Below are 54979 nucleotides of genomic sequence, written 5' to 3' on the forward strand. Positions count from 1 at the left end.
ACCTGGAGTCCGTTGCTGGAGGCGCGCAGGCAGGACGACGAACAGAACCTGATCGCCATCGTGCGCAGCGAGCGCCTGGCCGTGGCCGGGCTGGTACCCAGCCTGAGCCTGCGCTACGCGCGCATCGACAGCAACGTCGGCTGGCTGTACAGCCACGACCGCAGCCTGCTCAGCCTGAAGTGGGAACGGGCCTTCTGAACGCGGCGTTGCAATGCCGCGGTGAACGCGCCGTGGCCGCGACCTTCATCCATCATCACGCGCTCTTGTAGCCCGGTTCGCGCATCCTGCGGGCGTTGCGGCAGAGGTGGGCCGCGTGTATCGAGGAGCGCCGGTCGTGCTGGAAGCGGGTAACAAACCAGAGGGCCTGAAAGGGCTGCGTGTACTGGTGGCGGAGGATGAATTCGCCATCGCGATGTTCCTGGTCGACTATCTGGAGCTGAAAGGCGCACAGGTGGTGGGGCCTGCCGGTGACCTGCAGGCGTTGGGGCAGCTGGTCGATACCCATCCCATCGATGTGGCGTTGCTGGACATCAACCTGGGCGGTGAGCAGGTCTATCCGCTGGCCGATCGGCTGGCCGAGGCGGGTACCCCCTTCCTGCTGACCTCCGGTTACGACGACAACCTGCCCAGCCGCTTCGCCAGCGCGCCGCGCTGTACCAAGCCTTATCACATCGAAACCCTGGTACAGCAGCTGGCCGGGCTGGTGGCGGCGCCGCAGGTCTCTGCGGGCATCGCCTGATTGCGCGGCATGTCGCGCCGTCCTGAAGGCATCCACGCCGCCACGCTGCGTGGCGGGATGCCACCTGCGCCGCGCCTGCATGCGCGCCACGATGGCATGGCCGCGCGTATCGCCCGCCATGACTGGTCATCCACGCCCTTGGGTGCCTGCGCGCAGTGGCCGCCCCACCTGCGCGCCACCGTCGACCTGATGCTGGCCCATGGCTTCCCGATGATCGTGCTGTGGGGCGAGCAGCTGGTGCAGCTCTACAACGATGGCTATGCCGAGATCCTGGCCGACAAGCATCCCGGTGGACTCGGCCAGCCGACCCGCGAGTGCTGGCCCGAGGTCTGGCACATCAACGGGCCGCTCTATACCCGGGTTTGGCAGGGCGAGACGCTCACCTTCGAGGACAAGCTGTATCCGCTGGTCCGCCGGGGGCGTCTGGAGGACATCTGGTTCACCATCACCTACAGCCCGATCCGTGGTGAGGAAGGGCGCATCAACGGCGTGCTGGTGACCATGTTCGAGACCACCGCCGCGCATCTGGCGCGGGCCGCGCGCGAGCGCGAGGAACTACGGCGGCGCGAGAGCGAGCGACGCCTGGAGCTGGCCTTCAGGATGCTGCCGGTCGGCCTGTGCATCGTCGATCTGCAGGGTCGCATGCTGCTGTCCAACGACCAGATGCGTGCCTACCTGCCCAGCGGCAAGGTGCCTTCCACCGATGAGGCCAACCTGCATCGCTGGCGTGGCTGGCATGCCGACGGTAGCGCCATCGGGCCGGAGGATTTCGCCATCGCCCGTGCGATGCGCGGCGAGACCGTGGTGCCGGGGCTGGAGTTCCAGTACCTGCACGACGATGGCCGCGCGCGCTGGACCCGGGTCGCGGCCGCGCCCCTGCGCGATGGCGATGGTGAGGTCAGCGGGGTGTTCGCCATCGCCGTGGACATCGACGATCTCAAGCGTGCCGCCGAGCGCCAGTCGGTGTTGCTGGCGGAGCTGCAGCACCGGGTGCGCAACATCATGTCGACCATCCATGCCATTGCCTGGCGGACCCGCGAGTCGGTCAGCAGTGTGGATGAATACGCCGAACGGTTGTGCGGGCGACTGATGTCGCTGGCACGCACGCAGAGCCTGCTGACCCGTGGCGCCAATGCCGGGGTCTGCCTGCGTGGCATGATCGATGAGGAGATCGCGGCGCAGACGCCAGCAGCGGCCGCCTGCCGCCTGCAGGGCGAGGACGTGCTGCTGCCGCCGAAGGCGGCCGAAGTGCTGTCCTTGGCGATCCACGAATTGGCGACCAACGCCCTGCGGCATGGTGCGCTGACCCATGAGGACGGCCGGATCGACGTGTCCTGGCACCTGCAGGTGCAGGACGGGCAGCCGTGGTTGGGGCTGCACTGGTGTGAACGCCATGCCACCGTGGAGGACTGGGAGCTGCCCCGGCAGCGTGGCCTTGGCCGGGCGCTGATCGAGCAGCGCGTGCCGTACGAGCTCGCCGGCAGCGGCGAGCTGCGCTTTGGCCCACAAGGCCTGGATGCCTGGATCCGCTTCCCGCTGCGCGAGCGTGACAGCCTGCTGCAGACCGATGCTCCGGACGCGGCGGCGGACGGTTCCGGCAGGTAAAGGTCCATTTATCCCCAATTGGGCCAAATTGGGTATAGTGGCCATTATCCACCCTGCCCGGAGCCGTGCCATGACCCTGCCGCTGGATCTGCCTGGCCTCGAGAAGGCCCCAGCCTCGTCGGTGAAGACCCGGGGCTGGCCGAGCCTGATGCGTACCGTGCGCGAGAAGCAGGCGCTGGTCATCACCAACCACAACCACCCCGAAGCGGTGATCGTGGACATCCGCACCTACCAGGAGCTGCTGGCCAAGGCCGCCGGCAGCGATGCCGGTGAGCGCAGTGAAGAGCTGCTGCGCCTGCGCGGCGAATTCGACCAGACTCTGGCTGGCCTGCAGCGCGGTGAGGGGCTGGGCAAGGTGCTGGGCCAGCCGATCCGCCGCGGCCGCAAGGTCACCCTCGGCCGTCCGCTCTGACCGATGGGGCGGATCCTGGTGCTGGCCGGCGTCAACGGCGCCGGCAAGAGTTCGCTGCTGGGAACCTGGCTGGAAGCCGAAGGGCTGGGCTGGTTCAACCCCGATTCGTTCACCCGCCGCCTGGTAGAGGCGGGCTGGCCGCTGCCCGACGCCAATGCCGAGGCCTGGCAGGAAGGCACCCGCCGCCTGCGCCAGGCCATGGCTGATGGCACGGACTTCGCCTTCGAGACCACGCTGGGCGGCAACACCATTCCGCGCCTGCTGCGCGAGGCCTGCGAGCACCATCACGTCGCGATCTGGTTCTGTGGCCTGGCCACGGTGGACCTGCACATTGCCCGTGTTGCAGCGCGGGTGGCCGCCGGCGGCCATGACATTCCGGTGGAGAAGATCCACGCCCGCTTCGATTCGGCACGCGAGAACCTGCTGGAACTGCTGCCACACCTGGCCGAGCTGCATGTCTACGACAACAGCGCTCCCGCCGACGCCGACGGCTGCGTCGAGCCGCTGCCGGTGCTGGCGATGGCGCACGGCCAGCTGCAGTACCCGGTCTCGGTGGCCGAGCTGCTGCACACGCCGGACTGGGCCAAACCCATCGTGATGCGTGCGATGGAGTTGAACGCTGCGCGCGATTGAGGGCGCGTACGTTGTAGAGCCGAGCCCACGCTCGGCTGATCCCTCGAAAGGCAGCCGCGCGCGGGCTTGGCCGTACAACAACGCCGGCTTCGCCGAGCCTCAGGCGGGCTTTACCTGCTCAGGCTCCGCAGTCTCCGGCAGTGGCGGCAGGCTCGGGTCCACCGTCACCGGCACATCGCTCTTCAGCAGTGCGGCGGCTTCCTTGTCGCTGCCGACCGCCGGCGGTGAACCGCGCAGCGGCAGGCCAGCGGTCTCCTTCACGAACAGCATGGTGACCAGGCCGATCACTGCCGCGCCCATCAGGTAGTAGGCCGGCACCAGCGGATCGCCGGTACGTTCCACCAGCCATGCGGTCACCAGTGGCGTGGTGCCACCGAACAGCGACACCGACACATTGAAGGCGATCGACAGTGCGCTGTAGCGCACCGGGGTATAGAACAGCGCCGGCAGCGTGGACGGCATCGAGCTGGTGAAGCACACCAGTGCCAGGCCCAGCAGCATCAGGCCGAGGAAGATCAGCCAGTCGTTGCCGCTGCCGATCAGCAGCAGGCAGGGTACGGCCAGCACCAGCAGCGCGATGCAGGCACCGATGATCATCGGGCGGCGGCCAAGCTTGTCACTGAACAATCCGCCGACGATGTTCAGCGGCATCATCACCAGCATCACGATGATGATCAGCAGCAGGCCCTTGCTCTCGGCATAGCCCATGGTGACGCTGAGGTAGCTGGGCATGTAGGTCAGCAGCATGTAGTCGGTCACGTTGAATACCAGCACCAGGCCCATGCAGACCAGCAACTGGCGGCCATGTACCTGGAACAGCGCGGCGAGCCCGGGCCGGTCGTGCTCGCGCTTCTCGGCTTCCTCGGCGAAGGTGCGGAAGGCCGGCGTTTCCTCCAGTTTCATGCGCATGTACAGGCCGAGCAGGCCCAGCGGGCCGGCCACCAGGAATGGAATGCGCCAGCCCCAGTCCAGCATCTGTCCGCTGCTCAACAGCATGTGCAGCGCGGTCACGGTTCCGGCGCCGGCGATGTAGCCGCCCAGCGTGCCGAACTCCAGCCAGCTGCCCATCAGGCCGCGGTTGCGGTCGGTGGAATACTCGGCGATGAAGGTGGCCGCACCGCCGTACTCGCCGCCGGTGGAGAATCCCTGCACCACACGTGCCAGCAGCAACAGCACCGGTGCCCAGATGCCGATGCGCTCGTAGGAGGGAATCAAGCCGATCGAGAACGTGCCCAGCGCCATCAGGATCATGGTGAACGCCAGCACTTTCTGGCGCCCATAACGGTCGCCGAGCGGGCCGAACACCAGGCCGCCGAGTGGACGCACCAGGAATGCCACGGTGAAGGTGGCGAAGGCGGCGATCACCTGTGCCGTGGGGTTGCTGGACGGGAAGAACACCTGGCCGATGGTGACGGCCAGATAGCCGTAGACACCGAAGTCGAACCACTCCATGGCATTGCCAAGTGCGGCGGCGCCCACGGCGCGCTTGAGCATGGGCTTGTCGACGACGGTGATCTCATCGACCTTCAGGTGGCGGCGGCGTTTGAACCAGCCGAAGTGGGCATGGGAATCGGGCGTGTCCTGCATAGGGGCTCCCTTGTAGGTATGGAATAGGGGAATGGGTGCTGTGGTGTGTCCCGGAAATCGGAAACGGCGATGCAGGCGCAAGTGGCGCAGGGGCATCGGAAGGCGGCGTGGGGGCCGGGGAATGTGTGCAGGCGCAACGCCACGCGCACGGCAAAGCACCGCCGCAGGGGCGGAGACGCGAAAACGGGATCACAGCGGCCGCGCAGTCAGCGGCCAGGTATCACATCAGCGTAGGGGGTGCAGGCAGAGCGCCTGCGGGCGTCATCCGCCGGGATCCAGCGCGAGGCGATGGAAATGCAGGGCGGGAGCATTCGTGGCAAGCGAAGCGCCGGTCGGCAGTGCTTCCCACGTAACAGGTGCGCCCGTCACGTAGTGGGTCGTGTCGATCATCTGTTCATCATAACGGCATCGGCGTGAGCATGCAGCGAAGCAGGCTGATCTGCACGCTGTGTTCCACCTCGCCTGTTCAGAAGGCTCAGGCCGACTTCGCCACCAAACCGAACACCGTGCAGGCCATCGCCAAGGCGCCCGGCAGTGCCAGTTTCCGCGTGACCAGTGCGGCGCCGATCATGGTGAGCACCGAGAGCATGATGGCCAGGGCGAAGAACGGTTGGCCCTGCAGGAACTGGTGAATGCAACCGGCACAGCCGGCAATGGCCAGGCTGGTGGCAAAGCAGACGTGGAACAGTGAGCCAGCGTACACAGAGGTTCCTCGCGATGATGGAGGCCATAGCGGCAGGCAGGCGGACAAATTTAGCGCTGATTGCAGATTGCGATGACGGGATCACATCCTGTACCCGCTCTGGTGACATCGGCGTGCATAAGGTGGAGCGCACACCCACTTTTCGGATTGATGGAGGATGCAATGGCGCGGACGATTCCCGAAGGAACTCTGATCGTGGTAGCCGACGGTGGTTCGGCGCGGGTGTTCACCAACGTGGGCAGCAACCACCAGTTGACCCTGAAGCAGGAAGGCGAACTGCGCCTGCAGGACATCAGCGAGCAGGGTGTATCCGGGCAGGGGCCTGCGGGTGCCGTGCCGAAGGACATGTCGGTCTCGCAGCTCAATGAGGCCACGTTCGCCAAGCAGGTGGCCGAACAGCTCAACGAAGATGCCTTGAAGAACCGCTATGCGCACCTGGTATTGATCGCCGACCCGACCACGCTGGGTCGCATTCGTCCGCTGCTGCATAAAGAGGTCCAGGCGCGATTGCTCGGGGATATTGCCAAGGATCTGACCAACGCGCCGCTGGAAGACATCCAGAAGGCACTGGCGGCGTAGCGCTCATGCCGTTCATGCGTGATCACCTTGCGAACGGGCCCACCGCTGCGGAGGTGGCGGCGCAGCCTGGCTGGCAGGTGCTGGAGTTCGGTGCGCCCTGGTGTGGTCATTGCCAGGCCGCGCAGCCCGCGTTGCAGGCCTTTGTCGAAGCGAACGATCTGCCGCATTGGAAGATCGAGGATGGCAAGGGAAGGCCATTGGGGCGAGCGTTCAAGGTGAAGCTGTGGCCGACGGTGGTGCTGCTGCGCGATGGAGAGGAGATCGCGCGGGTGGTAAGGCCGTTGGACAGCGCGGATCTCATGTCGTTGCAGAGCGCACTTCCCGGTTGAAGAGTAAACCCGGTGCGGGACACCGGGCAGTCGCACTGCAGCATGCGGCGTGACAGGCCCGGTGCTAGGATCCCGCTATCACCTGAATCGATCCAAATGCCGATGCCCACGCTGGACCGTCGTCTCCTGATCGCTGTCGCCGCCACGGCGATGTTCGCTTCCGGCCTGGCGTCGGCCGCGCCTGCCAGAACCGCCGCCGACAAGGCCTATGCCTCGGTCGACCCGTTCATTGGTACGGGTGGTGAAGGCCACACTTACCCGGGTGCCACGGTGCCGTTCGGCATGGTCCAGCTCAGCCCGGACACACGCATCCAGCCACGCGAAAAGGCCTATGGCTGGGCAGCCGGCTACCGCTACGACGACAGCAGCATCGTCGGCTTCTCGCACACGCATTTTTCCGGCACTGGCCATTCCGATCTGGGCGACATCCTGCTGATGCCGTTCACCGGCAGTCCCGGCCTGGAGCGTGGCGATCCTGAGAAGCCGGGCAGCGGCTATGCCTCTCGCTTCCGCCATGATGATGAGAAGGCCGAGCCGGGCTACTACGCCGTCACCCTGGACGACTACAAGGTGCGCGCCGAGCTGACCACCAGTGCGCGCGTGGGCGTGCATCGCTACGCCTTCCCCAAGGGCGCCGACGCCAAGGTGCTGCTGGACATGCGCACCAGCATGTACGACTACCCGGGCAAGGTACTGTGGTCGCGGGTGCGGGTGCGCGCCGATGGTACCGTGACCGGCTTCCGGGAGACGCGCGGCTGGGGGCCAGGTCGCCAGCTGTACTTCGCGATGCGTTTCTCGCGGCCGCTTTCCGGGCATGAGCTGCACAACACCGAGCAGGACATCGTCTACAAGGGCTTCCCGCCGCCGGGCGAGAAGGATCCAGCGCAGCGCGCACAGGTCGAAGGCCGCCAGCTGGTCGGTACCTTCGCATTCGGCAAGCTGGATGCACCGCTGGTGGTCAAGGTCGCGATCTCGCCGGTCAGCGAAGTCGGCGCCATTGCCAACCTCGACGCGGAAGTGGCCGACTTTGATTTCGATCGCGTGCGTGCGCAGGCGAAACAGGAATGGACGCAGGCGCTGTCGGTGCTCGATATCGATGCGCCCGAGCACGCCCGCCGCAGTGCCTATACCGCGCTGTACCACACCCTGCTGGGGCCGACGCTGTTCATGGATGCCGATGGCCAGTACCGCGGGCCGGACAATGCCCTACACAAGGCCGAGGGCTACACGAACTATTCCACGTTCTCGCTGTGGGACACATACCGGGCGCTGCACCCGTTGCTGACGCTGGTGCAGCCGGAGAAGCGCAACAGCGACTTCGTCAATTCGATGCTGGCCCACCACGAGCACAGCCCCTACGGCATGCTGCCGGTGTGGTCGTTCCATGGCCTGGAAGACTGGTGCATGATCGGGTACCACGCGGTGCCGGTGATTGCCGATGCCTACGTGAAGGGCATTCGTGGGTTCGACGCCGACAAGGCACTGAAGGCGATGGTCGAGACTGCCAACTACGGCCCGTATGACGGCATCGCGCAATACCGCGAACTCGGCTATGTGCCGATCGACGAAGAAGGCGAGGCCGCCAGCAAGACGCTGGAGTACGCCTTCGACGACTGGACCATCGCGCGCATGGCGCAGGCGATGGGCAAGACCGATGTGGCGGCGACTTTCGACACGCGTGCCGGCAACTGGCGCAATGCCTTCGACAAGGACACCGGCTTCATGCGTGCGCGCAAGCGCGATGGCAGCTTCCGTACACCGTTTGACCCGAGCGCCAGTGGCTATGGCACCGACTACACCGAAGGCAACGCCTGGCAGTATTCGTGGTATGTGCCGCAGGACGTGGCCGGACTGGCTGCAGCGCATGGCGGCAGTGACAAGCTGCTGGCGCGCCTGGATGAGGTGTTCAACGCCAAGGTCGATCCGTCCATCTTCGAGCACATGGAAGACATTACCGGGTTGATCGGCTGGTACGCACATGGCAACGAGCCCAGCCACCACGTGGCCTACCTGTATTCGTATGCCGGCCAGCCGTGGCGCACCCAGGCGCGCCTGAAGCAGATCATGGACACCCAGTACGCCGATCGCCCCGATGGCCTGGCCGGCAATGACGACGTGGGCCAGATGTCTGCGTGGTACGTGTTCACCGCGCTGGGCTTCTACCCGGTGGCGCCGGGTTCGGGCGAATACATCCTGGGCCGCCCGTTCCTGCCGAAGACCGCCATGCGCCTGCCCAACGGCAAGACCTTCACCATCGTGGCCGATGGGTTGGACGACGCGCACACCTATGTGGGCAGTGTGAGCCTCAACGGCAAGCCGCTGCAGCGCACCTTCCTGCGCCATGACGAGATCCTCGCCGGTGGCGAACTGCGTTTCAGCATGCAGGCCGAGCCGAACAAGGATTGGCCGGTGCAGGGCGCACAGGCACCGTACTCGATGAGCCGGTGATGCGATCCCGGTAGCTGCCAACCTTGGTTGGCACGCGGAACATCAACATCGCCAACCAAGGTTGGCGTCTACCCCGGTATCGCGCCAAGGGCAGCCGAGCATGGGCTCGGCTCTACAGGGGCGGCCAGGTGAACCACAAGCCCACACGCGCGCCACCGATCGGTGCGGTACCAATCACCAGGGCTGCGCCGTGCCGTTGCGCGATCTCGGCCACGATCGCCAGCCCCAATCCACACCCATCGCCTTCGCTGCTGGCGCGGTAAAAACGTTCCGTGACACGGCTGCGCTCGGCCTCGGCGATGCCGGGGCCGTCATCGTCCACCCACACCTGCACGCCCTGCGCATCGCCCTGCAGCCCAAGGGTGATCACGCCGCGCGGGCTGCCATAGTGCAGCGCGTTGTCCAGCAGATTGCCCAGCGCCTCGCGCAGCAGCTGCGGATCACCCTGCACCGGCACCCCGTCGTCGGGTCCGTCGTAACCCAGGTCCACGCCCGCAGCCAACGCGCGATCGGCGTAACGCTCGACCACGCCGCGCGCCAGCGCGGCCAGATCCAACGGCTGCAGCGGCAGTGCACTGCCATGTGGATCTTCCGATCGGCTGAGCATCAGCAGCTGGTTGACCAGGTGCTGCAGCCGCGCCAGCCCGGCCAGCGTGCCGGACAGCGCCAGTTGCTGGGCCTGCGGATCGTGCTGGCGCAATGAACTCTCAAGCTCCACCTGCATCGCTGCCAGCGGCGTGCGCAGCTGGTGCGCGGCATTGCTGACGAAGCGCCGCTGTGCATCCTGCATCGCGTCCAGGCGCTGCAGCAGCGCGTTGTAGGCCTCCACCGCCGGCCACAGTTCGCGCGGAGCTTCCTGCGCCGGATCCAGCGGCGCCAATGGATCCGGCCGCGGGCTGGCCAGCTTCCGCGCGACCAGGTTGGCATGGCGTGCGGCAGCGCCTGTACCGGACCAGGCCAGCCATGCCGCCAGTGCCAGGATCGCAGCCTGGAACGGAACGCTGGTCAGCAGCAGCTTGCGCTCCAGCCGGTGCCGCTTGCGCAGTGTCTCGGCCACGCGCAGCCGGATGTCATGACCCGGCCCGGCGCTGACCACCACTTCGACCATGCGCACGGCCTGCCCACGCAGCCGCGCATCATAGTAGACCGGGTCGTCGCTGCCGGCGGACATCGACGGGCGTGGCAATGCCTCGGGCAGGTCGCCATACAGGCGCCCACCCGCGGCGTCGACCACCTCGCCATGCACTTCGTCGGCGGTGTCCCAGGTGAACATGCGCGACACCGCCGGGGTGATCTCGATGGACGCGCGGCCGTCCTGCACCGCCACCAGCTCGGACAACGACATCGCCGAATCCAGCAGCCAGCGGTCGTAGACCTGGCCGGCGTAGAAGCGCGCCAAGGCGAATGAACCCACTGCGCTGCACAACAGCAGTACCAGCAGTGGCAGCCACAGGCGTCTCAGCAGCAGGCCACGCAGGCTGTGCACGCGCTCAGTCACCCACGGCCTCCAACCGGTATCCAAGCCCACGCAGCATGCGGATGCCGACGCCGGCGTGGGTCTGTTCCAGTTTGCGGCGCAGGCGGCTGACATGCACTTCGATCACCGACAGGTTGGCCTCGTGGTCCCAGCTGTACAGCGCGTCGAACAGGCGCTGCTTGGTAACCGTGCGGCCGGGATGCTGCATCAGTGCCTCGACCAGCGACAGCTCGCGCGCGGTCAGCTCGATGCGCTGACCGTCCACCTGCACTTCATTGCGGACGCTGTCGAAGCACAGCCGGCCCAGCCGCTTCTGCGCCGGTGCATCGCTGCGGCGGCGCGACAGCGCACGCAGGCGCGCTTCCAGTTCTCCCAGGGCGAAGGGCTTGGCCAGGTAGTCGTCGCCACCGCGGTCGAGGCCGAGGATGCGGTCCTCCACACCATCGCGTGCGGTCAGGATCAGCACCGGCAGGGTGACGCCGTCGTTGCGCAGGCGTGAGAGCAGGTCCAGGCCATCGACGTCAGGCAATGAAAGGTCCAGCACCATCACGTCATACGGTGCGCTGGCCAGTGCCGCCGGCGCGTGCAGCCCACGCGAGAGGTGGTCGCACAGATGGCCGGCACCCTGCAGGGCGCGGATCAGTCCATCGGCCAGCGCGGCGTCGTCTTCGATCAGCAGGATTCGCATTGCAAGCTTCGTGCAAGGTTGGGGCAAGTTTGGCGCAAGTGCATCACCTTACCGTGACGCGCATGAATTTCTCCCCTCATTTTGCGGCCGTGCTGGCCACTCTTCTGTGCGCGCCCACCGCTTCGGCGCTGTCCCTGCAGGAAGCGCAGCGCGCCATGGAAGCACACAACCCGGACCTGCGTGCGGCGGCACTGGCGCTGCGCGGCGTGCAGGGCGATGTGCAGACGGCGGCGTTGCGCCCGGCCACCGAGTTGTCGATCGGCACCAGCAAGATCAGCCCCAAGCATGGCATCGGCTCCGGACGCTGGCAGGACAAGCGGGTGGACAGCACCGTGGGCCTGGGCTGGACCTGGGAGCGCGGTGGCAAGCGTGCGTTGCGTATCCGCCAGGCCGATGCGCTGCTGGAAGTGGCCGGGCTGGAGATGCTCGATGCGCGGCGCCGCCAGCAGGTGGCTCTGCATGAAACCTATTTCGCTCTGAAGGGCGCCCAGGAGCGGGCGCAGATTGCCGATGCCAACCGCCAGAGTTCGGCCGAACAGATGGCAGCGGCGGACAAGCAGGTTGCCACCGGGGCGATGGCGCCGGTCGACCGCGCGCGGCTGGCAGTGGACGACCTGGCGGTGGCCGACGCGGCGCGCGAGGCGTCGCTGGATCTGCGCGATGCGCGGCATGCGTTGGGGCTGCTGCTCGGCCGCGACGACAGCCATGACCTCAGCGCCGATGATCCTTGGCCGGAGGCCAGCAGCGTGGCCAGCGTGCGTGCGTTCGATCCGCAGCAGCGTGCCGATCTGCGCGCGGCACGTTCGCGCCTGGCCGCGGCCGACGCCGGTGTGGCACTGGCGCGCAGTGAGCGCCACCGCGACATCCAGTTGGGCGTGGAGGCCGAGCGCGAGCCGGCTGACATCAGCGGCGTCACGTGGGGTGTGTCATTGACCATACCGCTCGGCGGCCCGTCACGTGCACGCGGCGCGATCCAGCGTGCCGAGGCCGACCGTGACAGTGCCGCGCTGGAGCTGCAGGTGCTGCAGCGCGAAGCGCGTGCCGAACTGGACCAGTTGCAGGCCAGCGCGCAGTCCGCCGCGCAGCGCCGGAGCGACTACGAAGGACTGCAGTCCGACGCCGCACGCAGGGCGGTGCAGGGCATCGAGCTGGCCTACCGCCGCGGCGCCGCCAGCCTGACCGATCTGCTGGATGCGCGCCGCAGCTGGCGCGAGTTCGAGGCCGCATTGATTGAAGCGCGTGCCGACCATGCCATTGCCCTGGCGCGCTGGGAAGCGGCCACATCCGTTGCTGAAGGAGAGTCCCGATGAAGTCCACCGTCGCTTATCGACCGCAGGCGCGACGGGCCGTGCTGCCGGCCTTGCTGGCGCTGGCCCTGCTGGGCGGCTGCGGCCGCGAACCGGCGTCGTATACCGAGGACGCGCCGAAGGTCAGTGCTGGCCAGATCCAGTTTCCTGCCGGTAGCCGCCAGCTGGACGTGCTACGCAGCGAGGCGGTCACCGCCGGCGCCAGCGCCAGCCTGCAGCTGCCGGGCCGGGTGGTCTGGGACGAGACGCGCTCCAGCGCGCTGCGTACGCCGTTGGCGGGGCAGGTGGCGCGCATCGAGGCACAGCCGGGGCAGAAAGTGAAGGCGGGCCAGGTGATCGCCTGGATCACTTCGCCCGAATTCGGCCAGGCCCAGGCGGAGGGCGTGCGCGGCCGTGCCCAGCTGCAGCAGGCGCGCAAGGAGCTGGAGCGCACCCGCGAGTTGCATGCAGCAGGTGTGGCGTCGGGCCGCGAACTGGACGAGGCCGAGGCCAATTTCGCCGGCAGCCAGGCCGATCACGCGCGTGCGACCGCCTTCGCCAAGTCCTATGGCAATGGCCAGCACGTCGACCAGCGCCTGCCGTTGCGCGCGCCGATCGATGGCGTGCTGGTGGAGCGGCGGATGAGCCCGGGCGTGGCGGTCAGCCCCGACAGCGAACAACCGTTGGCGGTGATTGGCGATCCTGACCGCTTGTGGCTGCTGCTGGATGTTCCCGAGAGCCTGGCCGGACGCTTGAAGGCGGGCATGCAGGTGAGCGTGCCCGGGGCCGATGGACAGCCGCTGCAGGCGACCCTGCAGCACGTGGATGACTTCGTCGACAGCGAACGCCGCGTGGTGCAGGCGCGCGCCGAGCTGGACAACCGCGCACGCGGTTTCAAGGCGGGGCAGTACGTGCGCGCCCAGGTGGCGTTGCCGGCCGAGGGCGGTGTCTCGCTGCCCGATGCGGCCGTGTTGTTGATCGACGGCAAGCAGGTGGTGTTCGTGGAGGAGGGCAAGGGCCGCTTCGTGCGTCACGCGGTGCATGCCGAGGAGCTGGGCGATGGCCGGCTGTGGGTGCGTGAGGGCCTGGCCGCAGGCGCCAGGGTGGTGGTAGAAGGCGGCCTGCTGCTGCAGCAGCTGGCGGACAGCGCACCGGCCGCCGCCAGCACCGGCACGGGGCACGCCGCTCCATGATCGATCGCCTGATTGCCTACTGCCTGCGCCAGCCATTGATGGTCATGCTGGCACTGCTGCTGTTCATGGGTGCTGGCATTGCCGCGTTCCGCGTACTGCCGGTGGAAGCCTTCCCGGATGTATCCGACACCCAGGTGACAGTGGTGTCGCTGCACCCGGGCCGTGCCGCCGAAGAGGTCGAGCGCGAGGTGACGATGCCACTGGAAGTGGCGCTGTCCGGCATCCCGCATTCGGTGCGGGTGTTCTCGCATACGCAGTTCGGCCTGTCGATGATCATCCTGACCTTCGACGACAAGGCCGATGACTACTTCGCGCGCCAGCAGGTGCTGGAGCGCCTGCAGGGCGTGGAACTGCCGGAAGGGGTAACGCCGGAACTGGAGGCGATGAGCTCGGCGGTAGGTGAGATCTACCGTTATGTGCTGAAAGGCCCGCACATGACGCCGACCCAGCTGCGCACCGTGCAGGAATGGACAATGGAACGCAGCCTGCGCACCGTGCTGGGCGTGGCCGATGTGATCAGCTTCGGTGGCTTCGCGCGTACCTTCCAGGTCAAGCCGGACCTGGACAAGCTGCGGGACCGCGGCATCAGCCTCGGTGAGTTCGCCGAGGCGCTGGAGAAGGGCAGCTCGAATGCGGGCGGCGGCTACGTGGAACGCGGACAGCAGCAGTTCCTGATCCGTGGCGTCGGCCTGATGCGCTCGCCGGCCGACATTGGCAGCGTGGTGGTTGCGCAGCGCGGGGGCACGCCTATCCTCGTGCGCGACCTGGCCGGCATCGCCGACACCGGCCTGCCGCGCCAGGGCCTGGTCGGTCAGGACGACAACGACGATGCGGTGTTCGGCATGGTGCTGATGCGCAAGGGCGAGAACCCGTCCGACGTGCTCGACGCCCTGCATGCGCGCATCGCCGAGATCGAGGCCAACCAGTTGCCGGCCGGCGTCAGCATCGAGCCGTTCTACGACCGCTCGTGGCTGGTCTCGACCACGCTGAAAACCGTCTTCCGCAACCTGCTGGAAGGCGCAGTGCTGGTGTTCCTGGTGCTGTGGCTGTTCCTGTACAACGCCCGGGCCGCGCTGATCGTGGCGGCCATGATGCCGCTGGCCCTGCTGTCGACCTTCCTCGGCCTGCATCTGTGGGGCGTGCCAGCGAACCTGTTGTCGCTGGGTGCGATGGATTTCGGCATCATCATCGATGGCGCGGTGATCGTCACCGAACACATCGTCTCGCGACTGTCGAAGCTCCCACCTGCGGCCGACCGGAAGACACGGTTCTCGACCATTCTCTCGGCCGCATCGGAAGTGGGGCGGCCGACGTTCTTCTCGATGCTGATCATCATCGCCGCGCACATCCCGATCTTCACCCTGCAGCGCCAGGAAGGCCGCATGTTCGCACCGATGGCGTACTCGGTGACCTCGGCCCTGATCGGTGCGTTGATCCTGGCGCTGACCGTGGTGCCGCTGTTCTGCTACTGGTGGCTGCGACGGGACCGCATGCGCGACGGCAATCCGCTGATGGACCGCCTGACCGGCTGGTATCGGCCGATCCTGGAGCGTGCATTGGCCCGCCCGCGTGCGGTGGTACTGACCGCGGTTGCGCTGCTGGTCGGCACGCTCGCACTAGGCACCCGGTTGGGTTCGGAGTTCCTGCCCGAGCTGGACGAAGGCTCGATCTGGCTGACCGCCACGCTCGACCCGAGCACCAGCCTGGTCGAAGCGCAGCAGCAGTCGCGGCGCATCCGTGAGCTGGTCGGCACCTTCCCGCAGGTGTCGACGGTGGTGGCCAAGCTTGGCCGCCCGGAAGACGGCTCCGACGCCAAGGGCGCCAACCAGATCGAGGCGCTGGTGGCGTTGAGGCCGGAGAAGGAGTGGCCGAAGGGCGTGGACAAGCGGCAACTGGTGAGCGACCTGCAGCGCACGCTGGAGCAGCGCATCCCGGGGCCTGAGTTCTCGATCTCGCAGCCGGTGCGCGACAATATCCTGGAGAGCATCTCGCAGATCAAAGGCCAGGTGGTGATCAAGGTCAGCGGCTCGGACCTGGACGTGCTGAATCAGCAGGCGCAGGCGATCCTGGGTCAGGTGCGTGGTGTGGAGGGCGTGGAGAGCGCCTTCATTGACCGTGACGGGTCGTTGCCGCAGCTGCAGATCGAGATCGACCGCGACCGTGCCGCGCGCTATGGCCTCAATGTGCGCGACATCGACGAGGTGATCGAGACCGCACTGGGCGGGCGCCAGGTCGGTGAACTGTGGGAGGGCGACCGCAGGTTCCCGATCACGCTGCGCCTGGACGACGCCGACCGCGACCTGCAGCGGCTGCGCACGGTGCCGGTGGGCATCGGCGATGGCCACACCGTGACGCTGGCCGACGTGGCCGACTTCCGCATGGCCAGCGGCGCGATCAACATCTCGCGCGAGAACGCACAGCGGGTAAAGGCGGTGAGCATCTTCATCGCCGGGCGTGACATGGGCAGCGTGGTGGCCGACATGCGCAAGCGCGTGGAGGCCAGCGTGCAGCTGCCGGAAGGCTACCGGCTGGAGTGGTCCGGCGAGTTCGAGAACCAGCAACGTGCGATGAAGCGTCTGGGCTGGGTGATCCCGCTGTCGGTGCTGATCATCTTCGTACTGCTGTTCGATGCCTTCAAGGACGTCAGCAGCGCCGCGCTGATCCTGGCCAACGTGCCACTGGCGATGATCGGCGGCATCCTCGCCCTGTGGTTGACCGGCATTCCACTGTCGGTGTCGGCGGCGATCGGCTTCATTGCATTGTTCGGGCAGGCGGTACTGAACGGGGTAGTGATGCTCAGTCGCTTCGCGCAGCTGCGAGAGCAGGGCATGGACCTGCTTCAGTCGGTCGTGCAGGGCTCGCTGCAGCGCCTGCGCACCGTACTGATGACCGCACTGTTGGCGATGTTCGGCCTGCTGCCGATGGCGACCTCGCATGCGATTGGTGCCGAGACCCAGAAACCGCTGGCGGTCGTGGTGATTGGCGGCCTGCTGTCGGCGATGCTGCTGACCCTGCTGGTGCTGCCTACGCTGTACTACTGGGTGCACCGCCGCCGCGAGGCGCGCATCGCCTGACCTACCTGTAGAGCCGAGCCCATGCTCGGCTGCTTCTGGCCTTTGCGCGAAGAGCAGCCGAGCATGGGCTCGGCTCTACAAGGGCGTCGCGCCATGCGTGGATGCCACCTGTGCGGACTACACCATCCCGCCGTTGGCGCGCAGGACCTGGCCGTTGACCCACCCGCCATCGGCACCGGCCAGGAACCCCACCGCACCGGCGATGTCCTCCGGCGTACCCAATCGCTGCAGGGGGTTCATCTTCGCCAACCGCTCGATCAGTTCCGGTGACTTGCCGTCCAGGAACAGGTCGGTAGCGGTCGGGCCTGGTGCCACTGCGTTCACGGTGATGTTGCGCCCGCGCAGCTCCTTGCTGAGGATGGCGCCCATCGTCTCCACCGCTGCCTTGCTGGCCGCGTACACGCTGTAGTTCTCCAGCTTGATGCCGACCACGCTGGTGGACAAGGTGATCAGCCGGCCACCGTCGCGCACCCGTCGTGTGCTTTCGCGCAGCACGTTGAAGGCACCCTTGAGGTTGATGCCGATCACCCGCTCGAACAGGGCGTCGTCGGTGTCGGCGAGCGGCGCCAGCTGCAATACGCCGGCGCTGTTGACCACCACGTCGATGCCGCCGAAACGGGCCTCGACGGCGTCGAACAGCTGGTTGACCGCCTGGGCGTCGGCCACGTCGGCCTGCAACGCGATGGCCTGCGCGCCGGCTGCGTTGAGTTCGGCCGCCAGGGCTTCGGCGTCGTCGCGGCGCCCTGCATAGTTGATCGCGACGGCGTGGCCATCGGCGGCCAGGCGGCGGGAGATGGCGGCGCCGATGCCACGGGAACCGCCGGTGACCAGGGCGACAGAGCGGGCGGGGGAGAGGGTCATGGTGGCTTCCTGCGAGGGACGCCGGAGTGGCGCAGGGCCATCTTCGCCACATTATCCTTTCGGATAATCCTGCATAATCCGCCAACATCATTCGGGTAGTCGAACAATGGACCGCTTCACGGCCATGCGCGCCTTCGTCCGTATCGTCGAGCGCCGCAGCTTCACCCGGGCCTCCGAGGACCTGGACCTGCCGCGGGCCACGGTGACCGATGCGATCAAGGCGCTGGAACAGCGGCTGGGCGTGCGCCTGCTGCACCGGACCACGCGGCTGGTGGTGCCGACGCTGGAAGGCGAGGCTTTCTATGGCCGTTGCCTGCGCCTGATCGCCGACATGGACGATGCCGAGGCCGCGTTCCGTGACGCGCCGCCGCGCGGCCCGCTGCGTATCGAAGTGCATGGCACGCTGGGCCGGCACCTGCTGTTTCCGCACCTGCCGGAATTCCTGCAGCGCTACCCGGAGATCGAATTGGACGTCAGCGAGGGTGACCGCTATGTCGACCTGCTGCGTGAAGGCGTGGATGCGGCGTTGCGGGTGGGGACGCTGGCCGACAGCGATCTGGCGGCGCGACGGTTGACCATGCTGCGCGAGGTCACGGTGGCCTCGCCGGGCTATGTGCAGGCGCACGGCCTGCCCGATACCATCGAATCGCTGCAGGACGGCCACCAGATGGTCGGCTACCGCTCCAGTGCCACCGGCCAGCTGATTCCCCTGGAGTTCCAGCAGGGCGGGCAGGTGCGCTACGTGCCGCTGCCGGCACGGGTGCGAGTGTCCGGTGCTGAGGCGTTCCTTGGTGCCGCGCTGGCGGGCCTGGGCATCATCCAGGCGCCGCGCTACCGGATGGACCCGTACATCGCGCGCGGACAGTTGGCGGAGCTGTTGCCCGAGACACCACCGACGCCGAGTCCACTGAGCCTGGTCTACCCACGCAACCGCACGCCGTCACCGCGCTTGCGGGTGTTCATCGATTGGGTGGCCGGGGTGTTTGAGCAGACCGGGGTTGCCGGCCAGCAGCCGGGACTACCGGGCTGAGGTGCTCGGCAGCACCAGCTCGAACAGGGTGCCGGTGTCATCCGAGACAACGCTCACGCTGCCGCCGTGCGCCTGTGCGATCGCGCGTGTGATCGCCAGGCCCAGTCCGGCACCTTCTTGGCGGCCACGCTCGCCGCGGTAGAAACGATCGAACAGGCGCGGCAGCGCCTCGCTGGCGATCGGCGTGCCAAGGTTGTGCACGCTGACCCTGCACACGCCATCGGCCTCGACCAGCCGCACCCGCACTTCGCTGCCCACGGCTGCGTACTTCAACGCGTTGGACAGCAGGTTGGCAATCGCCCGGTGCAGCATCAAGCGGTTGCCTTCCACGCTCGCCACACCTTCGCGGCGCAGGGTCAACTGTCGGTCCTCGGCCAGAAGCTCGTAGAACTCCAGCAGCGAATCCACCACCGCATCCAGCGCCACTGGCTCGCGCGAGGGCAGTGCACCCGGCGCTTCGGCCTGCGCCAGGTACAGCAGGTCACCCACGGTCTGCGCCAGCTGCTGCAGTTCCTCGGCGCAGGACGCCAGCGTCTCGCGATAGGCCTCATTGCTGCGCGGGTGCGCCAGCACCACCTGCACCTGGGTCAGCATGTTGGTGATCGGTGTGCGCAGTTCATGGGCGAGATCACCGGAGAACTCGGTCAGCCGCGCGAAGTCCTGCTGCAGGCGCGCCAGCATGCCGTTGAGCGTCTGCGCCAGCTGCTCCAGTTCGGCCGGTGCGCTGCGTGCACTCAGTCGGCGCTGCAGCCGGCCGGCGGTGATCTGCCGGGCCTCATCGGCCAGCGTGCGCAGCGGCCGCAGCGTGCGCCGCACCACGTAGCCGCCGAGCAGGCTGCTGGCCGCGGCGGCGCCGATGATGGCGATCGCCAGCAGATGGCGGAAGCGCTGCAGGAAATCGGCGTGGCGGTCGTCATCGATGGCCAGCAGGGTGACCAGCTCGCTGCCGTCGGCCAGGGTCTGGCGCAGGTGCAGGGCATGCATGCAGCGACCATCGGCGAGGATCCAGTCGTGCCGCCGTGGCGCGGCGTCGATCGGCTGGCTGCGTGCATGCTCGCGCAGCAGTGCCGGTGCGGTCGAGAAGAGCACTGCGCCGCTCCCATCAACAATGTGGAAGGCGATATCCGGATGGTGGCCCAGTGCGTCCGCCAAGCGCTGCCCGCGTGCGGACGCAGGTCCGTTGCCGGCCAGGTCACGGATCAACGCAACCTTGTTCTCCAGTTCGCTGAAGTCCTGGGCCACCAGGTCGTGGCGGGCGCTGACATAGATCGCCACGCCCAATGCGGCCAGCACCAGCGTAGCCACGATGGCGAACAGCAGCGTCAGCCGTACCGCGATGGAGCGACGCAGGCTCATCCGCTGTGCAATGCACCGTCGTCCGGCGCCTCCAGCACATAGCCCATGCCGCGCACGGTGACGATCAGCTTGGCGTCGAAGTCATCGTCGATCTTCGCGCGCAGGCGGCGGATCGCCACGTCGATCACGTTGGTGTCGCTGTCGAAGTTCATGTCCCATACCTGCGAGGCGATCAACGAGCGCGGCAGCACTTCACCGCGTCGGCGCGCCAGCAGTTCCAGCAGGGTGTATTCCTTCTGGCTGAGGGCGATGCGCTGGCCGCCGCGTTCGACCCGGCGGCGCAGGGTATCCACCACCAGGTCGGCGATGACGATGCGCTCGGCCTGCGGCAACGCCTGGCCACGACGCAGCAGGGTGCGCACGCGCGCCAGCAGTTCGGCGAAGGCGAATGGTTTGGCCAGGTAGTCATCCGCGCCCAGCTCCAGGCCCTGAACGCGGTCGGCGATGCTGCTGCGCGCGGTGAGGAACAGCACCGGTACCTGCCATCCGGCCTCGCGCAGCCGCGACAGCACGTTCCAGCCATCCAGGCCGGGCAGCATCACGTCGAGGATGACCAGCTGATACTCGTCGCTGCCGGCCAGGTGCAGCCCGTCGATGCCGTTGCAGGCGAGATCGACCACGTAGCCGGCCTCGATCAGGCCCTGGCGCAGGTAGTTGCCGGTCTTGGGTTCGTCTTCGACGATCAGCAGTTTCATGGTGTGCCCATCATCGCAGCTTGGGCCCGTGCTGGAACGGATGAGTCATGCCAATGGGTCCAGAGTGCCGAGCACCGCCACGCAGGCCAGCACCAGCAGCGCCAGCACCGATTCGCAGGCGAGGCTGTGGCGAAGTGAGCGCAGCGGCCTGGGTTGCCAGCCGCCGCGGATGGAGACCGCCAGCGCCGGCACCAGCCGCCAGCGATGCAGCGCGGCAAGCCCCAGCATGCCACCGACCAGCGCCAGCTTGAGCAGCAGCCAACGCCCATGTGCGGCGCCGGTCAGGGTCTGTATGGAACCGCCGAGATCGACATAGGTATAGGTGCCGGTCATTGCCAGCAGGGCGACGATGATCGTGCCCGGCTCGGCGAAGCTGTGCGCGGCCTGCCACAGTTCGCGGGTACGTTCGTGCAGGCGCCGGCCCTGTGGACGCAGCGCCAGCTGCAGGATGGCGGCGATCGCACCGACCCAGGCGCCGGCGGCCAGCAGGTGCACGATGCCGGCCGCCAGCCGCAAGGTCCCGCCGAATCCATCACCGGCGGAGGCGTGACCATTCCAGGCGAGGCTGGCCAGAGGTACCGCCGTGAGTATCAGCAACGCCAGACGGCGCAGGCCCTGCACCGGGCGATTGACTGCCAGCAGCGGCAGCATTGCCAGCAGGGCCAGGATGCGCAGCAGCCCTGCCTTACCCACCGGCGTACCGGTAAGAAACCAGCGCGCCGTCTCGCCATCGATGTCGACTGCTGATATGCCAAGCACGCCGGACAATCGGGTGGCCGCATCGGTGACGACGAGGATGAGTGCAACCACGGCCAGCGCCAGCGCGGCCCCGCGCGGTAGCGCAGGGCGGACGAACAGCAGCCGCCCGAACAGCAGCATCAGCACCAGGTACAACGCCAGCCGCAACGCATACGGTGAGAGCTCGGCCACGACGGCAGCCTTACTTCACGGTGAAGCGGTAGCTGCCGGTGATCGGGTGGCTGTCCTCGCCCACCGCGCGCCACTGCAGTGCGTAGCTGCCTGCCGGCAGCGGCTTGGCGAAGCGCGCACGCAACGTGTGGCCATCTTCGGAGAGGTCCTGCGCGGTGTTAGGCATGGCCATCTTCATGCGGCCATGGTCCATGCTCAGTTCAATGCGGGTGGCACGCGGCATCACCTTCTCACTGAACTGCAGCGTGATCTCGGTCGCCGGGGCTACGGTGGCGTCGGCGGCCGGCGTCGAACGCACCAGGCTGGGATGGGCCAGCGCCGGCGGCACAACCGCGAGGCCGGACAGGAGAAGAACAAGGGAGACGGAGCGGATCGGGAAGCGGGTCATGCGCGGGACACCTGTGGGAGAACTGGCCCTCAGGGTGAAGAGTGGCGCCTTTCGCTGCTCTGACGCGGACATTACCGTCTTGTAATGTTGGTTGGCTGCCGGCCAGCGGCCGGCACTACCGGGTACGTGACTGCGCGATCCATGCAGACGGCGAACAGCCGAGCACGCGGCGGAATGCCGCGCTGAACTTGCTGGGATTGGCATACCCGCTGGCCAGGGCAACATCGGTGACACGGCGGCCCTGCGCGAGTTCGGTGCGCGCCCAGTGCATGCGGCGCTGGGTGAGGAACGCGTAGGGTGGCAGGCCTGTGGCCGCGCGTAGCGCCCGACTGAACGTTGCGGCCTCCATCTGCACTGCAGCAGCCAGCTGTGGGACCGTCAGCGCCCGACCGTGCTGCGCGTCGATGTAGGCCTCCAATTGTCGCAGCCGTCGTGCCGACAGCGCGGACGTGGTGCCGCGTGCCTCGCGAGGTTGGCCGGCAAGCTGGCCCAGGCGGTGCAACAGCACCTGCGCGCCATGCTCAAGGAAGCCGGGCAGGCAGGCATCGGCCTGCGTGCTGCACCACAACGCGCTCAGCACCGCGGACACCACCGGATCGCGGTGCAGCCGCGCCGCCAGCGGCTGCAGGTGATGCAGCGTCTGCACGTTGTGCGGCAGCATGCGGGTATCGATGGCGATCCCGATCAGATCCACTGACGGGCTGACATAGGTGCCGGTGTCTGCGGGCAGCACCAGGTTGAACTGGCCAGGTCGCCAGGATGCCTGCAGAAGACCGTTGAGGGTGTGCTGCTGCAGTCGTCCGCCGCCGCCCACGGCCATGCCCAGGCGAAGCTGGTGCGGATGCCCCATCTCACCTTCACCTGCGTCGAAGTGGTGGCGCAGCAGCACCACCGCGCCATCATTGCTGGCGTGAACCGCAGGGGGCTGCGGGCCGGCTTCCTGCAACAGCTGGTCGGCGAGGGTTGGCATTTCGGATCCGGGAATGGAGCAGTGCCGCCCGGAATGGAGTGGCAGCGCGGCGCGGGTGTTACATGATAACACTCTTGTCCCGCGCTGCCGCCGCTCGCGCGTCCTCCAGTCCAGCCCGTCGAGGTCTCCCCGTTGAAGTCGTCCACGCCTGCCGCCGCCCTCGTTGTGGCATCCCTGCTCATTCCCGCAATGCCCGTGCTGGCCCAGCAGGCCGACCCGGCCACGCTCGACGGTGTACGCGTCACCGGTTCAAAGCGCGATACCCGCTACCTGAAGAGCGACCTGTCGGTGACGGTACTCGACAGGCAGGCGCTGAAGGAGGCCGGTGTCACCGAGTTCCGTGACCTGGACAAGCTGGCGCCGAACGTGAAGTTCAACGCGATGGGCCAGCTCAGCAACATGTTCATCTCGATCCGTGGCATCGAGTCCAATCCGTTCCTGGTCAACCGGGCCTCGGTCTACATCGACGGCATTCCGTTCCGTGAGCTGAGCAATGCCGTGCTCAACCAGGTAGAGTCGGTGGAGGTGCTGCGCGGGCCGCAGGGCACGCTGTACGGTGCCAACAGCGAGTCGGGGCTGGTGCTGGTGCGTACACGCGGCCCGGCCGATGCGCGAGAGGGCGAGGTCAATGTGCGCAGCACCTGGTTCGGCAACGGCAATGGCACCGCTCTCGATGGCTTCCTGGCAGGGCCGTTGAACAAGACGGGCAGCCTGTCCGGCTCGGTGGCGTTCATGGGCTCGGATGAGGACGCCTACCTGAAGAACCTCACGCCGTCCGGTGCGCGCGGCAGGGTGGGCGAAGGCTACCTGCAGGGCAAGCTGCGCTGGCGGCCAAGCGACTATGTTTCGGTGAACGCGCTGGCCTATCACCTGCGCACCCGCGCGCCCGGCATGTTCGAGTACGAGTACCTGCCGCTGGACACCGACCTGTACAACCGCACCTACGGCACGTCGCTCAACGGTGGCCGTCGTGCCGGTGATTTCACCTACATCAACGACGCACCCAAGCGCACCGAAAAGGATGAGTCGGTTGCGGGCCTGAGCGCGCAATGGCAGCTGCAGGCAGGCACGCTGGACGTGGCCGCCTCCTGGCGAAGCGAGGAAGTGACCTCCGCCGGCTATGACTTTGACATGACCCAGAGCCCAGCATTGGCAGGCCGCATCTACGACCGGAAGCGCGAGTGGACGGCCGAGGCGCGCTTCAGTTCGCCCAGTGACCAGGCCCTGACCTGGATGGCCGGTGTGTCCACCTACCGCAACAGCAAGGATTCGATCCTTGGCACGTTCGTCGGTCCGGCGCTGCGTGGGCTGGACAGTTACAACCTGGCGCCGCGGCAGACCTCGAAGGGCGAGGACTACAGTGTGTTCGCTACCGCCAGCTACACCTTCCCCGCGCAGCCCAAGCTGACCGCCAGTGCCGGCCTGCGCCATGAGCAGGCGCGGCGTTCCACCGAGCAGCGTTCCGGTGCGCTGGATCTGGGCGCCGGTGGCCGCGTCCTGTACCGCGACGCCGCGCTGGCGCATACCTTCACGGCGACGCTGCCGCGGGTGTCGCTGCGCTACGACGCCACTGACGACCTGTCGTTCTATGCCGCCTCGGCCAAGGGCTACATTCCAGGTGGCTTCAACCTGGCCGCAGCGCAGAGCGACGTGGTCAACGACAAGGTGCTGCGCTACGAATCCGAACGCATGTGGAGCCACGAGCTGGGGTTCAAGATGAATCTGGCCGGCGGTCGTGGCCACATCGGCGGGGCACTTTTCCACATCACCTCGGACAACTGGCAGGAGATCCAGGTGGCCACCGATGCCAACGGCCGCCCGATTTCGTCGGACTACGTGGGATCGGACGCCTCGATCCGGTCGCGGGGTGCAGAACTGGAGGGGGTGTTCGAAGTAGTGCCTGGCTTCACGCTGATGGCGAATGTGGGCTACGTCGACGCGAAGTACACCAAGCTGTGGGTCACCGTCGACCAGAACCTGGATGGCAAGCGGGTCAAGTTGACGCCGCATTACACCGGCTATCTGGCCGCACGCTACCAGTTCGAGTCTGGACTTTACGCGCGGCTGGAATCGCAGTTCACCGGCTCCAGCGCACTTGACGAGCGCAACCGCGCCTTCCAGCCGGCCGTCGCCGTGCTGGGTGCGCAGCTGGGCTACGAAACCGGGCCGTGGAGTGCACGGCTATTCGTGCAGAACCTGACCAACAAGCGTCGCATCAACGGCCTGATCTTCGACAATCTGGCTTTTGGGCGTGATGGCAACTACTACGGCCCGGTCGACAGCCCGCGCATCTTCGGCGCGGAACTAGGCTACCGCTTCTGATGATAGGTAGTGCCGGCCGCTGGCCGGCATTTTCGGGGCGCTGGCCAGCGGCCGGCACTACCGGCGGTTACGCAACGCCCGTCGATTGCCAATGTGCGCTGCCGCCAACAACACACCACCACAAGCGGTGGCCATGCCATGCCAGAGCAGCGATTCCTTCAGCGGCAGGTACAGGGAGGCCGACAGCAGCAGGATGGCGCCGGTGCAGGCCAGCTGCACAGGCCGCCAGCGCCCATGCCGGTGCACCCCGGCCGAGGTACTCGCCAAGGCCAGCGAGGAGGCCAGCAGCGCGAACAGCCACTCCCAGCGCGACATCATCAGCAGCAGCGTCATTACGCCATGGCCGGGGTGCTGGAACGAGCGCAGCGCCATCATCGCTGCCGGCACGAAGGCCAGCAGCAGGGGCAGGGCGATGCAGTGGGCGGCGCAGGCCAGGGACAGCCAGGCACCGGCAAGATCGAAGCGGGGGTGCCAGCGTGCCGAAGTTGGCGGCTGGGCCAGGGCCCTTGCGGGCGTCGTGGGGATGTGGTCCATAATGTTACATAGTAACAATTGGAGACTCCCCCATGAAGCTTCCTGCTGCTCTATTCCTGCTGCTGGCTGCCAGCGCCGCGCAGGCCCATGACATCCGCCAGCACGCACCGCACGTGCATGGCCAGGCGACCGTCGATGTTGCGCTTGACCAGCAAACCCTGGAATTCGCCCTTCAGGCCCCCGGCATAGGCATCCTCGATTACGAGCGGCCGCCGGCCAATGCAGCCGAGCAGGCCGCGCTGGCACGGGCGACGTCGTTGCTGAAGGGCGGCAGCTGGGTCACCTTGCCCACCGCCGCGGGCTGCCGTCTGGCCACAAGTAAAGCCGATGCAGATGGCTTCGACGCGACGGCCGCCGCGCCGCCGCCGGGACAGCACCGGCACGCGGGTTTCAGCGCAACGCTGCAGTACCACTGTGCCAAACCTGCCGCGCTGCGCGCCATCGTCGTGCGCCTGCCCGTACTGTTCCCGGGCCTGCACGAAGTCATCGTCAACAGCGCAACGGCCCATGGCCAGAACCGCAGTGTGCTGACCCCGGACAACCTGCGCGTGGTGCTGGTCCCGTGAGCACGGCACCGGTGATCGCTCTGGAAGACGTGCAGTTCGGCTACGGCATGTGCCTGGTGCTGGACATCCCGCGGTTGTGGATCGAGCAGGGCAGCAGCGTGCTGCTGCGCGGAATCAGCGGTGGCGGCAAAAGTACCTTGCTGGGTCTGCTGGCCGGTGTGCTGCTACCCGGCAAGGGACGTGTCGAGGTGGCCGGCCAGGCACTGCAGGACATGGGAGGTGCGGCGCGGGATCGTTTCCGTGCCGACCAGTTGGGCGTGATCTTCCAGCAGTTCAATCTGCTGCCGTTCCTCACTGTGCGCGACAACATCGCATTGGGCCTGCGCTTCTCGCGCCTGCGCAGCGCGCGCATCAGTGGGCCGCTGGATGCAGAGATCGCACGCCTGTTGTCAGCCCTGCAGCTTGACCCGGCGTTGATGCAGCGGCGCGCGGGCACGCTCAGTGTCGGCCAGCAACAACGCGTGGCGGCGGCACGCGCCCTGATCGGCCGGCCAGCGTTGCTGCTGGCCGACGAACCAACTTCGGCACTGGACCGCGATGCGGCGACCGCCTTCCTGCAGCTGATGTCCGCGCAATGCCAGGCGGCCGGCACCACGGTGCTGGTGGTCAGCCATGACGACAGCCTGCAACCCTTGTTCGACCGCACGATTGCATTGTCCGAGATCAACCTGGCAGGTGCCGGCCATGCTTGAGCTTGCCTGGGCCAGCCTGCGCAGCCGCGCGTTGAGCGTGGGCCTGACCGTTCTGGTCATCACTCTCAGCGTGGTGCTGCTGCTGGGCGTCGAGCGTGTACGCACGCAGGCGCACGAGGGGTTCGCCAGCACCGTATCGGGCACCGATCTGATCGTCGGTGCGCGCTCGGGACCGGTGAACCTGCTGCTGTACTCGGTGTTCCATGTCGGCGATCCAACCAACAACGTGTCCTGGCAGTCATTCCAGGAACTGTCCGCGCTGCCGCAGGTGAAGTGGGCGGTGCCGTTGTCGCTGGGCGATTCCTGGCGTGGTTACCGGGTAGTGGGTACCACTGGCGGCTACTTTGAACACTATCGCTATGGTTCCGGTCACGCGCTGGCCTTTGCACAGGGGCGGCCCTTCGATGATCTGTATGACGCAGTAATCGGCGCAGAAGTGGCTCGCGCGCAGAAGGTCGGCCTCGGTGACCAGATCGTGCTGGCGCACGGCACCGGCGCGGTGACCCTGGCCACGCATGCCGACAAGCCGTTCCGCGTTACAGGCATCCTGCAGCGCACCGGCACGCCGGTGGATTCGTCGCTGCTGGTCTCGCTGCCGGCCATCGAGGCGATCCATGTCGACTGGCGATCGGGCGTGCAGCTGCGCAGCCAGAGCGTCAGTGCCGAGCAGGCGCGCCACCTGGACCTGACCCCGACCAGCATCACTGCCTTCATGCTCGGGCTGAACTCGCGCATCGCCACGTTCTCGGTACAGCGCAGGATCAACGAGTATCCGGACGAGGCGATGCTGGCGATCCTGCCAGGCGTTACGCTGCAACAGCTGTGGCAGTCACTGGGCACCGCCGAGCGGGCGTTGCAGCTGATCAGTGCAATGGTGGTGCTGCTGGGCATGGTCTCGCTGGTGGCGCTGCTGGTCTCCACCCTGCAGGAGCGCCGGCGCGAGATGGCCATCCTGCGTGCCACCGGTGCGCGACCGGGCTACATCGCGGGCCTGCTCGTGGTGGAAGCGGTGGCGACCAGTGCGGTGGCCAGCGTGCTGGCCCTGTCGCTGCTGGTGGTCGCCAGCATTGCCGGGCGCGGCTGGGTACTGGCCACCTTCGGTCTGTCGATCACCCATGTCTGGCCGGATGGCCGTGAACTGGCATGGGCAGCGGGCGTGCTGCTGATCAGCGCCGTAGCCGGGCTGGTCCCGGCGTTGCTCGCTTACCGGCGCACCTTGGCCGATGGCCTTTCACCGGGAGGCTGAGCATGCGATGGATGCTGTGGCTGCCGATGGTGCTGGCACTGGCCGCCTGTGAGCGGCCGGTGGATACCGGCGTGCAGGCCTTGCCGCCCTCGCCGGTGGTCGACCGCGATGATCCTGCAGACGCTGCGGAGCAGGAGCAGGAGCAGGAGCTGGACTGGTTGCAGATGATGCCGAAGGACGAGCTGGCCGCACTTGAGCGGGGCGAGGGCCCGGAGGTCGAGCACAACGGCAACCGGCGCATGCCGCAGTTCGGCACCTTCCGCACGGTGGACACGGTCCTGCAGCGGCCGGTGCGCCTGCCGGGCTACGTGGTACCACTGGCCAACGCGCAGGACGGGCGGCTGACCGAATTCCTGTTCGTGCCGTACTACGGCGCCTGCATCCACGTGCCACCACCGCCACCGAACCAGATCGTGCACGTAGTGCTGCCGCGCCCGATCGAGATGCCGGACATGTACTCACCGTTCTTCCTGGCGGGCACCCTGCGCGCCGAACGGTTGGATGACGATCTGGCCGGTTCGGCCTACACCATGCGTGACGCACAGCTGAGGCCCTATGAACCGTAGTCACCTGTTGCTGGCGGCGGGATGCCTGTGGTTGGCAGGCTGTACGGCGCCGGGCGGCGATGCCTTGGTGGTCGGGCCGCAGGACAAGCCGGCGCCCTCCGCCACGGCCGAAGCCCCCATCGACCGTTGGGACGCGTTGCGACCCGACGAAGTGACCTACCAGCGCCCACCCCCGCAGATCGGCCTGTCACGCAATGGCATGGAGGGCGTGGGTGGCCTGATCGACGACACCGGCTCGGGCACGCCACCGGGGCTGGAGATCGACCATTCCAGCCCGGACCGGGCCAAGCAGTTCGGCTCCTCGCGCGTGGTCGACGCTGTCGACGGTCGCGCGGTGGATCTGGATGGCTACGTGGTGCCGCTCGGCACCAACGATGCCGGCCTGGTCGATGAACTGCTGTTCGTGCCGTTCTACGGCGCGTGTATCCATGTGCCGCCGCCGCCACCCAACCAGATCATCCACGTGACCCTGGCGACACCGATCGCGCTGGGCGATCTGTGGGATCCGTACCGGCTTGCCGGCCGCCTGCAGGTGAAGCGTTTCGACGCGGACATCGCCAGCGCGTCCTACGATGCCGCGGCAGCCACGCTGACGGCGATCCGCAACTGATGCGCAGGCGATGGCTCATGGCTACCGGGGTGCTGCTGGGCGCGGTGGTGCTGCTGGTGTGGTGGCAGCGGCAGCGGCAGCGCGCACCCATCGCGCCGCCGGCGGTCGCATTTCCGGCACCGGCGTCCGACGCCAGCCAGCGCATCGAACAGCGCCTGGGTGACGACCCCGCGTTTCGCAACGACGTGCTCTTCCTGCTCGCAGCAACATTGCGCGACCGCTGCCAGCCGGCGCAGGCGGGGCTGCTGGCGCGCATGGCCAATCGTGCATCGCTGCCGGTGCTGGCGGCAGTCAGCGCGGTGACCCAGCAGGACCCATCGCTGGACCGGCCGATCTACCAGTACATCCAGCACCGCGCCGATGCGACGCCGTGCGGGCAGCCGCTGCAGATGCCGCTGGCCGGTGGGCGCAGCATGGCCGTGGACATCGAACAGTATGCGCGCACGTTTCCGGACAGCTACTTCGACCCGCAACGCAGCAGCGAACCGCGGGATTTTGGTGGACTGTCGCTGCAGCAGCGTGCCGGCAACGCCTGCAACAGCGTGGTGTATTCGGTGCTGCCGCTGGGTGGCGCCGACTGGCGGTGCAGCAGCCTGCGCGCGAATGCCCGTGCGCGGGTGCGCGGGCTGTGCGAGGACGAGCTGCGGCGCCAGCATGGGGGAACTGGCGGGGAACTGGACATGGCCGTGGGGAAGGGCATGCAGGCGGCGGTGGTATCGGCGATTGCCGCACTGCCGGAAGATTGCCGGTGATGATCCCTGACACCGGGCACGACCCGGCATGAGGGGCACGACAACATGAACATTGCCCGGGCCCCAATCTGAATTGGTGGCGCTGTTTTCATAACTATACAGGACATCCTGTATAGTTATGGCCGTATTCCACCCCCGATCAGGTTCTCCCATGGCTTTGTCCCAGCCCTTGGCCGGTGCGCCGGCCCTGTCGCGTGCCCGTCGCTGGGCACTGTTGTTCACCGTCGCCGCTGGCCTGCTGCTGGTCACGCTCGACAACTCCGTGCTCTACACCGCGCTGCCCACCCTGACCGAGGAACTCTCGGCCAGTGCCGGCCAGGCGCTGTGGATCATCAACGCCTATCCGCTGGTGATGGCCGGCCTGCTGCTGGGTGCGGGCACGCTGGGCGACCGCATCGGTCACCGGCGCATGTTCCTGATCGGCCTGGTGGTGTTCGGCGTCGCCTCGCTGGCAGCGGCGTTCGCTGACACCGCAACGCAGCTGATTGCCGCGCGTGCATTCCTGGCGATCGGTGCCGCAGCGATGATGCCGGCCACGTTGGCGTTGATCGGACTGAGCTTCCACGAAGAACGCGAACGCAACATCGCCATCGCGATCTGGGGTTCGGTCGCCATCGTCGGTGCGGCGCTCGGCCCGATCATTGGCGGCTGGCTACTGCAGCACTTCTGGTGGGGCTCGGTGTTCCTGATCAACGTGCCGGTGGTGGTGGTCGCGTTCGTGGCCACGCTGCTGCTGGCGCCGGAAGGACAGCGCGACACCTCGCGGCCATGGGACCTGGTGTCGTCAGTGCTGGCATTGGCTGCACTGTCCGGCCTGGTGCTGGCGATCAAGTCGTTGATCGCCACGCCGCCCTCATATGCGCTGGGCGCAGCCGCGCTGGTGTTGGCCGTCATCAGCGGTGCGGCGTTCGCGCGCCGCCAGCAGCAGCTGCCGTACCCGCTGCTGGACTTTGCGATCTTCCGTAATCCGGCGTTCCTGGCCGGCACGCTGTCGGCGGTGTTCACCCTGTTCGCGATGGCCGGCCTGCAGTTGGTCACCACGCAGCGCTTCCAGCTGGTGGCAGGTTTCACGCCGCTGCAGGCGGGCCTGCTGGTGTCGGTGGCGGCACTGAGCAGCCTGCCCAGTGCGCTGCTCGGCGGCAGCATCCTGCACCGGGTGGGCCTGCGCCCGCTGATCTGTGGTGGCCTGGCCGCAGGTGCGCTGGGCGTCGGCGTGGTGGCGTTCGGCTTCCTGCACGGCCTTGGTTGGGTGGCGGCTGGCATGGCCATCACCGGCTTCGGTATGGGTTCGGCCATCTCGGTGGCGTCCACCGCCATCCTCAACAACGTGCCGGCGCACCGTGCGGGCATGGCCTCGTCGGTGGAAGAAGTGTCCTATGAGTTCGGTGGCCTGCTGGCGGTGGCGATGCTGGGCAGCTTGAGTGCCGCAATGTACAGCGCGTTCCTGCCGGTCTCGGCCGATATGCCCGCGCTTGCCCGCGAGGGTTTCACCCAGGCGCTGCATGCCGCGCGCGAGAGCGGGCAGGGCGAGTGGTTCGCACTGGCTGCGGCCGCGTATGACCGTGGCTACCAGATCGTGCTGCTGGTGATCATGGCGGTGCTGGCGCTGGGTGCGGCGATCATCGCGCGCCTGCTGCGCGGCCGCGTCGGCAGCCGCGAGGGCGCGGCCGATCGCGTAAAATGAAGCGATGAGAACCAGCAAGCGCGATCGCATCCTCGACGCCGCCGTCAACGTGATCAATCGTGACGGCGTGCGCGCGGTGACCTTTGAGTCGGTGGCGGCCGAGGCCCAGCTGACACGCGGTGGCCTGCTGTATCACTTCCCGTCGCGCGAGGCGCTGCTGCGGGGGATCGACGAACACCTGGTACAGGCCTGGGAGACGTCGATGGAAGCGTTGCTGGGCAAGACCGCCGAGCAGGCCACTGCGTTGGAGCGTTACCAGACCTTCGTGCGCGTGTCGGCCCAGAGCGCCACCCGTGCCGAGCTGATGTTCATGCTCGAATCGGCCGACCCGGACGCCGAAGAGCGCCCGTGGGGACCGGCGGTGCGTCGCTGGGCACCGCTGCCGCCGGAGGCGGGTACAGCGGAAGACAGCGCAGCGCTCGACAATTTCGTGGCGCGGCTGGCCGCCGATGGCCTGTGGATCTACGAGGCGATGTACGAAGGGCAGCTGGACGAAGGCGTACGTGCCCAGGTTGCCGAGCGCATCGCCGGGCTGCTGGCGAAGTCTGATGGGTCACCGCACTTGTAGCGTCGAGCCATGCTCGACTGCTCTCCGGTCAGGCAACGAAACCCCCGCGCTTCGCGCGATAGCTGACCTGCGGTCGACTCTACCCGTTACCTATTTACCCAGCCGGCGCTGCGCTCGCGGCCAACCACGCCCTCGGCGAGGCCCCCAACCGTTTGCGGAACGCTTTCGACAGCGACGCGGTATCGGCAAAGCCCACCTCGATCGCCACCTGCTTGACCGCCACGCCGGCCCTCAATTGCGCGCAGGCCAGGCTCAGCCGCCAGTCCAGCAGATAACTGGCCGGCGTTGCCTGCATCACGTCCTTGAACACGGCCGCGAACGCGCTGCGCGACATGCCGGCCGTCGCGGCCATGCGCGGCAGCGTCCATTCGTCCTGTGGCGCCTGGTGCATCGCCACCAGTGTGCGTGCCAGCCGTACATCGGACAGCCCCCGCATCAGCCCATGGCTGACGCCGGCCGCATCCGGGTGGTCCACCACCCAGCGCAGGATCTGGATCAGCGCGACCTCGAACAGGCGGTTGGTCAGCAGCCGTGAACCGCAGCGCTGGCGATCGGCCTCGGCGAACAGCAGGTGCAGGGTGTCATCCAGTTCGCCGATCGCGGCCAGTGGCACCACCATCACCGGCGGCAGCGACTGCACGATCGGATTACGCGCGCCGCCATCGAAATCCAGCGTGGCGCAGGTGAAATCCGGGCCTTCCAGCGGTGCATTGAAGAACACATGGTGCAGCGGTTGCGGATACAGCAGCAGGCTGGGTGTGTCGATCTTCAACCGGGGCAGCGCGATATCGCCGTCGGGATGACGGACCTCCATTTCACCCTGGCGCAGGATGTGCAGGAAGGCACGACCGGGCTGCGGCTCGAAGACATGGCGCCCGCACAGCGGACCGCTGTGGAACAGCGCGGCCTGCACCCGGAAGCGTTCCAGCAGGGAGGAGAGACGGTCGGGTGGGGAGGTGTCGGTGGGCGTGCTCATGGATGAATGGACAACATGTGCGGCTGATTTTGCCTGAAGCGTCCAGCGAGTCTACCTAGGATGAGCGGGTCGTCCAATCCCGGGCGCTTTCCCAAGGAGATCCACCATGTCCCGTGTCCCCCTGATCGATGCCGCCAACACCACCGCCGACCGCCAGGCCCTGCTGGGTCAGGTCCACGCTGCCTTCGGCGCCACCCCGGCCATGTTCCGCGCCGTGGCCAACTCGCCAGCCGCCCTGCAGAGCATGTGGGGTTCGTTCGGCGCGCTGGGCGGCGGTCGCCTGTCGCCGCTGCTGGGCGAGCAGATCGCCGTGGCCATCGCCAACCGCAATGCCTGCGAGTATTGCCTGGCCGCACACACCGCGCTGGGCCGCAAGGCGGGTGCCAGCAGCGAGCAGATGGCCGCTGCACAGATCGGTCAGTCCAGCGATCCGGCCACCTCGGCGGCATTGGACTTCGCGCTGAAGGTGGTCGAGCAGCGTGCGCAGGTCACCGATGGCGATGTGCAGGCGCTGCGTGCGGCCGGCTTCGACGATGAGCAGATCGTTGAGATCCTCGCCCACGTAGCGCTCAACCTGTTCACGAACTACGTCAACGTAGCGTTCGACGTGCCGGTGGACTTCCCGAAGGTGGCGCTGCGCTGAGATGCGGTTCGGCCCGGGGGCAGTGGGCCGCCCGGGGCCGGTAGGAAGGGGCAGGCGGCGTGGTGCGGCTCTACCTGTCGTCTGCCCGCAGTCGCTCGGGGTGCGTATAGACATTGAACCCGCTCTCCCGCGCGAACCCGACCAGGCACAGGCCTGCACTACGGGCAAGGTCGATCGCCAGCGCGGTCGGTGCCGAGACAGCAGCCAGTACGCTGACGCCAGCCCGTACGGCCTTGCTGACCATTTCGTAGCTGGCGCGGCTGGAAATCACCAGCAGCCCCCCCTCGATCGTGTGTTCATTGTGATGCAGGGCGCCGATCAGCTTGTCCAGCGCGTTGTGGCGGCCGACGTCTTCGCGCACCCAGCCGATGCGACCGCTGGCGTCGGCCCAGGCCGCGGCATGGGTCGAACCGCTCACCGCATTCATCGGCTGATGCTGCACCAGCGTGGCCAGCGCCCGTTGCAGGGCTGCTGGCGAGTAGGTTCGCCGTTCGCGCACCTCGGGCAGCGGCCGCAGCACTTCCTCCAGCTGGCGCGTGCCGCACAGGCCGCAGCCACCGCAGCCCGGCATCAGGCGCCCGTTGGCCGGATCCAGGTCGGCACCGGGTGCATCCTCGGTCACGGTCATCTGCAGCTCGATGCCTTCCAGTTGCGGTCGTACCTCGATCGCCAGCAATTGGGCAGGCGTAGCGATCAATCCCTCGCTGAGCGAGAACCCCAGCGCAAAGTCCTCCAGGTCGCAGGGTGTGGCCATCATCACCGCGAAGGCGGCGCCGTTGTAACGCAGCGCCACCGGCACTTCCTCGGCCACCACGTCGATCTGCGGCTGCTGCCCCTTGCTGCGCCAGCGCTGCAACGGGCGCAGGGCCGTGCCGGCAGGCGGGGTGTGCGGTGGGGTCGAATCTGGCATGCAGCGCGTCCGGACTAAGGAAATACGCAGGTGGTGGACCACCCACGGCATCGAGAATAGCGCAGTGGCCGTGCGCTGACGCAGGTGTAACCGTTGTCATGGCAGGCTGCGCTGAAAACAGCGCGCAGCCACTGGCGAAGCCGTGCAGGCCGTGTTTGACTGTGGGGCTGGACGTGCGATTGAAAGCGCCGCCGGACTGCGATGTGCCCATTGTTGCCGCGTTCCTACCGTAAGGTCCCCGAACATGTCCGAGCAGAAGCCACCGCGTTACAAGCCGTACAACCAGCCGGCCGGTGGCTGGGGTGCCGCCGGTGCCACGGCCAAGGTGCTGCTGCAGCAAAGCGTGATCGGCAAAGGCTCGAAGGCGTTGCTGGCGATGAACCAGCCGGGTGGCTTCAAGTGCCCCAGCTGTGCGTTCCCCGACGCCGACGAACGCAAGAAGCTGGAGTTCTGCGAGAACGGCGCGAAGGCACTGGCCTGGGAAGCCACCCAGTTCCGCGCCGGCCGCGAGTTGCTCGCCCAGCACACCGTCACCGAACTGATGGCGCAGACCGACTACTGGCTGGAGATGCAGGGCCGGCTGACCGAGCCGATGCGCTACGACGCAGCCACCGACCACTACGTGCCGTGCAGCTGGGATGATGCCTTCGAGCTGATCGGCCGCCACCTGCAGGCGCTGGACAGCCCGCACCAGGCCGAGTTCTACACCTCCGGGCGCACGCCCAATGAAGCGGCGTTCCTGTATTCGATCTTTGTGCGCGAGTTCGGTACCAACAACTTCCCGGACTGCTCGAACATGTGCCACGAGCCGACCAGCCGCGGCCTGCCGCCGGCCATCGGGGTGGGCAAGGGCACGATCGTGCTGCAGGATTTCGAGCACGCCGAGGCGATCTTCGTGATCGGCCAGAACACCGGCACCAATTCACCGCGGATGATGAGCAACCTGGTCGAGGCGCGCAAACGCGGCATCCCGATCGTGGCGGTCAATCCGATGCCCGAGCGCGCGCTGATCCGCTTTGCCGAGCCGCAGGACGTGGTGCAGATGGCCACGTTCGGTTCGACCGAGATCACCAGCGAGTTCGTGCACATCCGTATCGGCGGCGACCTGGCTCTGATCAAAGGCATGATGAAGGTGATGTTCGAGCGCGAGGCGCAGGGCGAGCGCGTGCTCGACCATGATTTCCTGTCAGAACACACGGTGGGGCTGGAGGCGCTTCGCGAAGACGTGATGGCGCAGGACTGGGACGAGATCGTGCAGGTGTCCGGCATTTCGCAGGCGCAGATCCGACGCTGTGCGGAGATCTACATCCGCTCCAAGGCCACCGTGATCTGCTACGGCATGGGGCTGACCCAGCACCAGTATGGCTCGCGCCTGCTGCAGCAGGTCGCCAACCTGCTGATGCTGCGCGGCAACTTCGGCAAGCCCGGTGCGGGCATCGGGCCGATCCGTGGGCATTCCAATGTGCAGGGCGACCGCACCGTCGGCATCGACGAGAAGCCCAAGCCGGCCTATCTGGACCGCGTGCAGCAGGTGTTCGGCTTCGATCCGCCGCGTGAGCATGGCCATCATGTGGTTGAATCCATCGAGGCGATGCTGGACGGCAGCGCCAAGGTGTTCATCGGCCTGGGTGGCAACTTCATCCATGCGGTGCCCGATACGCCTCGCGCGTATGAAGCGATGCGTGGGCTGGACCTGACCGTGGGCATCGCCACCAAGCTCAACCGCGGTCATCTGGTTCATGGCCGCGATGCGCTGATCCTGCCGGTGGTGGCGCGCTCGGAGCGCATCGTCACGCCGGCCGGCGAGCAGTTCGTCACCATCGAAGACGCGATGTCGAACGTGACCGCCTCGCGCGGCGTGCTCGAACCGGTCAGCACCGAGGTGCTGCCTGAGGTCGAGATCGTCTGCCGCATGGCGATGGCTGCGCTGCCGCACAGCAAGGTCGACTGGGCGCGCTGCATGCACGACTATGCGCCCATCCGCGATCTGATCGCTGCCGTGTACCCGGAGATCTACACCGGCTTCAACGAGCGCATCCAGCAGCCACACGGCTTCCATCTGGACATTCCGCCGCGCCGCCGCGTCTGGCCCACGCCCAATGGCAAGGCCAACATCCTGGTGATGCCCGGCCTGGACGTGGACGATCCGGTGCACGATCCGGACATGTTGCGGTTGGCCACCGTGCGCTCGCATGACCAGTACAACACCACCATCTACAGCTACAACGACCGCTATCGCGGCGTGTACAACGATCGCATGGTGCTGTTCATGAACATCGAGGACCGGCTGGCGCGCGGACTGCAGAAGGAGGCGCTGGTCAGCCTGGAGACGATCAGCGGCGATGGCGTGCAGCGGCGCATCGAGGGCCTGACCGTGCTGGACTACCCGATGCCGCGCGGCGCGCTGGCCGGTTACTACCCGGAGCTGAACCCGTTGTTGCCGCTGGACTACTACGACCGCATCAGCGGCACGCCCGCCGCCAAGTCGATTCCGGTGCGGGTGCAGGCGATGGCCGCGGCCATTGCGTAGCGCGCGCATCGGCTATCATCGGCATGTGAACCTGTCTGGCCTGCTGCTGCGATGGATGTTGCTTGTCGCCCTGGTGCTGAATGCACCGGCGCTGGCGCTCGCCGCGTCTTCGTACAGCGGCCCGGCCAGCCAGGACCATTGCGCTGCACCGCATTCGGCGGCCATGGCCGGATGCTGCGACGATGCAGCATCAACGGTCTGCCAGAGCAATGAGTGCGAATGCCCGCCGGCCAGCCTCGGCATGCTGGCCTCCCTGAGCGGAACGCCCGCCTTGCCATGGCGTGAGGCGCCTTTGCCAGCCAGCGCCCAGCAACGCGCACCGCCGCCGTTGCCGGACCCATTACGGCCTCCCATCGTGTGATTCCCTGCAGGCCTCAAGTGCCTGCCATAGCTGCTCGACTCATTCTCGACTCTGCCTGTGCCTTCGATGCGCAGGCAGCGGGCCGCGTTGCCCGCATCTGCAAAGGAATCAACACCATGAACCGTTCTCTCTCCCTCGGCCTGCTGCTGGGCACCGTGCTGGCCACCACCGCCTGCGCGCGTGCCGCTGAAGAATCCGCCGCCACGCCGGTTGCCAGCGACGCCCCTGCGGCACCGATCATGGCCGGTCCGTCGCAGGTGGATCCTGCACTGCCCATCGCCATCGTGCACAAGACTGCCAGCTGTGGCTGCTGCGGCATCTGGGTCGATCACCTGAAGGCCGAAGGCTTCCAGGTGGATGTGCGCGACACCGACGACATGAACCCGATCAAGGTCCGCCTGGGTGTACCGGTCGGCAAGGCCTCCTGCCACACCGCCGAGATCGGTGGTTACGTGGTTGAAGGCCACATCCCGGCCGAGGACATCAAGCGACTGCTGGCCGAGCGACCGGCGGTGCGCGGGCTTGTGCTGCCCGGAATGCCGGCCGGTTCGCCGGGCATGGAAATGCCGGATGGCTACGTGCAGCCGTATACCGTCGAGCTGGTGCGCACCGACGGCAGCACCGAGCCGTTTGCCCAGCACGGGCAGGGTGGCTGATGGTCGCAGGTGCCGGTCGCCCTGACCGGCACCTTCCCACGTGTCCTGTGTAGAGCCGAGCCCACGCTCGGCTGTTTTCTTCCGGCAAGCCGAGCGTAGGCTCGGCTCTACAGGATCAGCGGTGTGCCGCAGATTCCTTGGCCAACTGCGCGTCGAACGTCTTCTCGGCCGCATCCGCGTAGGCGCTGCAGGTCAGTGCCTTGGCGCCGGCCTTGCTGCCGGCGGCATAGTTCCAGTTGCTGGCGCCAGGGTGCGGGGTCAGCAGCAGGTCGCAGGGCAGGCCACGCACGGTGGTGAAGCTGCGCTTGTAGTCCTCGATCAGGCGCGGATAACGTGGATTGCCCTTCAACTGATACCCCGGTGCACTCAGGCTGTCGGCGTAGGCGATGCGCACCGGCTTGCCGTCGCGCGTATCGGTCCAGGTCCAGGCGGTGCTGCCCGGGGTGTGCCCCGGCATGAAGTGCGCGGTGAATGCGATGCCGCCCACCGTGACCACTTCGCCATCCATGATGATGCGGTCGGCGCTGGTGGGCGGATAGGTGATGCCGTCGCCAAAGTGCAGGTCGTTGCTGCCGCCGCGCGCCAGCAGCACCGCTGATTCGGCATTGGCCACCACGTGCGCGCCGGTGCGACGCTTGAGCTCGGCCACCGGGCCGGCGTGGTCGGCATGCGCATGGCTGAGCAGGATCAGTCGCAGGTCCTGCGGGGCCACGCCGCGCACCTTCATGTTGTCCAGCAGGTGGCCGGCCATCTGTGGCATGCCGCCGTCCAGCAGCACTGCGCCCTCGGCGGTCTGCACCAGCAGCGCGGTCAGGTTTTCGGTACCGATCTGCCAGGTGTGGTCGGCGATCTGCAGCGGTGCCATCGGCTGCAGCCAGGAGGTGTCCACGGTGTAGGCCCGCAGCTGCGGCAGTGGTGCGTCGGCGGCACTGGCGTGCGCGACCGGAACAGCAGCGGCCAGGGCGAAGGCGAGCAGGGAACAACGCATGGTTCACGTCCGTTTGAAGGAGGCCCAGAAACTAGCATGGGCCCCCTTCATCGCGTCTCGCATAGATTTCATGGCTCCCATAAGGGCGCCATGGATCAGTACCGGTACTGCCACCCCAGCGTCAGCACCCGGCCGCGGCCGGAGAAATAGCTCGGATTCGACGGCGTGGTCTGCGAGTAGTAGCTGATGTACTGCTTGTCCGCCAGGTTCTGCACGCCCAGCGTGAAGGCGTGCTTGTCCAGCGTATAGCGCGCGACCAGATCCAGAGTGGTGTAACCCTTGAACTCCGCCACCTGCGCGCCACGCAGGTCGAAATCACGGTCGAAGGCATGGCTGGCCTGCAGGCGCGTGCTGAGCTGCGGCGTCCAGCTCTGTTCCCAGAACGCGGTCAGCCGGTTCGGTGCGATGTTCACGCCGGCGAGGTCGCTGTCGAGACGACCGTCGACGTCGGCGTCGTAGCGGCCGTTGGCGCGCGCATAGCCCAGGCCAAGCCGGCTGTCGCCCAACCGCAGGCGCAGGTTGCTTTCAAAGCCTTCCACGCGGGTGGCCTGGCGCTGCACCGCATAGGCATCGATGCCCGGATCGTAGATCAGTACCGAGCCGAGCTTGGATTCGGAGGTGTAGTAGGCGATGTCGCCGCTGAAGCGGCCATCGTCGTACTCCAGGCCAATCTCGCGGTTGTCCGACACCACCGGTGACAGGTCGATTAGGCTGTCCACGCGTTGTCCGTCGCGGTTGATCGCGCGCAGCACGCGGCCGACGTCGGCCACGGTGTAGCCTTCCGAATACGAGGCGTAGGCGTTGAGGCGATCGTTGATGTACCAGACCGCGCCGAAGTTGGGCAGGGTCTCGCTCATGGTCGGCTTGCCGCCAGCCACCTTGCGAGCGCCGTAGCGGGGCAGGGTGGTGTAGTCACCCACGTCCAGCTCGCCCTTCTCGTAACGCAGGCCGCCGGACAGCATCAGGTGATCGGTCGGCCACCAGTGCAGCTGCAGCAGCGGTGACAGGCTCTGGTAGGTGGTCTGCGGCACCCAGTTCATGCCACTGGCCAGCAGCACCTGGTGGGTGCGGTCGCGCAGGCCGTCCAGGCCCAGGGTCACGTCCAGCGTGGTGTCGGCGACGCGGGTCCAGCTCTGGGTCAGCTTGAAGCCGCGCTTGTCCGATTCGTTCTGGGTCTGGTCCCAGGCGGCGTTGGCGCCGGTGTTGCCCCACGGGTCCCACTGGCTGGCACCGTAGCGGCCTTCGAAATCCACCGCGAAGGCCTGCGCCTGGAAACGGCCACCGAGCAGGTCGGCGGCGCTGTAGTCCACCGTCAGCGAACGCGAGCGGTTCATCGGCGGATCGAGTGGCGTATCGCCGGGGACCGAAATGGTCGGGCGACCGGTCCGATAGTCACCGTTGATGGCCAGGTAGTTGTCCATCCCGCGCAGTTCGTAGCGGTTGGCCATGACCTGCAGGCGATGGCCCTCGGCAATGTTCCAGCCCAGCTTGGCGAACACGTTCGATGAGGTCGAGTCCATCAGCTCGCCCTGCGCGTTGGTGCCGATCGATCGGCCCTCGCCGTCGTGGTACAGGCCCTGCTTCTCATAGGCCAGGCCAGCCACCAGGTCGAACTGCTCGCCGCGCACGCCCACCAGGGCCGAGCCGCGCTGGCCATTGTCGTCGTGGCGGCTGGGCAGGGCAGCGCTGTAGCTGACGTTGGTGTCGAGCAGGAACGCGCCCGGCTCACTGGGCGCACTGCGGGTGATGATGTTGACGATGCCGCCGGTGCCGCCGATGCCCTGCAGCGCGTTGGCGCCGTGGATGACCTCGATGCGTTCGATCATCGCCGGGTCGATGGTGTGCGAATCACGCGAGCCATCGCGCAGCGGCGTGGACTGCGGCACGCCGTCGACCATGTACAGGATGCTGCGGCCACGCAGGGTTTCGCCGTAGTTGGACATCTTTTCGCGCGCCGGGGCAAATGCCGGGATCTGTGACGACAGCACCCGCGACACATCCGAACCCAGCGCCAGCTGCTGGGCGATGTCCTCGCGGGTCAGCACCGTGATGGTATTGGGCATGGCGGTCTCGCCCTGCGGCATGCGCGCGGTCGAGGCCGAGACCGTAACGCGGGCCAGCGACGTCGTCGTGGCGGATGACGGCGCCGATGATGCGGCCCGGGCCGGGGTGCGCGGCTTCGCCGGCGCTGGCGCGGCACTCACCACGAACACACCCGGCGAACGTTCCTGCATCGCCAGGCCTTGCCCGGCCAGCAGCCGCTGCAGGGCCTCATGCGGGGTGTAGCGGCCATCAACAGCCGGGGCGCTGCGGCCGCTCACGCTGTCGGCGGCGAACAACAGCTGGATGCCACTCTGCCGCGCCAGCGAGTTGAGCGAAGCCTGCAACGGGCCGGCCGGCAGGTGCAGCTCGATGGGCGCTGACGCAGCGGTCTGCGCCGTGGCGGGCAGGGCCGCACACAGGCAGGCAGCGAGCAGGGTGGGGGCCAGCCGGCGCAGAGCGGCAGGCGGAACAGGGCGGGTCATGCGGGGGTCCTTCGGAAGGGTTCAAGCACTTGCCGGATGGGACGGCGCGCAACCCACCCTCGGTGTGGCATTCAATCGCGGGCGCGCAGATGCAGGCTGCCATCGGTGCCGGCATGCACCTGCACCGGCAGGATCTCGGGCAGCAGCGCGAGTACGGTCTCGGCGCGGTCGGCATCGAAGACGCCCGACACCTGCAGGGGCCCCAGCGCTGGGTCGTCCAGCACGATGGGACGGTCGTGATAGCGCTGCAGGATGCACAGGACCTCGCTCAGTGGCATGCGGTCGAACTGCAGGCGTCCGGTGGTCCAGTCCGCCTGCTCTGGATCGATGGCTTCCGGAGGTGACAGCGAACCGCGCTGGGCCAGCAGGCGCTGCCCTGGCTTCAGCCGCTGTTCGCTGCCGCCCTCGTCGACGCGCACGCCGACCTCGCCGCGCCACAGTGTCACTTCGCTCAGTTCCCCCTGGCGGTCGACGTCGAACACCGTGCCGTAATTGCGCACGTGGACCGGGCCGGCATCCACCCCGAAGCGTCGCCAGGCCGAGTGCTGCACCTCGAAGCGTGCCCGCCCTTGTTCCAGCAGCACCTGCCGGGAGCGCAGATGGCGGCGCACCTGCACGCGGGTGCCTGCGTCCAGCTGTACCCGACTGCCGTCGACCAGGACGAGTTCACGGCGTTCGCCCACGCCGGTCTGGTAATCGCGGACCTGCCAGGCCGGGTCGGCCACGAGCACGGCGCCGGCCAGCACCAGCAACACGGGCAGTACCCGCTTCGCGCCGCCACCCCGGCGGCGCAGCGTTTCCGGGTCGGGCAGCGGAAAGCGTTGCTTCAGGGCGTCCCGATGCTGGTCCAGGATCTGGTCGGTGCTGGGGACTTCGGGTGGCGGCGGTGGTGCAGGTGCATCGCTCATTGCAGCGTGCCCTGCTGGCGGCAATCGGCCATGGCCAGCCGCAGGTGACGCTCCACCGCCTTCAGGCCGATGCCCATGCGCTGCGCGACGTCGGCCTGCGGCAGCGCGTGGATCTTGTGCAGGATGAAGACCTGCCGGCGCCGGCAGGGCATGCGCTCGATGGTCGCGCTCAGGCGCTGCAACGCCTGCTGTCCCTGCGCCTGCTGCTCGGGGCCTGGGCGTGGGCAGGCGTCATCGGGCAGTTCGGCACGCGACTCCACCCAGTGCCGGCGCAGATCCTCGGCGCGGCAGCGGTCCACCGCCGCATCGTGGGCGATGCGCCGCAGCAGTGCGATGGGTTGCCGTGCATCGTAGGCGGCGGGGCGTTCCAGCAGCCGCACGCAGACGTCGTGCACCACTTCACGGGCCAGCCCTGGCGACCGGAAACGGCAGCGCAGGTACTCCACCAGTTCCTCGTAGTGGCGCACCAGCGAGGACACCAGCGGCAGCGCAGGAGGGTGTGGGGAAGGTAGTTGGGACATCCGGACCGGAAGCAGGGGCAAGGGGCGGGCACGGGGAGGGCATCCCTGCGCGATGACGCAATACTAATGGGAACCGTTCTCGTTTGCTATGTGGTTCGGGGATCGGGATTGTTCGGCGAGGCTGGAAAGTGAAACCACGATCATCGGCTGGAGCGCAGAATCGGCCGCGGCTAGCCTGCCAGCAGGCTCAAGGAGATGGACCATGCACGTGCTTCTGGTAATGGTGGGTGGGGTGCTGTTGTTGGGGGTGTTCCTGCTCTTCGGGCGGCTGTGGAGCGTAGGCCAGTCACAGCTGCCCACGGCCCTGATCGCGTTCATCGCCACCTGGCTGCTGGTGACGGTGGCCAACATGTGGGTGGGCGTGAGCAAGGCCGGCTACGCCGTCCGGGAGGAGCTGCCGATCCTGCTGCTGGTGTTCGCGGTGCCGGCCTTGCTGGCCGGTCTGCTGTACTGGCGCCTGGCGCGCTGAAGGACGGCCATGAGCACACGACTGCGACTGCCTGCCCTGCGCCAGCGCGATGGCCACCACGCCCGCGTGACCTACGAAGAGCTGTTCTTCGACCTCGTCTACGTGTTTGCGGTTACCCAGCTCAGCCACCATCTGCTGCATCACCTGGATCTGGTCGGGGTGATGCAGACCCTGGTGCTGTGGTTCGCGGTCTGGCTGGGCTGGCAGTACGCCTGCTGGGTCAGCAACTGGTTCGATCCGGAGACGCCACGCATCCGCAGCCTGCTGTTCGTCACCATGCTGCTGGCGTTGCTGATGTCCTCGTCCATTCCCGAGGCCTTCGCTGAACGCGCCTGGGTCTTCGCGGGGGCCTACGCCACCATGCAGGTCGGGCGCACGGTGTTCGTGCTGCTGGAGGTCGGGCGCAACCATCCGCTGGCGCCCAATTTCCGCCGCATGCTGGCGTGGGTGAGCGTGTCGGCCTGCTTCTGGCTGGCAGGCGCTGCTGCCGAGGGCAACCTGCGCCTGGCCTTGTGGGCGGTGGCGGTGGCCTGCGAGTACATCTCGCCGATGTTCGGCTTCGCGTTTCCGGGGTTGGGCCGTTCGCACACCCGCGAGTGGACCATCGAAGGCGGGCACCTGGCCGAACGTTGCCAGTTGTTCGTCATCGTCGCGCTGGGTGAAACGTTGCTGGCCACTGGCGGCGTGCTCAGCGAGGTCGAGCACTGGAGCGGCGATGTGGTCTCGGCGGTGCTGGCCACCTTCGCCGGCACCATCGCCATGTGGTGGCTGTATTTCGGCATTTCCAGCCGCGATGCCACCGCGGCGATCACCCATTCCGAGGACCCCGGGCGGATGGGGGCCAACTTCCACTACGTGCATGCGCTGCTGATCGCCGGCATCATCGCCACCGCGGTCGGCAACGATCTGGTCATGGACCATCCTGGCGCGGCGGTGACCCCGGTCTACGCTACGGTGCTGGTTGCCGGGCCGTTGATCTACCTGCTTGGCAGCGCCTTGTACAAGCGCATTGTGTACGGGCGCGCCCCGTATTCGCATCTGGTCGGTGCAGTGGCGTTGGTCGTGTTGGGCGTGGTTTTGCCGCACACCCATCTGCTGGCCGCTGGCTGGCTGACCAGCGCGGTGCTGCTGGCGGTGGGCTTGATGGATACGCAGTTGAAGCGTCGCCTGCGGCGCGCATGATCCGCACGCGCCGTTGCCGCATTATCGACGAGGGAGAGCAGGATGCAGGGCGAAGCGCGCGGAACCTTTGAAGTGAAGCTGCTGCCGATCGGTGGCAACGACGGCCCGATCGGGGTGATGTCGATCGATAAGGTCTTCCATGGTGATCTGCGGGGCAGCAGTGTCGGCCAGATGCTGGCCTTCCGCAGCCCGGTGCAGGGCTCGGCGGGCTATGTGGCGATGGAACGGGTAACGGCCACGCTGGCTGGGCGTCAGGGCGCTTTTACCTTGCAGCACAACGGTCTGATGGCCCGGGGAACGCCGGAGCTGAGCGTGGTGGTGGTGCCCGATTCGGGCAGTGAAGGGCTGCTCGGCTTGAGCGGAATCCTGGAAATCACCATCAGCGACGGTCGCCATGACTACAGGCTGGAGTACGCGCTGCCCGATCCGGAATAGAACGAGGCATCGCTCAGCCTGCGCTGCCCTGCAGGCGGTCATACATCCGCACCAGGTCCACCAGGGTGCGCGCGCCCATCTTGCGCATCACCTGTGCGCGGCGCACCTTCACCGTGATCTCGCTGACGCCGAGGTCGCCGGCGATCTGCTTGTTGAGGCGTCCGCGTACCACGCCGTCGACCACCTCGCGCTCGCCGGCATTGAGGGTATCCCAGCGCAGCTGCAGCGCGCCGAGTGCCTCGCCGTCGCGGCGCCGCTGGCGGTCGATCTCGATGCCCTTGTGGATGGCATCCAGCAGTTCCTGGTCGCGGAAGGGTTTGGTCAGGAACTCGATGGCGCCGTCCTTGATCGCGTTGACGCCCATCGCAATGTCGCCGTGGCCGGTGATGAACACCACCGGCAGCTGCAGACCGTGACTGCCCATCGTGCGATGGAATTCAAGCCCACTCTGGCCGGGCATGCGCACGTCCAGCACCAGGCAGGCCGGCGCATCTTCCAGTTCGTGTTCGAGGAAGGCCTGGGTGGAAGTGAACGCCCGCACCTGCAGGCCCATTGAGGCCAGCAGGTCTTCCAGTGCGGCGCGCACCGACGGATCGTCGTCGACTACATAGACGATGGGTGCTGGGTCGATGGCAGGGGCAACGGGCTTACGCATGTTGAACGTCCGTGGCGATGGGCAGGTCGAAGACGAAACAGGCGCCGCCGCCTGCTGGCCGTTCGGCGCGGATCTGGCCGTCGTTGGCCTCGATCATCGAACGGCTCAGGCTGAGGCCCAGGCCGAGGCCGTTCGACTTGGTGGTCCAGAATGCATCGAACACGCGGTCGGGCTGCTCTGCCGGCAGGCCGATACCACGATCGCGCACGCTCAGGCTGACGTGGCCGTGCCCATCATGCGCGGTCAGCAGCGACAGCCTGCGCTCGCCCGTGGGCGTACCGGCCATCGCGTCGACGGCGTTGAGGATGAGGTTGCCGATCACCTGCTGCACCTGCACGCGATCGGCATGGGCAGGGGGCAGGTCACTGCCCAGCACCAGCGCGACCGTCACACCATGCTGCTCCAGTTCGCTGTGCGACAGCGCCAGCATTTCCTCCACGGCCTGGTTGAGGTCGAAGGCCTGGCGCTCAGGTGCAGCGCCCTGGGTCAGGCCGCGGATGCGGGCGATCACGTCACTGGCACGATGGGCGTCGGCGACGATGCGGGCGATGGTCTGACGTGCCTTGTCCAGGTTCGGTGGATCCTGGGCCAACCAGCGCTGGCTGGCCTCGGCGCTGCTGGCGATGGCCGCCAACGGCTGATTCACTTCATGCGCGATGGAGGTGGTCAGCTCGCCGACGGTGGAGGCGCGGGCAACCCGCAGCAGGCGGGCCTGCGCATCCTGCACCGCGGCCTTGGCCGCTTCCATCTTCAATGCCAGATACGTGGTGATGCCGATCACCAGCATGCCGATCGCTGAATTGACCAGGCCGATGCGGTAGGTGCCGAAGCGGGTCAGGAAGAAACTGAGGCCGGTCAACGCGATGCAGACCGCGGCAAGCAGGATGAGACCGCGTGCGGGCAGGCGCCGTGACGCCGCCAGGATGACGGCAGCGTAGAAGCAGGCGGCGGCAACGGCGTAGTCGGTAACCGTATCGACCAGGAAGATGGCCGCCATCACGATGATCAGGGCCAGCACGACCAGGGGGCGGCGGGGCGACAGCGATGGCATCGGGATGGCTCCCTGGCGTGGGTGGAAAGGATAGCAAAGCGCTGTTCGGTAGATGCCGACCTTGGTCGGCATGGGTTGTGCGCGGTCATGGTGCCTGACGGATTGTGCCGACCGGTCGGCACCTACCAAGGCGGTGCACGGTAGCGCCGGGCCATGCCCGGCGGGATGCGTCCATCAGCGGCCGGCACTACTCCTCCAGGCTGGCGTTCCAGAACCCCTGCAGTACACCCGGCGTGGCCGCCAACGTCGCCAGCACGGCATCCAGTTCGCCGCCATCGACCGTGGTGGCGTACAGCACAGCTTCGATCTCGACATCGCGCTCGCCGAATGGCCGCTGGTCCACCGCGCGCACCGGGTACTGCGCCTGCTCAAGCAGCAGCAACAACCGGTCCAGTACCTCGGCCTGCTGCTCGCGCTGGCAGACCACGTTGATCGCATAGGTCGCCTCGCTGAACGCTTCCGGCAGCGGCTGCCGCTGGATGCGGTTCACCACCGGCCGCAGCAGGGTGTTGGCGGCCAGCACGAACACTGCCGCCAGCACCGCCTCGGGCAGCAGCTTGATACCGGCACACGCACCTACCGCCGCCGAGCCCCACAGGGTGGCGGCGGTGTTCAGGCCGGACACCTGGGCGCCGTCCTTCATGATCGCACCGGCGCCGAGGAAGCCGACGCCGGAGATCACATAGGCCACCACATGCAGCGGCGAGGGTGGACCGCCGTACAGGTCATGGAAGCGCACCGCCAGATCGACGAACACTGCCGCGCCCACCGCTACCAGCGTATTGGTGCGCAGGCCGGCGGTGCGTTGGCGCAGCTGCCGCTCCAGGCCGATGACCGTGCCCAGCACGAACGCCACCGACAGGCTGATCAGCGAGCTCAGGGTCGCGCCGGCGTTGAAGGCCGGCAGGTTGGGATTGATGTCCATTGTGTTTCTCCCTGGACAAGCGGCGGGCGTTTACTGCCACCCGTACCGGCGGATGTAGAACTTCTTCAGCGCGGTGGTCAGCACCGCATAGCCGAACAGGATCGCCACCAGGAACGGCCAGTAGCCAGCCGGCAGCGCCTGCAGCTTGAAGTAACCGGCCAACGGGCTCATCGGCAGGGCCACGCCGATGGACATGATCAGGCCGGTCATCAGCAGCAGTGGCGGCGCGGCGATGCTCTGCAGGAACGGTACCTTCGGCGTGCGGATCATGTGCACGATCAGGGTCTGGGTCAGCAGGCCGACCACGAACCAGCCGGACTGGAACAGGCTCTGGTCGCCGGCGGTGCGCGCATCGAACACGTACCACATCAGCGCGAAGCAGGTCAGGTCGAAGATCGAGCTGATCGGCCCGAAGAACACCATGAAGCGGCCGATGTCCGCCGGGTTCCACTTCAGCGGCCTGCGTACCAGTTCCTCGTCCACGTTGTCGAACGGAATGGCGATCTGCGAGATGTCGTACAGCAGGTTCTGCACCAGCAGCTGCAGCGGCAGCATCGGCAGGAACGGCAGGAAGGCGGAGGCCACCAGCACCGAGAACACATTGCCGAAGTTGGAACTGGCGGTCATGCGGATGTACTTCAGCATGTTGTTGAACGTGCGCCGGCCCTGGATGACACCTTCCTCCAGCACCATCAGGTTCTTTTCCAGCAGGATGATGTCAGCCGCCTCCTTGGCGATGTCCACGGCACTGTCCACGCTGATGCCGATGTCGGCCGCACGCAGTGCCGGGGCATCGTTGATGCCGTCACCGAGGAAGCCGACCACCTTGCCTTGGGCGCGCAGCTCGCGTACCAGCCGTTCCTTGTGCAGCGGCGTCAGCCGGGCGAACACGCGGTGGTGGTGCAGTGCCCGTGACAATGCGCCATCATCCATGCGCTCGATCTGCGGGCCGGTCAGGATGGTGTCGGCGTCCAGCCCCACCTGCGCGCAGACGCGGGCGGTCACCAGTTCGTTGTCGCCGGTGAACACCTTGACCTCCACGCCATGCGCGGCCAGCGCCTGCAGCGCCTGCGCTGCCGATTCCTTCGGCGGGTCCAGGAAGGCGACGTAGCCGACCAGGGTCAGGCCACATTCGTCGGCCTGCGAATAGGTGGTCTGGCTGGCGGCGGTCTCTTTCATCGCCACCGCCACCACGCGCAGGCCCTGTTCGTTCAGCTCTTCGGTGGTCTGCCGCACGCGGGCCAGGCGATGTTCATCCAGCGGCATGTCCTGGCCGTTCTCGCGCACGGTGCTGCACACCGCCAGCATTTCTTCCACCGCGCCCTTGCAGATCAGCTCATGATGGTCCTCGCGCTCGGACACCACCACCGACATGCGGCGGCGCTCGAAGTCGAACGGGATCTCATCCACCTTGTGGTAGTCCTGCGACAGCCGCAGCGAGCTTTGCAGCTCCACGTGCTCCAGCACCGCACGGTCCAGCAGGTTGATCAGCCCGGTCTGGAAGTGGCTGTTGAGATAGGCGAACTTCAGCACGTCTTCCGAATCGTGGCCGAACACATCGGTATGACGCTCCAGCGCGATCCTGTCCTGGGTGAGGGTGCCGGTCTTGTCGGTGCACAGCACTTCCATCGCGCCGAAGTTCTGGATTGCATCCAGGCGCTTGACGATCACCTTGCGCCGCGACAGCAGCACCGCACCCTTGGCCAGGGTGGAGGTAACGATCATCGGCAGCATTTCCGGCGTCAGGCCCACTGCCACCGACAGTGCGAACAGGAACGCCTCGGTCCAGTCGCCCTTGGTCCAGCCGTTGATCAGCAGCACGAACGGCACCATCACCAGCGCGAAGCGGATCAGCAGCCAGCTGACACTGTTGACGCCGGCCTGGAATGCGGTCGGCGCGCGGTCAGTGGCGGTGCTGCGCAGGGCCAGCGTGCCGAAATAGGTGCGGTTGCCGGTGGCCAGCACAACGGCGGTGGCAGTGCCGGACACCACATTGGTGCCCATGAACAGCAGGTTGTGCTGTTCCAGCAGGCCAGCCAGGCCGTCGCCCGGGTGCGCGAACTTCTCCACCGGCAGCGACTCGCCGGTCATCGCGGCCTGTGCCACGAACAGGTCCTTGGCAGTCAGCACGCGGCAGTCGGCCGGAATCATGTCGCCGGCCGACAGCACGATGTGGTCGCCGGGCACCAGTTCGCGGATCGGCAGGTCCAGCAGGCGCGCCGGGCGCCGGCTGTGCAGGTGCGCACCGAAGTACTGGTCGGCCACATCGGCGGCCTCGGTACCGGGATTGCGGCGCAGCACGCGCGCGGTATTGCCGACCAACGCCTTCAGCCGCTCGGCTGCACGGTTCGAGCGGCCCTCCTGCACGAAGCGGATCAGCGTGGACAGCAGCACCATCGCACCGATCACCATGGTGGCCTTGATGTCCTCGGTCAGCCAGGACACCGCCGCCAGCACGGTCAGCAGCAGGTTGAACGGATTGCGGTAGCACTGCCAAAGGTGCCGCCACCACGGCAGCGGCTTTTCGTGATCCACCTCGTTGGGGCCGAGCGTCGCCAGCCGTTCCTCGGCCTCATGCGGGCTGAGGCCATCGGCATGCGACCCCAGCGTGGCCAGCAGCTCGGCTTCCTCCTGCTGGGCCAGGGTGACCAGGCCGGTGGTGAGCGCGAACGGTGCCGCGTCGGCGCTGCCCGGGCCAAACCCGGCCTCGGGCATCGCACGGCGGCGGAACAGGTTGCCTGCGCGACGGCTGCGCAGGAAGGCATTGAACCAGGCGTTGAGCAGGCTCATGGGACTCTCCTCGAATGTCAGAGCCGGCCGGGGCCGGAACACGAACGGAACGGATGCAACCGATCAGGCGTGGCGCATCGCCAGCACCGCCGGCGACCACGGCTGCATGTGCAGGCGCTGGCTGCCGCCGATGCACAGCGGCTTCATCGCATCACGCAGCGGATAGGGCAGATGACGCAGCACGGTGATGCGCTCGCTGATCGGCAGCAGCGACAAGGCGTCGGCCACCACGCGTGGCGAACCGAGTGACAGCGAACGGGCAAACATCACGGGGCCGTGCTGCAGCAGCTGGCTGCGCAGCGCGGCAACATCGCGCTCGCCGATCAGGCGGCGCAGGGTGATGTAGAGGATCTTGTAGGACATGGGGCGATCTCCAGGCAAGCGGCGCCTGGCGGTCCCCCGTCACTCAGGCAGGCAGGGACCGGCGGGCAGGCGCCAGGAACAGGCAACAAGCGGTCATCCGGGGCGCGGTGCGCCCGGCAGGGTCGGGGTCCATCTGCGTCTCCATGAGGGGAGGGTGCCGGCCAGGATTGCCCTGGCCAGTGGCGCTATTGTCCGCCCCTGAATGGGACGGGCCTAGAGGCTCGTGGGTTAGCCCGGCTATACCTTGGTATAGCCGGCATGCGCAGCGTCAGTCGAGGGCTCAATGATGGATCAATGCGAAGCGCTGGTCTGCTTGCACACGTCGTACTCGCCACGGCTCAGCGTCTTGTTGCGGTCGGTGTCGCAGGCGTGCAGTCGTTCGGCCCAGTCCGGCGCGACGGCATCCACCTCGGACAGCGTGACGATGCCGTCCTTGTCCTTGTCCAGCGATTCGTAGGCAGGGATGAGCTTCACTTCGGTCACGTCCTCGGCGGCGGTGGCCTGGCTGGCCTCCTGGGGATTGGAACAGGCGCCCAGCAGCAGGCCCGCAGATAGCGAGAGAGCGATGGGAAGGCAGCGATAACCGGTCATGGCGTGCTCCTGGGGAAAGGGCGAACCACCGGTGCGGTGGTCACCGCCGGATCTTCTGCGCGGAGCTGTAAGCGGGCTGCGAAGAATGGGGCCGTGGACCGTTGCCGGTGGGTCGCCATTCACCTGGCCGCGCAGCAGCGATTGCGCGGAGTCGACGCTACCCTCGAACGGTGGGATGCCGGCCAGCGGCCGGCACCACCATCTGCTCAGAAACGGTCGGCAAAGGCGTCCGTCGCCCGCACCAGCGCATCCACCGTGGCCGGCTCGTTCGCGCTGTGGCCGGAGGTCACCATCTCCAGCCGGGCTTCCGGCCAGGCCTTGGCCAGATCCCACGCACTGCGCGGCGGGCAGATGATGTCGTAGCGCCCCTGCACGATCACGCAGGGCAGGTGGCGGATGCGATCGATATCGCGCAGCAGCTGGTCCGGCTCCAGGAAGATGCTGTTGCGGAAGTAATGCGCTTCAATGCGGGCCTTTGCCAATGTGTCCAGCGGGTCGTCGGTGGATTGCGCATCCACGTCGTGCTGCAGGGTGGCGGCGTTGTCTTCCCAGCCCAGCCAAGCCTGCGCGGCTTCGATGCGGGTCGCTTCATCCGGGCCATCCATGCGCGTCCAGTAGGCCGCGATCATGTCGCCACGCTCGGCTTCCGGGATGTAGGCCTCATAGCGTTCCCAGCGTTCCGGGAAGATCCAGCGCGCACCGCCGTTGGCCTCGGCGAACCAGCGGTTCTCCATCTCGCGGCCGAGGAACACGCCACGCACGATCAGGCCGGTGGCGCGTTCGGGATGCGCCTGCGCATAGGCCAGCGACAGCGTCGAACCCCATGAGCCGCCGTAGACCAGCCAACGCTCGATGCCCAGGTGCTCACGCACCTTCTCGATATCGGCCACCAGATCCTGCGTGGTGTTGTCGCGCAGTTCGCCGAACGGTGTGGAGCGGCCGCTGCCGCGCTGGTCGATCAGCACGATGCGGTACCGCGCCGGATCGAAGAAGCGGCGGTGGGTGGGCGAGATGCCAGCACCCGGGCCGCCGTGCAGGTACACCACCGGAATGCCCTCTGGCGTGCCGCACTCTTCGATGTGCAGCGTGTGCAGATCGCTCACCTTCAGGGTGAACTCGCGGTACGGCTCGATGGCGGGGTATAGGGTTCGCACGGCGGACGTCTCACAAGCAGGGGCGGCCAGCATAGCGCCCCCGCCTGCTGCCTGCAGCGTCGTGCTCCTGCGCGGCGCTGGAAATGCGCTGGCCGATGCGCATAAGCTTCCGCGATGCAAGCGACCACGACCGGGACGTCAACCTTCTTCACCCTCAGCAGCGGCGCGCGCGAGCTGCTGAAGTGGATCGCACTGCTGGCCATGACGGGTGACCACGTGGCCAAGGTGGTCTTCGGCGGCTACGTGCCGGTGGTCAGCGAACTGGGGCGCATCGCCTTCCCGCTGTTCGCGCTGGTGATGGCCTGCAATCTCGCCCAGCCGGAGGCCGACCTGCGCAAGTCGATGCGCCGATTGGCACTATGGGGCTTGATCGCGCAGCCATTGCATGCACTGGCGTTCGGTTTCTGGCTGCCGCTCAACATCCTGCTCACCTTTACAGTTGCAGCAGTAGCCGTACATGCGCTGGCGAACAATCGGCCGGTGCAGCTGTTACTGGCTGCCGGCGTGCTGCCGATGTTCGTGGACTATCAGTGGGCCGGGGTTGGCAGCGTGCTGCTGGCCTGGATCGCGTTCCGGCACCGGGCGTGGTGGCTGTTGCTGGTTGGGCTTGCAGCGGTGTGCTGGGCCAACCACAACGGCTGGGCATTGCTGGCCATTCCGGTAGTGCTGCTGGCGGCGCGGGTGCCGTGGCAGCTGCCGCGCTGGCGGTGGGCGTTCTACGGGTATTACGTGGGGCATCTGGCGATGCTGGCGTTGGTTGCCCATCTGCTTGTGTAATGTCGGAACTGGCATGTCGAGTGTCTTGAATGCTGGATGCGGTCAAGGAATGCGCGTCGCAGGTGGGGGTGAAGCATGCCGCCATCGGCGTGTGTAGAGTCGAGCCATGCCCGACTCAGCGGGCGAACCGGAGCCGAGCATGGCTCGGCTCTACACGTTCTGGGAAATCCACGCCATGCGTGACCGGCAAAGCGAGCCGAGCATGGCTCGACTCCACAGGTGATGCATGTCTGGCGTGGAGGCGCCTGCCTCAGAAGTCCATCGTCGCCGACACCAGCACCGTTCTCGGCGCTCCCAGCGCTAGACTGGAAAGCAACGGCATGCCCCAATACGCCTTGTTGGTCACGTTGTTCACACTGGCTCTCAGCGCAAGCGGTCGACCCGCCACGGTGGTGCTGTAGCGCGCCCCGACATCGAACAACGTGCGGCCCGGCACCGACAGGCTGTTGTCGGCACTGATGTACTGCTTCGACATCGCCGTGGCATTGCCGGTCAAGGTCAGGCCCTGCAAGGTCGGTACATCCCATTCCACCCCCAGCTTGGCCTGCCGTTGCGCTACGGCGGTGGCGATGCGTCCCTCATTCACGCCACCGGCCGTGCGGGTCAGTTTCGGCTGCACGTAGGCCACGCCACCGAGCAGGCGCACGCCATCCAGTGGCGTGCCGAAGAAGCCCCATTCCACGCCGCAATTTCGTTGCTCGCCACCGAACGAGAAGATATTCGTGACCGGGTCGGTGTAGCTGCTGGGCCGCTTGATTTCATACACACTGAAGGTGTGCGCGAAGCTGCCCAGGTCCAGCTTCAGGCCCAGCTCCTTCTGCCTGGTGCGGAACGGTGCGAACACATCACCGGCGTTGGCGGCGGTCATCGGCGCGGTGGCGCCCTGGCTGAGGCCTTCGATGTAGTTGGTGTAGATGGAGACCCTTCCGGTGGCCTTCACCAGCAGCGCCGCTGCTGGCGTGTTGGCGCTCTCGTCGTAGCGCGAGGTGCGCGCACCGCTGGCGACATTGAAGGTCTCACTGACCACCTGCTGGCGGCGCACGCCC

At 67.2% G+C, this 54979-nt stretch carries 55 protein-coding genes (2 of these 55 only partly in view); 29 read left to right on the forward strand and 26 right to left on the reverse strand.

The genetic code is table 11. The features are described from left to right. From AC5QAH_RS04460 to AC5QAH_RS04480, 5 genes are all read left to right on the forward strand, one after another. Window positions 1–198 carry the end of a surface lipoprotein assembly modifier gene (locus tag AC5QAH_RS04460; RefSeq protein WP_224328206.1) on the forward strand. It extends 1257 nt beyond the left edge of the window, so the window shows 198 of its 1455 coding nt (coding positions 1258–1455); its start codon lies off the left edge, out of view; its stop codon occupies window positions 196–198. Between the two features lie 136 nt (window positions 199–334). After that, window positions 335–739 (forward strand): response regulator, encoded by a 405-nt coding sequence (locus AC5QAH_RS04465; protein ID WP_019337750.1) that lies wholly within the window; start codon window positions 335–337, stop codon window positions 737–739. Between the two features lie 9 nt (window positions 740–748). After that, window positions 749–2344 carry a PAS domain-containing HWE histidine kinase family protein gene (locus tag AC5QAH_RS04470; protein ID WP_191849460.1) on the forward strand — a complete coding sequence of 532 codons (1596 nt, stop codon included), beginning with the start codon at window positions 749–751 and terminating at the stop codon, window positions 2342–2344. Window positions 2345–2414: 70 nt separating this feature from the next. After that, window positions 2415–2756: a type II toxin-antitoxin system prevent-host-death family antitoxin gene (locus tag AC5QAH_RS04475; protein WP_010485378.1), complete on the forward strand. Its 342-nt coding sequence runs from the start codon at window positions 2415–2417 to the stop codon at window positions 2754–2756. 3 nt (window positions 2757–2759) lie between these two features. Continuing rightward, window positions 2760–3389, forward strand: a complete 630-nt coding sequence (locus tag AC5QAH_RS04480) for an ATPase (protein WP_010485380.1) — start codon at window positions 2760–2762, stop codon at window positions 3387–3389. Window positions 3390–3488: 99 nt separating this feature from the next. Here AC5QAH_RS04480 and proP read toward each other — a convergent pair whose 3' ends face one another. The 3 genes from proP to AC5QAH_RS04495 all read right to left on the reverse strand — a co-directional run bounded on the left by proP (window position 3489) and on the right by AC5QAH_RS04495 (window position 5679). Next, window positions 3489–4976: a glycine betaine/L-proline transporter ProP gene (gene proP / locus AC5QAH_RS04485; protein WP_019337748.1), complete on the reverse strand. Its 1488-nt coding sequence runs from the start codon at window positions 4974–4976 to the stop codon at window positions 3489–3491. A gap of 261 nt (window positions 4977–5237) precedes the next feature. Then, a complete protein-coding gene (locus AC5QAH_RS04490) occupies window positions 5238–5366 on the reverse strand; it encodes a hypothetical protein (protein ID WP_256202341.1) in 129 nt (42 codons plus the stop codon). 85 nt (window positions 5367–5451) lie between these two features. Beyond that, window positions 5452–5679: a hypothetical protein gene (locus AC5QAH_RS04495; protein WP_019337747.1), complete on the reverse strand. Its 228-nt coding sequence runs from the start codon at window positions 5677–5679 to the stop codon at window positions 5452–5454. Window positions 5680–5841: 162 nt separating this feature from the next. Between AC5QAH_RS04495 and AC5QAH_RS04500 the strand changes: the two genes are divergently transcribed. The 3 genes from AC5QAH_RS04500 to AC5QAH_RS04510 all read left to right on the forward strand — a co-directional run bounded on the left by AC5QAH_RS04500 (window position 5842) and on the right by AC5QAH_RS04510 (window position 9035). Then, a complete protein-coding gene (locus tag AC5QAH_RS04500) occupies window positions 5842–6258 on the forward strand; it encodes a baeRF12 domain-containing protein (RefSeq protein ID WP_019337746.1) in 417 nt (138 codons plus the stop codon). A gap of 5 nt (window positions 6259–6263) precedes the next feature. Beyond that, window positions 6264–6587 carry a thioredoxin family protein gene (locus AC5QAH_RS04505; protein WP_049455131.1) on the forward strand — a complete coding sequence of 108 codons (324 nt, stop codon included), beginning with the start codon at window positions 6264–6266 and terminating at the stop codon, window positions 6585–6587. Window positions 6588–6683: 96 nt separating this feature from the next. Further along, window positions 6684–9035, forward strand: a complete 2352-nt coding sequence (locus tag AC5QAH_RS04510; protein ID WP_495232121.1) for a GH92 family glycosyl hydrolase — start codon at window positions 6684–6686, stop codon at window positions 9033–9035. A gap of 112 nt (window positions 9036–9147) precedes the next feature. On the opposite strand, the gene AC5QAH_RS04515 is transcribed toward AC5QAH_RS04510, so the two are convergent. After that, on the reverse strand, window positions 9148–10533 hold the full coding sequence (locus AC5QAH_RS04515) for a sensor histidine kinase (RefSeq protein ID WP_495232122.1): 1386 nt from the start codon (window positions 10531–10533) through the stop codon (window positions 9148–9150). Then, complete coding sequence (locus tag AC5QAH_RS04520) at window positions 10526–11200, reverse strand: response regulator (RefSeq protein WP_019659837.1); 675 nt, start codon at window positions 11198–11200, stop codon at window positions 10526–10528. The genes AC5QAH_RS04515 and AC5QAH_RS04520 overlap by 8 nt, the downstream gene beginning before the upstream one ends. A 62-nt stretch (window positions 11201–11262) precedes the next feature. On the opposite strand from AC5QAH_RS04520, the gene AC5QAH_RS04525 reads away from it, so the two are divergent. The 3 genes from AC5QAH_RS04525 to AC5QAH_RS04535 are packed head-to-tail and all read left to right on the forward strand — an operon-like array spanning window position 11263 to window position 16753. Next, window positions 11263–12510: a TolC family protein gene (locus AC5QAH_RS04525; RefSeq protein ID WP_495232123.1), complete on the forward strand. Its 1248-nt coding sequence runs from the start codon at window positions 11263–11265 to the stop codon at window positions 12508–12510. Further along, window positions 12507–13679: an efflux RND transporter periplasmic adaptor subunit gene (locus AC5QAH_RS04530; protein ID WP_049481005.1), complete on the forward strand. Its 1173-nt coding sequence runs from the start codon at window positions 12507–12509 to the stop codon at window positions 13677–13679. Before AC5QAH_RS04525 ends, AC5QAH_RS04530 begins: the two co-directional genes overlap by 4 nt. Further along, on the forward strand, window positions 13676–16753 hold the full coding sequence (locus AC5QAH_RS04535; protein ID WP_495232124.1) for an efflux RND transporter permease subunit: 3078 nt from the start codon (window positions 13676–13678) through the stop codon (window positions 16751–16753). Before AC5QAH_RS04530 ends, AC5QAH_RS04535 begins: the two co-directional genes overlap by 4 nt. Window positions 16754–16870: 117 nt before the next feature. Here AC5QAH_RS04535 and AC5QAH_RS04540 read toward each other — a convergent pair whose 3' ends face one another. After that, complete coding sequence (locus AC5QAH_RS04540; protein WP_495232125.1) at window positions 16871–17614, reverse strand: SDR family oxidoreductase; 744 nt, start codon at window positions 17612–17614, stop codon at window positions 16871–16873. 106 nt (window positions 17615–17720) lie between these two features. Between AC5QAH_RS04540 and AC5QAH_RS04545 the strand changes: the two genes are divergently transcribed. Beyond that, window positions 17721–18644, forward strand: a complete 924-nt coding sequence (locus tag AC5QAH_RS04545; RefSeq protein ID WP_241877206.1) for a LysR family transcriptional regulator — start codon at window positions 17721–17723, stop codon at window positions 18642–18644. Here AC5QAH_RS04545 and AC5QAH_RS04550 read toward each other — a convergent pair. From AC5QAH_RS04550 to AC5QAH_RS04570, 5 genes are all read right to left on the reverse strand, one after another. Continuing rightward, complete coding sequence (locus AC5QAH_RS04550) at window positions 18633–20000, reverse strand: heavy metal sensor histidine kinase (RefSeq protein ID WP_191862907.1); 1368 nt, start codon at window positions 19998–20000, stop codon at window positions 18633–18635. The two genes, AC5QAH_RS04545 and AC5QAH_RS04550, sit on opposite strands and share 12 nt — an antisense overlap. After that, on the reverse strand, window positions 19997–20695 hold the full coding sequence (locus AC5QAH_RS04555) for a heavy metal response regulator transcription factor (protein ID WP_312384724.1): 699 nt from the start codon (window positions 20693–20695) through the stop codon (window positions 19997–19999). The genes AC5QAH_RS04550 and AC5QAH_RS04555 overlap by 4 nt, the downstream gene beginning before the upstream one ends. A gap of 45 nt (window positions 20696–20740) precedes the next feature. Then, a complete protein-coding gene (gene copD, locus AC5QAH_RS04560) occupies window positions 20741–21625 on the reverse strand; it encodes a copper homeostasis membrane protein CopD (RefSeq protein ID WP_317614393.1) in 885 nt (294 codons plus the stop codon). Window positions 21626–21635: 10 nt separating this feature from the next. Then, on the reverse strand, window positions 21636–22013 hold the full coding sequence (gene copC, locus AC5QAH_RS04565) for a copper homeostasis periplasmic binding protein CopC (RefSeq protein WP_049481018.1): 378 nt from the start codon (window positions 22011–22013) through the stop codon (window positions 21636–21638). A 115-nt stretch (window positions 22014–22128) separates the two neighbouring features. Next, window positions 22129–22983 (reverse strand): helix-turn-helix domain-containing protein, encoded by an 855-nt coding sequence (locus tag AC5QAH_RS04570; RefSeq protein ID WP_049481020.1) that lies wholly within the window; start codon window positions 22981–22983, stop codon window positions 22129–22131. 165 nt (window positions 22984–23148) lie between these two features. Here AC5QAH_RS04570 and AC5QAH_RS04575 point away from each other — a divergent pair, with 165 nt between their 5' ends. Continuing rightward, window positions 23149–25305 (forward strand): TonB-dependent receptor, encoded by a 2157-nt coding sequence (locus tag AC5QAH_RS04575; protein ID WP_317614392.1) that lies wholly within the window; start codon window positions 23149–23151, stop codon window positions 25303–25305. 57 nt (window positions 25306–25362) lie between these two features. On the opposite strand, the gene AC5QAH_RS04580 is transcribed toward AC5QAH_RS04575, so the two are convergent. Beyond that, a complete protein-coding gene (locus AC5QAH_RS04580) occupies window positions 25363–25839 on the reverse strand; it encodes a MerC domain-containing protein (RefSeq protein ID WP_049437485.1) in 477 nt (158 codons plus the stop codon). Between the two features lie 32 nt (window positions 25840–25871). On the opposite strand from AC5QAH_RS04580, the gene AC5QAH_RS04585 reads away from it, so the two are divergent. The 8 genes from AC5QAH_RS04585 to AC5QAH_RS04620 all read left to right on the forward strand — a co-directional run bounded on the left by AC5QAH_RS04585 (window position 25872) and on the right by AC5QAH_RS04620 (window position 32523). Beyond that, the gene (locus tag AC5QAH_RS04585) at window positions 25872–26405 is read left to right on the forward strand and encodes a ZrgA family zinc uptake protein (protein WP_317614391.1); all 534 of its coding nucleotides are present in this window, start codon (window positions 25872–25874) and stop codon (window positions 26403–26405) included. Then, entirely contained in the window at window positions 26402–27097 is a 696-nt protein-coding gene (locus AC5QAH_RS04590; RefSeq protein ID WP_049437481.1) for an ATP-binding cassette domain-containing protein, read from the forward strand. The genes AC5QAH_RS04585 and AC5QAH_RS04590 overlap by 4 nt, the downstream gene beginning before the upstream one ends. After that, window positions 27090–28343: an ABC transporter permease gene (locus AC5QAH_RS04595; protein WP_317614390.1), complete on the forward strand. Its 1254-nt coding sequence runs from the start codon at window positions 27090–27092 to the stop codon at window positions 28341–28343. The genes AC5QAH_RS04590 and AC5QAH_RS04595 overlap by 8 nt, the downstream gene beginning before the upstream one ends. 2 nt (window positions 28344–28345) lie before the next feature. Then, window positions 28346–28909, forward strand: a complete 564-nt coding sequence (locus tag AC5QAH_RS04600; protein ID WP_099559543.1) for a DUF3299 domain-containing protein — start codon at window positions 28346–28348, stop codon at window positions 28907–28909. Further along, window positions 28899–29519 (forward strand): DUF3299 domain-containing protein, encoded by a 621-nt coding sequence (locus AC5QAH_RS04605; protein WP_495232126.1) that lies wholly within the window; start codon window positions 28899–28901, stop codon window positions 29517–29519. The genes AC5QAH_RS04600 and AC5QAH_RS04605 overlap by 11 nt, the downstream gene beginning before the upstream one ends. Further along, entirely contained in the window at window positions 29519–30271 is a 753-nt protein-coding gene (locus AC5QAH_RS04610) for a hypothetical protein (protein WP_043396115.1), read from the forward strand. The genes AC5QAH_RS04605 and AC5QAH_RS04610 overlap by 1 nt, the downstream gene beginning before the upstream one ends. Window positions 30272–30422: 151 nt before the next feature. Then, window positions 30423–31955 carry an MFS transporter gene (locus tag AC5QAH_RS04615; protein ID WP_313208183.1) on the forward strand — a complete coding sequence of 511 codons (1533 nt, stop codon included), beginning with the start codon at window positions 30423–30425 and terminating at the stop codon, window positions 31953–31955. 4 nt (window positions 31956–31959) lie between these two features. Continuing rightward, on the forward strand, window positions 31960–32523 hold the full coding sequence (locus tag AC5QAH_RS04620; protein WP_049455145.1) for a TetR/AcrR family transcriptional regulator: 564 nt from the start codon (window positions 31960–31962) through the stop codon (window positions 32521–32523). Window positions 32524–32617: 94 nt separating this feature from the next. On the opposite strand, the gene AC5QAH_RS04625 is transcribed toward AC5QAH_RS04620, so the two are convergent. Then, window positions 32618–33499 (reverse strand): AraC family transcriptional regulator, encoded by an 882-nt coding sequence (locus AC5QAH_RS04625; protein ID WP_049455146.1) that lies wholly within the window; start codon window positions 33497–33499, stop codon window positions 32618–32620. A 106-nt stretch (window positions 33500–33605) separates the two neighbouring features. On the opposite strand from AC5QAH_RS04625, the gene AC5QAH_RS04630 reads away from it, so the two are divergent. After that, the gene (locus AC5QAH_RS04630; RefSeq protein WP_317214734.1) at window positions 33606–34142 is read left to right on the forward strand and encodes a carboxymuconolactone decarboxylase family protein; all 537 of its coding nucleotides are present in this window, start codon (window positions 33606–33608) and stop codon (window positions 34140–34142) included. Between the two features lie 70 nt (window positions 34143–34212). Here the strand turns inward: AC5QAH_RS04630 and fdhD are convergent, their stop codons facing one another. Beyond that, window positions 34213–35052 (reverse strand): formate dehydrogenase accessory sulfurtransferase FdhD, encoded by an 840-nt coding sequence (gene fdhD, locus AC5QAH_RS04635; protein ID WP_495232127.1) that lies wholly within the window; start codon window positions 35050–35052, stop codon window positions 34213–34215. A 244-nt stretch (window positions 35053–35296) separates the two neighbouring features. Between fdhD and AC5QAH_RS04640 the strand changes: the two genes are divergently transcribed. The 3 genes from AC5QAH_RS04640 to AC5QAH_RS04650 all read left to right on the forward strand — a co-directional run bounded on the left by AC5QAH_RS04640 (window position 35297) and on the right by AC5QAH_RS04650 (window position 38599). Further along, window positions 35297–37582 (forward strand): FdhF/YdeP family oxidoreductase, encoded by a 2286-nt coding sequence (locus AC5QAH_RS04640; protein ID WP_495232128.1) that lies wholly within the window; start codon window positions 35297–35299, stop codon window positions 37580–37582. A gap of 25 nt (window positions 37583–37607) precedes the next feature. Then, on the forward strand, window positions 37608–37943 hold the full coding sequence (locus AC5QAH_RS04645) for a hypothetical protein (protein ID WP_082587817.1): 336 nt from the start codon (window positions 37608–37610) through the stop codon (window positions 37941–37943). 116 nt (window positions 37944–38059) lie between these two features. Then, window positions 38060–38599, forward strand: a complete 540-nt coding sequence (locus AC5QAH_RS04650) for a DUF411 domain-containing protein (protein ID WP_100051404.1) — start codon at window positions 38060–38062, stop codon at window positions 38597–38599. A 115-nt stretch (window positions 38600–38714) separates the two neighbouring features. Here the strand turns inward: AC5QAH_RS04650 and blaL1 are convergent, their stop codons facing one another. The 4 genes from blaL1 to AC5QAH_RS04670 all read right to left on the reverse strand — a co-directional run bounded on the left by blaL1 (window position 38715) and on the right by AC5QAH_RS04670 (window position 43541). Continuing rightward, window positions 38715–39587, reverse strand: coding sequence for a L1 family subclass B3 metallo-beta-lactamase (gene blaL1, locus AC5QAH_RS04655; protein WP_197653952.1), 873 nt, complete (start codon window positions 39585–39587; stop codon window positions 38715–38717). 95 nt (window positions 39588–39682) lie between these two features. Continuing rightward, window positions 39683–42112, reverse strand: a complete 2430-nt coding sequence (locus AC5QAH_RS04660; protein WP_099559551.1) for a TonB-dependent receptor domain-containing protein — start codon at window positions 42110–42112, stop codon at window positions 39683–39685. A gap of 71 nt (window positions 42113–42183) precedes the next feature. Next, window positions 42184–43020, reverse strand: coding sequence for a FecR domain-containing protein (locus AC5QAH_RS04665; RefSeq protein ID WP_049481050.1), 837 nt, complete (start codon window positions 43018–43020; stop codon window positions 42184–42186). After that, complete coding sequence (locus AC5QAH_RS04670) at window positions 43017–43541, reverse strand: RNA polymerase sigma factor (RefSeq protein ID WP_049455150.1); 525 nt, start codon at window positions 43539–43541, stop codon at window positions 43017–43019. Before AC5QAH_RS04670 ends, AC5QAH_RS04665 begins: the two co-directional genes overlap by 4 nt. A gap of 202 nt (window positions 43542–43743) precedes the next feature. Here AC5QAH_RS04670 and AC5QAH_RS04675 point away from each other — a divergent pair, with 202 nt between their 5' ends. Genes AC5QAH_RS04675 through AC5QAH_RS04685 form a run of 3 tightly spaced genes read left to right on the forward strand, consistent with a single transcriptional unit; the run spans window position 43744 to window position 45627 of the window. Continuing rightward, the gene (locus AC5QAH_RS04675) at window positions 43744–44010 is read left to right on the forward strand and encodes a hypothetical protein (protein WP_010485461.1); all 267 of its coding nucleotides are present in this window, start codon (window positions 43744–43746) and stop codon (window positions 44008–44010) included. A gap of 9 nt (window positions 44011–44019) precedes the next feature. Beyond that, on the forward strand, window positions 44020–45192 hold the full coding sequence (locus AC5QAH_RS04680; protein WP_478407067.1) for a low temperature requirement protein A: 1173 nt from the start codon (window positions 44020–44022) through the stop codon (window positions 45190–45192). A 42-nt stretch (window positions 45193–45234) separates the two neighbouring features. Continuing rightward, a complete protein-coding gene (locus AC5QAH_RS04685) occupies window positions 45235–45627 on the forward strand; it encodes a DUF3224 domain-containing protein (RefSeq protein WP_100445859.1) in 393 nt (130 codons plus the stop codon). A 13-nt stretch (window positions 45628–45640) separates the two neighbouring features. Here the strand turns inward: AC5QAH_RS04685 and AC5QAH_RS04690 are convergent, their stop codons facing one another. The 7 genes from AC5QAH_RS04690 to pip all read right to left on the reverse strand — a co-directional run bounded on the left by AC5QAH_RS04690 (window position 45641) and on the right by pip (window position 53156). Beyond that, window positions 45641–46282: a response regulator transcription factor gene (locus tag AC5QAH_RS04690; protein WP_049409567.1), complete on the reverse strand. Its 642-nt coding sequence runs from the start codon at window positions 46280–46282 to the stop codon at window positions 45641–45643. Beyond that, entirely contained in the window at window positions 46275–47333 is a 1059-nt protein-coding gene (locus tag AC5QAH_RS04695) for a sensor histidine kinase (protein WP_461295575.1), read from the reverse strand. The genes AC5QAH_RS04690 and AC5QAH_RS04695 overlap by 8 nt, the downstream gene beginning before the upstream one ends. 187 nt (window positions 47334–47520) lie before the next feature. Further along, window positions 47521–48258 carry an MgtC/SapB family protein gene (locus AC5QAH_RS04700; RefSeq protein ID WP_019337229.1) on the reverse strand — a complete coding sequence of 246 codons (738 nt, stop codon included), beginning with the start codon at window positions 48256–48258 and terminating at the stop codon, window positions 47521–47523. Between the two features lie 30 nt (window positions 48259–48288). After that, complete coding sequence (gene mgtA, locus AC5QAH_RS04705; RefSeq protein ID WP_100445851.1) at window positions 48289–51048, reverse strand: magnesium-translocating P-type ATPase; 2760 nt, start codon at window positions 51046–51048, stop codon at window positions 48289–48291. 63 nt (window positions 51049–51111) lie between these two features. Next, complete coding sequence (locus tag AC5QAH_RS04710; RefSeq protein WP_005413574.1) at window positions 51112–51411, reverse strand: hypothetical protein; 300 nt, start codon at window positions 51409–51411, stop codon at window positions 51112–51114. 291 nt (window positions 51412–51702) lie between these two features. Beyond that, complete coding sequence (locus AC5QAH_RS04715) at window positions 51703–52002, reverse strand: EF-hand domain-containing protein (RefSeq protein WP_317614381.1); 300 nt, start codon at window positions 52000–52002, stop codon at window positions 51703–51705. 206 nt (window positions 52003–52208) lie between these two features. Continuing rightward, a complete protein-coding gene (pip, locus tag AC5QAH_RS04720; protein WP_053443106.1) occupies window positions 52209–53156 on the reverse strand; it encodes a prolyl aminopeptidase in 948 nt (315 codons plus the stop codon). Between the two features lie 114 nt (window positions 53157–53270). Here pip and AC5QAH_RS04725 point away from each other — a divergent pair, with 114 nt between their 5' ends. Further along, entirely contained in the window at window positions 53271–53933 is a 663-nt protein-coding gene (locus tag AC5QAH_RS04725; protein WP_191849430.1) for a TraX family protein, read from the forward strand. 250 nt (window positions 53934–54183) lie between these two features. Here AC5QAH_RS04725 and AC5QAH_RS04730 read toward each other — a convergent pair whose 3' ends face one another. After that, a protein-coding gene (locus tag AC5QAH_RS04730) for a TonB-dependent receptor (protein WP_495232129.1) crosses the window boundary here: on the reverse strand, window positions 54184–54979 show its 3' end. It continues 1400 nt past the right edge of the window; the window shows 796 of its 2196 coding nt (coding positions 1401–2196); its start codon lies beyond the right edge, outside the window; it ends in the stop codon at window positions 54184–54186.

It is taken from the genome of Stenotrophomonas sp. YJH_SMC_43, assembly GCF_059372535.1.

What these genes read in the sequence shown, in the direction of transcription:
- AC5QAH_RS04605 (WP_495232126.1), top strand. Translation starts at nt 28,899, where the DNA reads ATGAACCGTAGTCACCTGTTGCTGGCGGCGGGATGCCTGTGGTTGGCA.
- AC5QAH_RS04640 (WP_495232128.1), top strand. Translation starts at nt 35,297, where the DNA reads ATGTCCGAGCAGAAGCCACCGCGTTACAAGCCGTACAACCAGCCGGCC.
- AC5QAH_RS04475 (WP_010485378.1), top strand. Translation starts at nt 2,415, where the DNA reads ATGACCCTGCCGCTGGATCTGCCTGGCCTCGAGAAGGCCCCAGCCTCG.
- AC5QAH_RS04510 (WP_495232121.1), top strand. Translation starts at nt 6,684, where the DNA reads ATGCCGATGCCCACGCTGGACCGTCGTCTCCTGATCGCTGTCGCCGCC.
- AC5QAH_RS04620 (WP_049455145.1), top strand. Translation starts at nt 31,960, where the DNA reads ATGAGAACCAGCAAGCGCGATCGCATCCTCGACGCCGCCGTCAACGTG.
- AC5QAH_RS04665 (WP_049481050.1), bottom strand. Translation starts at nt 43,020, where the DNA reads ATGAGCGATGCACCTGCACCACCGCCGCCACCCGAAGTCCCCAGCACC.
- AC5QAH_RS04685 (WP_100445859.1), top strand. Translation starts at nt 45,235, where the DNA reads ATGCAGGGCGAAGCGCGCGGAACCTTTGAAGTGAAGCTGCTGCCGATC.
- AC5QAH_RS04625 (WP_049455146.1), bottom strand. Translation starts at nt 33,499, where the DNA reads ATGAGCACGCCCACCGACACCTCCCCACCCGACCGTCTCTCCTCCCTG.
- AC5QAH_RS04710 (WP_005413574.1), bottom strand. Translation starts at nt 51,411, where the DNA reads ATGTCCTACAAGATCCTCTACATCACCCTGCGCCGCCTGATCGGCGAG.
- AC5QAH_RS04695 (WP_461295575.1), bottom strand. Translation starts at nt 47,333, where the DNA reads ATGCCATCGCTGTCGCCCCGCCGCCCCCTGGTCGTGCTGGCCCTGATC.
- blaL1 (WP_197653952.1), bottom strand. Translation starts at nt 39,587, where the DNA reads ATGCGTTGTTCCCTGCTCGCCTTCGCCCTGGCCGCTGCTGTTCCGGTC.
- AC5QAH_RS04520 (WP_019659837.1), bottom strand. Translation starts at nt 11,200, where the DNA reads ATGCGAATCCTGCTGATCGAAGACGACGCCGCGCTGGCCGATGGACTG.
- AC5QAH_RS04600 (WP_099559543.1), top strand. Translation starts at nt 28,346, where the DNA reads ATGCGATGGATGCTGTGGCTGCCGATGGTGCTGGCACTGGCCGCCTGT.
- AC5QAH_RS04700 (WP_019337229.1), bottom strand. Translation starts at nt 48,258, where the DNA reads ATGGACATCAATCCCAACCTGCCGGCCTTCAACGCCGGCGCGACCCTG.
- AC5QAH_RS04660 (WP_099559551.1), bottom strand. Translation starts at nt 42,112, where the DNA reads ATGACCCGCCCTGTTCCGCCTGCCGCTCTGCGCCGGCTGGCCCCCACC.
- fdhD (WP_495232127.1), bottom strand. Translation starts at nt 35,052, where the DNA reads ATGCCAGATTCGACCCCACCGCACACCCCGCCTGCCGGCACGGCCCTG.
- AC5QAH_RS04675 (WP_010485461.1), top strand. Translation starts at nt 43,744, where the DNA reads ATGCACGTGCTTCTGGTAATGGTGGGTGGGGTGCTGTTGTTGGGGGTG.
- AC5QAH_RS04555 (WP_312384724.1), bottom strand. Translation starts at nt 20,695, where the DNA reads ATGAAACTGCTGATCGTCGAAGACGAACCCAAGACCGGCAACTACCTG.
- copC (WP_049481018.1), bottom strand. Translation starts at nt 22,013, where the DNA reads ATGACCCGCTTCCCGATCCGCTCCGTCTCCCTTGTTCTTCTCCTGTCC.
- proP (WP_019337748.1), bottom strand. Translation starts at nt 4,976, where the DNA reads ATGCAGGACACGCCCGATTCCCATGCCCACTTCGGCTGGTTCAAACGC.
- AC5QAH_RS04500 (WP_019337746.1), top strand. Translation starts at nt 5,842, where the DNA reads ATGGCGCGGACGATTCCCGAAGGAACTCTGATCGTGGTAGCCGACGGT.
- AC5QAH_RS04535 (WP_495232124.1), top strand. Translation starts at nt 13,676, where the DNA reads ATGATCGATCGCCTGATTGCCTACTGCCTGCGCCAGCCATTGATGGTC.
- AC5QAH_RS04725 (WP_191849430.1), top strand. Translation starts at nt 53,271, where the DNA reads ATGCAAGCGACCACGACCGGGACGTCAACCTTCTTCACCCTCAGCAGC.
- AC5QAH_RS04585 (WP_317614391.1), top strand. Translation starts at nt 25,872, where the DNA reads ATGAAGCTTCCTGCTGCTCTATTCCTGCTGCTGGCTGCCAGCGCCGCG.
- AC5QAH_RS04540 (WP_495232125.1), bottom strand. Translation starts at nt 17,614, where the DNA reads ATGACCCTCTCCCCCGCCCGCTCTGTCGCCCTGGTCACCGGCGGTTCC.
- AC5QAH_RS04530 (WP_049481005.1), top strand. Translation starts at nt 12,507, where the DNA reads ATGAAGTCCACCGTCGCTTATCGACCGCAGGCGCGACGGGCCGTGCTG.
- AC5QAH_RS04690 (WP_049409567.1), bottom strand. Translation starts at nt 46,282, where the DNA reads ATGCGTAAGCCCGTTGCCCCTGCCATCGACCCAGCACCCATCGTCTAT.
- AC5QAH_RS04580 (WP_049437485.1), bottom strand. Translation starts at nt 25,839, where the DNA reads ATGGACCACATCCCCACGACGCCCGCAAGGGCCCTGGCCCAGCCGCCA.
- AC5QAH_RS04595 (WP_317614390.1), top strand. Translation starts at nt 27,090, where the DNA reads ATGCTTGAGCTTGCCTGGGCCAGCCTGCGCAGCCGCGCGTTGAGCGTG.
- AC5QAH_RS04490 (WP_256202341.1), bottom strand. Translation starts at nt 5,366, where the DNA reads ATGATCGACACGACCCACTACGTGACGGGCGCACCTGTTACGTGGGAA.
- AC5QAH_RS04670 (WP_049455150.1), bottom strand. Translation starts at nt 43,541, where the DNA reads ATGTCCCAACTACCTTCCCCACACCCTCCTGCGCTGCCGCTGGTGTCC.
- AC5QAH_RS04680 (WP_478407067.1), top strand. Translation starts at nt 44,020, where the DNA reads ATGAGCACACGACTGCGACTGCCTGCCCTGCGCCAGCGCGATGGCCAC.
- AC5QAH_RS04550 (WP_191862907.1), bottom strand. Translation starts at nt 20,000, where the DNA reads ATGAGCCTGCGTCGCTCCATCGCGGTACGGCTGACGCTGCTGTTCGCC.
- AC5QAH_RS04480 (WP_010485380.1), top strand. Translation starts at nt 2,760, where the DNA reads ATGGGGCGGATCCTGGTGCTGGCCGGCGTCAACGGCGCCGGCAAGAGT.
- AC5QAH_RS04610 (WP_043396115.1), top strand. Translation starts at nt 29,519, where the DNA reads ATGCGCAGGCGATGGCTCATGGCTACCGGGGTGCTGCTGGGCGCGGTG.
- AC5QAH_RS04570 (WP_049481020.1), bottom strand. Translation starts at nt 22,983, where the DNA reads ATGCCAACCCTCGCCGACCAGCTGTTGCAGGAAGCCGGCCCGCAGCCC.
- AC5QAH_RS04630 (WP_317214734.1), top strand. Translation starts at nt 33,606, where the DNA reads ATGTCCCGTGTCCCCCTGATCGATGCCGCCAACACCACCGCCGACCGC.
- AC5QAH_RS04650 (WP_100051404.1), top strand. Translation starts at nt 38,060, where the DNA reads ATGAACCGTTCTCTCTCCCTCGGCCTGCTGCTGGGCACCGTGCTGGCC.
- AC5QAH_RS04715 (WP_317614381.1), bottom strand. Translation starts at nt 52,002, where the DNA reads ATGACCGGTTATCGCTGCCTTCCCATCGCTCTCTCGCTATCTGCGGGC.
- AC5QAH_RS04525 (WP_495232123.1), top strand. Translation starts at nt 11,263, where the DNA reads ATGAATTTCTCCCCTCATTTTGCGGCCGTGCTGGCCACTCTTCTGTGC.
- AC5QAH_RS04615 (WP_313208183.1), top strand. Translation starts at nt 30,423, where the DNA reads ATGGCTTTGTCCCAGCCCTTGGCCGGTGCGCCGGCCCTGTCGCGTGCC.
- mgtA (WP_100445851.1), bottom strand. Translation starts at nt 51,048, where the DNA reads ATGAGCCTGCTCAACGCCTGGTTCAATGCCTTCCTGCGCAGCCGTCGC.
- AC5QAH_RS04545 (WP_241877206.1), top strand. Translation starts at nt 17,721, where the DNA reads ATGGACCGCTTCACGGCCATGCGCGCCTTCGTCCGTATCGTCGAGCGC.
- AC5QAH_RS04505 (WP_049455131.1), top strand. Translation starts at nt 6,264, where the DNA reads ATGCCGTTCATGCGTGATCACCTTGCGAACGGGCCCACCGCTGCGGAG.
- AC5QAH_RS04470 (WP_191849460.1), top strand. Translation starts at nt 749, where the DNA reads ATGTCGCGCCGTCCTGAAGGCATCCACGCCGCCACGCTGCGTGGCGGG.